The sequence below is a fragment of the Pedobacter sp. UYP1 genome, from assembly GCF_040547305.1.
Lineage (GTDB): Bacteria > Bacteroidota > Bacteroidia > Sphingobacteriales > Sphingobacteriaceae > Pedobacter.
The window spans coordinates 115,343-173,013 of record NZ_JBEPPL010000013.1; the positions used below are offsets into that span (position 1 = coordinate 115,343).

Sequence of the window (57,671 nt, forward strand, 5' to 3'; positions counted from 1 at the left end):
CCAGCATTGAGGCTGGAAGAGCTACACAAGGTGCAGCTTTGGCTTTACTGGCCAAATTATACATGACACAAAAGAAATTTGCTGAGGCACTGGTTCCTTTGAGAAAGGTACAGCAATTAGGTTATAGCCTTATCCCTGTGTATAAGGATATTTTTCTGCCTGCAAATAAAAACAACAGTGAATCTGTTTTTGAGATTCAGTATCTTGGATCACAGCCAGGGTTGTCGAGTGATTTTCTATATCAGTTTGCGCCCTGGAATTCTGGCAGTGTCATCACCGGAGATCCGGCGACTTCATTGAATGGAAGTAGTGGCTGGAATATTCCTACACAAGATATGATCGACGCTTATGAAACTGGTGATTTACGGAAGGATGCTTCTTTAGCGGTGGGTTTTACAGATGCAGGAGGAAAGTTTGTGAATATTCCTTACGTTAAAAAATACAATCATGGGATTATTGACCGGGGACGTACAAATGATAATTTCCCGGTAATCAGGTATGCAGATGTGCTGCTGATGATTTCCGAATGTTTAAACGAACAGGGATTTGCTGCGGGCGGAGAACAGTTTACTTTATTAAATCAAATCCGTACCAGGGCAGGATTGCCTGCAAAAACTACTGGAAACGCTGTTGCTGCTTTAAGCGTAGATAGTCAGCAGGCTTTCAGAACAGCTATTCTACAAGAAAGAAGAGTTGAACTGGCTTTCGAGAATCAGCGGTGGTATGATCTGGTACGTTCGGGAAAAGCGGTAGAGGTAATGGCTGCGCATGGACAATATGAAATTGCGCATAAACCTAATATTCCTTCTGGTTCTTATATTTTAAACGCGAATAAACTCTTGTTACCGATCCCTCAAAGAGAGGTGAATCTGGATAATCTAACTCAAAACCCTCAATAATCAGCTATGAGAAATTATTATATAGGAATTGCAATTGGTTGCTGTCTGCTTGATTTACCGGCAACTGCTCAAAAATTAGGCGTTACGGATTTAAGAACTGAATATTTGAAAAATCCAATGGGAATAGAAGCGGCTGCACCGCGTTTAAGCTGGAAGATGAATTCTGCTCAGCGCAATGTGATGCAGAGTGCTTATCAGATTAGAGTAGGAACAGATTCTGCTGGCTTATTAGCTGGTCAATCTTCGGTATGGGATAGTGGAACCCAAAAAAGTGATGCCTCTGTTTTTTTACGGTATGCGGGGAAACAGTTAAAATCTGATACGCGTTATTATTGGCAGGTTAAAATTAAGGACAACCAGGGCAATGAGTCCGGATGGAGTGCAATTAGCTCCTGGCATACGGGCTTGCTGAATCCAGATGACTGGTCGGCGCAGTGGATCACCAGTTCGCTTGCAGATACACTTGAAGGGCCAAGTCCTATCTTCAGAAAAGTGTTTGCTACAGCTGGTAAAGTAAAATCAGCTGTGCTTTATATTTCTGCGCATGGTTTATATGAAGCACAAATCAATGGGAAACGGGTGAGCCATGATCATCTGGCGCCTGGCTGGACGAGTTATCATAAGCGTTTGTTATATCAAAGTTATGAGGTGACGAATTTGCTGAAAGATGGGCAGAATGCAATTGGTTTTACATTGGGTGATGGCTGGTACCGCGGGTATCTTGCCTTTGATGGTAAGCGTTCATTCTATGGCAAACATTTAAGCGGTTTAGTACAGCTGGTAGTCGAGTATACCGATGGCACTAAAAAAATCATCAACAGTGATGGCAGCTGGAAATACAGCACCGGGCCCGTTCGTTTCTCTGATTTGTATAACGGAGAAATTTATGACGCCAAGTTTGAAAAACCGGGCTGGGCGACTGTGAATTATAAGGATGCAGGCTGGAAAAATGCGCAAATTATTGCGCCTGGTAAAGAGATATTAGAGAGTAGCATTAGTCCGCTTGCCAGTAAACATGAGCAGTTTAGCGTGGTTAAAGTGATTAAAACGCCAAAAGGTGAAACCGTACTAGACTTTGGCCAGAATGTGGTGGGTTGGGTTTCTTTCAAATTGAGCGGAAAAGCTGGATCATTTATTAAGCTGGAACATGGAGAAGTACTGGATAAAGCAGGCAATTTTTATGATGCTAATTTAAGGAAGGCTAAACAGCACGTGAAGTATATTTTTAAAGGGGTTGGTTTAGAGAGTTATGAACCTCATTTTACATATCAGGGTTTCCGTTATGTAAAATTAACAGGAAATACTGCGCATATTGACCCTTCTGCTTTTAAAGCGATAGCTGTTTATTCAGATATGGATCCTACAGGAACATTTACAAGTTCGAATCCGCTTTTAAATCAATTGCAGCATAATATACAGTGGGGACAGAAAGGTAATTTTATGGATGTGCCTACAGATTGTCCACAGCGTGATGAACGTCTAGGCTGGACGGGAGATGCACAGGTGTTTTTCCGTACTGCGGCTTTTAATATGGATGTAGCTGGATTTTTCACGAAGTGGATGAAAGATGTAGCTTCAGATCAGCTGGCTAATGGAAGTGTGCCTTTTGTGATTCCTAATGTGTTAACTCAAAATGATGCTGGTTCAACGGGCTGGGGTGATGTGGCCACGATTATACCCTGGAATATGTATGTCGCTTATGGGGACAAACAAGTTTTAGCTACGCAGTATCCAAGTATGAAAGCATGGGTAGATTTTATGACAAGCAAGAGTAAAAATGACCTTTGGAACACGGGTTTCCATTTTGGCGACTGGTTGTTTTATCGCCCGGAAGATGACAATGATGGCCGCTCTGCAATTACTGATAAGTATTTAATTGCGCAGGCTTTCTATGCACATTCTACACAGTTGCTGGTCAATACAGCGAAAGTGTTGGGTAAGAAAGATGAGGAAGAGAAATATACGGAGTTACTGGATCGGATCAAAAAAGCATTCGTTAAAGAATATACTACACCAGGTGGCCGGTTAGTTTCAGGGTCTCAGACGGCTTATGTGCTTGCTTTGAATTTTGATATGTTACCGGAGAATTTAAGACAACAAGCGGTAGACTTTCTGGTGAAAAATATAGAGAGTTACGGTAATCACTTGACGACCGGATTTTTAGGTACGCCATACCTTTGCCATGTACTCACGCGCTTTGGTCGTACAGATGTAGCTTATAACCTGCTGTTGCAGGAAACTTATCCTTCGTGGTTATATCCGGTGAAAATGGGCGCCACTACCATCTGGGAACGCTGGGATGGGATTAAACCTGATGGCAGTTTCCAAACTACAGGAATGAATTCATTTAACCATTATGCTTATGGTGCAATTGGCGACTGGATGTACAGAGTAATGGCTGGTTTGGATACAGACGAGTCTGAGCCTGGTTATAAGAAGATAATTATCGCTCCGCAACCTGGTGGGAAGATTACGCAGGCAGCTGCAAAACTTGAAACTTTGTATGGTTTGACGGTGAGTGACTGGAAAATAGAAGGTCGACAGTTTAAATTAAAGGTGGTTATTCCTCCAAATACAACTGCGTTGATCAAATTGCCCGGGGCTGCTGAGGCTGCAGTTACGGAAAGCGGTACTGCTTTGAAAGATGTAAAGGGGATTGTTAAGGTTTCTAACCAGGGAAATGACGTAGCATTCAATGCAGGTTCAGGAACTTATCAATTTGAATATGCAATAAAGTAGCTTTTATAGAAATAATTCCCGTCCTGTAAAGGGACGGGGATTATTTTATACTAACTATACTAAAAGGTTTTATATTTATTCATTGTAACCATGAAGACAGCCGATTTTTTTAAGTTTATACATGTAGATGAATATTCTGCAACGCCTAAGTATTTACAGCTTAGTGATTCTATTATTGAAGCGATAGAGGATGGTATTTTGAATAAGAATGATATCCTTCCTTCTATTAATGAGTTAAGCAGTGTGCTGGAGATATCCCGTGATACGGCAGAGAAAGGGTATAAGTATCTAAAGAAACAGGGGGTGATCCTATCAGTTCCTGGAAAAGGGTTTTATATTGATAATACAGAATTCAAGAAAAAGATAAAAATATTCTTATTGTTTAATAAGCTGTCTGTACATAAAAAGATCATTTATGATTCTTTTGTCGCTGCGCTTGGGGATGATGCTTTAATTGATTTTTACATTTATAACAATGATTTTTCAATCTTTAAAAAGCTGATCCTGAATAAGAGGACTGAATATTCTCATTATGTAATCATTCCGCATTTTGTAGAGGGAGGGGAAGATGCACATCAGATTATCAATACGATCCCTACTGAAAAGTTAATTCTGCTGGATAAAAAAGTGCCAGGCGTGGTTGGTAATTATTCCGCGGTTTATGAGAATTTTGAGAAGGATATTTACAGAGCCTTGATCCAGGCAAAGGAACAACTGGAAAAGTATCATACTTTAAAATTGATATTTCCTCAAAAGAGTTATTTCCCAAATGAGATTATAGATGGATTCAGAAGGTTCTGTCAGCAGTATGCTTTTAATCATTTGGTAGTTAGCGATGTGGAAAATGAAGTTATTCAATCTGGGGAGGCTTATATTAACTTGATGGAAGATGACCTGGTAGTTTTGATTGAAAGGATTTTGTCAATGGATTTACAGATGGGGAAAGATGTAGGGGTAATTTCTTACAATGAAACGCCACTGAAGAAGTTTTTACTGAACGGAATTACAACAATTTCTACTGATTTTAAAATGATGGGAACTATTGCTGCAGAGATTATTAAAAGTCAAAACAGGCAAGACCAGGAAGCCCCGTTTTATCTGACACTCCGGCCGTCGCTGTAATTGATGCTTTATTTGTCCTTAGTTTATATGCTAATTGTTTTAAGCTTGTATTAATGAGTAGTTAATTAATATTGTAATTTATTTCTGTTTTGGAACGATAATTGGTTTGTGTGGATTACCAAATATTTAATCTGCTGAGAGGCAGCGCTCGAAACATGGAAAATAATTTAATCAAGGAGATCAGTATAGGGGATAAGACTATTTCTCATTTTAGCTCTTTCACTCTTCAACAACATTTTAATGCGCACCATTATTTTGAACTTAGGTTTAATCATGATGAAATGGGAGCGCCAGGGTTAATCAATCTGGACAATAGCAGGGACTTTGTGGGTAAGACATTAAGCGCATCTTTTGGCTATGTACTTGGCAAACAGCAGATTTTTGCTGGTTTAGTCACTAAGGTCGAGTTAACACAAAGTAATGGATATCATGGTGTATTGGTTGTGAGCGGGTATAGCCCGACTATACTCATTGACCGCGGGCCTGATTTAGGTTCTTATCTGGATAAGGATTTAAGCACTATTGTGCAGTTAGCTACACATGATACTCCTGATAATGATTTGCGGATAGTTACGAACGCAACCAGAAAAAACCCTATAGATTATGTAATTCAATATCGTGAGAGTGATTTTGAGTTTTTGAACCGACTGAGTGGTGAGTATCATGAGTGGTTTTTCTACGATGGGATGAGCCTTAATTTCGGTAAACCGGATACGCAGAAGGAAGTGAGTTTGTTTTATGGTAGGGATGTAAATAGCTTACAGTATGCGATGGAAGTTGCTCCCATAAAGAATAAAAGATTTGCGTATAATCCAAAACAGGACGAGATGCTGCAAAGCGAAAGTTCTGGTAAGGCTGATGGCAGACCGGATCTGGTTCATGCAATTAATGCTTCAAACACGACGTATAGCAAGACTTTTAATCAGCCTTCTTTGGTTAGGGTTGATAATGGAAGCGATATTAAGAATTTGGTGGATAATGAGGAAAAAGCGAATATCAGCCAGCTGTTAAAAATAAGTGCGAGTGGTGATAACCCGGAAGTTTCGCTGGGAGCGATTGTAGATATCACCATGAGCCTCAGGCAAGAAGTGTCCTTTATAACAGAAAGTCTGGGTAAATTTCTAATCACCTCGGTAAATCATACCATTGACGATAGAGGACATTATGTAAATACTTTTGAGGGATTAGTCTCTACCACAGAGCGTCTGGTTGTTAAGAATTATAAAAGGCCTGATCCGGATATGCAGCTTGCTGATGTTTTGGATAATGATGATCCGCAAGGGCAAGGCAGAGTGAAGGTGAAATTTAAGTGGGCTTGCCAGACTAATGATCCGAGCGAGTGGTTAAGAGTGATGAGTCCGAATGCGGGTAGTGGAGATACAGGTTCGAATCGTGGTTTCCATGTGATCCCTGAAAAGGGTGACCAGGTAATGATTGCTTTTGAGGAAGGGAATATTGCCAGGCCAGTTGTGTTAGGGAGTGTTTATCATGGAAAGAATGGCGATAGTAAGGGGTTCAAGAATAGTAATGTGAAAGGGTTGAGTTCGAGGATGGGGAGTTGTTTGACTTTTGACGATTTGAATCATGCGCTTCATTTGGGAACTGATGGTTCTAATTTTATTGATATCAAGAATGGAAATAAGCTGGTTGAGATAGTAGCGGGTGAGAAGGTTATTATCAGATCTGGGGAAAGTAGTATTACTCTCAATTCTAACGGTACAATTGATTTAATTGGTAAGGTTATCAATATTCAGGGTACGGATGCTATTAATGCGAATGCTGATCCGCTGAAAGGAGCGAAGGTAAGTATAGGGACTTTTGACAACACTGAAATAGAAATTAAATCTAGTAAGCAAACCACCAAGTCGAGTGGCGAAATAATCAGTGGTGCTTTGGGTGAACAAAAAATTGAAGGACAACCTGTAAATATAAATTAACATGAGCAGATTTAAATTTTTCGAAGAAGAGAAAAATGGGAGTATTCTTACCCCAGAACAGGAGATAATTGAACAGTCAGCAGATAGTCAGGATATTTCATTAAAAAAATACCGATATAGAGTCCAACAAGTAATCATTACTAAGTTTAATGGGGAAATAGTTAGCAGCGGAAGTACTAAACAAGAATATTTAATAGGTATAAATAGTACTTCGCAGTTTGTGAAGTATGTAGATGTTGAATTGATAGAAAATGTTATTCAATTTGAACCTGCTCAATTACAAACTGCAATAGGATTGTTATGCGATGTAGATATCGTCAAGTGCAATGTTTCCATAAATCCGAACCAGCAGAGTGGTAAAATGTATAATATTGGAGATAAGAGCAGAATGTTAACCGCTTGGGGAAATTATAAAAGGGACGTAACTAAGAAATTCAGCTTCTTAAAATCTGATGAAGAATGGGCAAACATTAACCTTTTTATAGAATCAGTTGAGAAACAGATCCATGATGATAATTTATTATTAGTGGATTATGAGTCTAAAATATTTTTTGATTTGATTTTTGATAAATATTTAGTTTCGAAAGAAGATTTTAAACCATTTACAAAGTATTATATTTCAAATTTGTTTGATCATAGATTGCTATTGCTGAATATGGAACAATCAGTAATACAGCATTCTCCTGGATTTATGCAGGTAAAACAAACTGGGACTTTAAATAAAAACGATATTAATGAAAATGATCTTATAGCAATATACAATGATAAATATAAACCATATGTGGGGTATAGCTATACTGGATATGACTATAAATTCAGTAATGATTATACATTAAATACTGCTGAGAATATAATAGAAAAGGCTAATGTCCTTATTATAGAGGAAATTAAAAATAATGTACAGATCACTGTTAATTATGAATTGAAATTAGTTGATTTATGAGCGGGAAATCATTTATACCAGTTAAAACCTGTGTCGTCTGTACGAATATGACGGTAGCAAAGCCTCTTAAATTGGAACTTGTTCATCAGAGCACTGTTAATTATAAAAGTGAAGAGAGACAGATGCTGAATATTTTGGATCTTAAAATCAGTGATACTTTCGTGTGTAAGAATCCGGCCAAGTTCTGGTCTGGTTTAGGAGCTATGTTATTAGGAGTGGGTTTGGGGATTATAGTGGGGGCTTTAATCGTAATAGCTGTGGTAGGGACAGGTGGCGCAGCTTTGGCAGCTTTACCTGGAATTGTTGCTTTAGGAGCTGCTGTAGCTGCGAGTGGAGCTATTAGTGCTGGAATAGGTCATGTATTAGCTCATGATTGTGATGCTACTTTATCGGGTAAGTGGTTGCAATTTCATAGTATGGTAAATATTGATAGAAAAAATGCATTACTGCAAACTTCAACATTGCCATGTAGCAAAGGTGGGATAATCTCAATTGTCCCAGACCCAGTTCTCGCCCAAAAGTATGCTGGTATTTACACTGAAAATAATAAAAAAGAGATTGACAGGCATACAAACTCTCAGTTTTTAGAAGGTTTAGTTACTGGGATTACATTTTTGGGAAGCCCTGTTGCGGCGTTAGTCGGTTTGGGACTTGGCGCGGTTTTTTATACTAAGGGTGAAAATGAGTCACAAGAAAATCAATCAAAGATTCTCAATGGAGAGCCTGCCGAGCCACGGACAATGAGTGGGGATGCATTGTCTTCTGCTGGACAAGAACTTATTAACCAGCCTGTAGGTATTGAAATTGCAAGGCGTGAAGAATTGGCGGATTTAAAAGCAGCTAGAATTAATCATTCGAGACAAGTTGCTCATCTTGAAAATCAAGCAGCACAGCAAGAAGCCAGGGCGGCCAGGTTAGCTGCAAATGGTGCAGATGAACAGGCTGCGGTGGTAGCTCGCAGGGCAACCAATACAAGACTTGCTGCGCTTATAACCAGAAGGGCCGTTCCTAAGTTTAATTGGACAAAGTTTCTTACTGGTATAGGTGTCGGTATAGCTGGTGCTGTTGTGAATTTTGGAATAGAGTATTATGCGAATAAGGCTGAAGATGGCTATTTTAAATCAGTGGTAGATGGTTTTGATGCAATTAAAATTATTAATGGAACTGAGCAACAAGGAGTAAATATTATAGCATTAAACAACTAATATGAACTGGATAAAAAACATGGGTGGATATATAGGATATATTATAGGTGCAGTAATAATTTTGCCTCTTATATTAGTCGCATATAATTATTTTTTTATTAATAAAAATGATGCAAATAGTATACTGAAACCTTATATAAATAATTCAACAGAGGTAATTTTAAATGTGCCTTATTTTGTTAAAAGTAATATTCCAAATGATGCACCTGTAACGAGCAAAACTTTCACAATATCTATGGCAACGAAGAATATGGGGCGGGATGGTAGTAAAGAAACGACATTAAGATACAGGTTAATTTATGATGATCTTAATAATAAATATTATCAAGTTACTATGTTTGATCTATATAATGATTTTTGGAAAGAATTAGATAATAATAAAGTTTATGGAAAAATAAATAAAGAAGATCTGGCAAATCCAAAGTTAGGGACCAAAGAAAATCCAATATTAGTTTTTTCAGTAAGGGGTATAAATAATCCTCTTATTGAGAAAAATATGAATGGTATTCTTACAAACTACGATACGACTCTAGAACAATACAAATACAATATATATATGTATTATACTTATGTAATGTCTAAAGAAGAATTTAAAGAACGATTTGAGAAAGGAAAGTGAGGTGGTTTAAAACTGGAATGATTAATTTAGATGAGTTAAAAGATTCTTCGTTTGGTTCTCATGAAAAGCCTGTTCCAATATTATGGTTAAGAGGTGGAACTAATTTTTATGAGTCTGATTATAGATTTAATGTAAATGAATACTTAAGGTTTTTTAAGGATCGAAAACCGTTTAATAAAGAGCGGTGCATGGTTTGCATCTTTTAATTTTCCTTAACAATTTATAAGTTTAAAAATTGACAGTATATATGTTTGGTATATAGATGATTAATTGAAATTTTGTGTCATAAAATACCAAGTCCGCATATGAAAAAAATACTACAGATCTCCAGTATTAGCCTCCTCGCAATAGGACTGGTTTTTGGTAGATATATTGGCCGTTGGTTAGTTAATATCTTTGATAATCCTGATACGACTATAAATGATGGACGTTTGCATCTTGATGAATATCTGTCAAAGTGTGATACAGTTAGTTTAAATATAAAAAAATACACTGACTCAATAAGTTATTTTGAAGTAAAGGCTAAATTTAATCCTTCGTCGGCTGACAACACTGCTTTCGCTTATAAAAATGAAATTACTTTTTATAGTGATTCTCTTCATAAGTACTTTTCTATTTTTTATTTTTTCAGCAATCCTGAATTACATCATCTGTTTGGTTTCTATTATACCAGTGCTATTAAGAATCCAGGTGGAGATATTATTGCGACTGTGAATAGACTGGATCTTAATGACGGCTCTTATGGAACTAAGGAAAAACCAGTACCCATAATTTACTTCCAATTAAAGAAAGAAGAATTAAATACTTTTTATAGTATGGCTAAAGGAAATAATAAGGGTGATTTTAATGGTTCTGAAGCTGACTTTAAGAAATATATACTTAATTCTAATGCTGGTTATTATTTATCTTATGTGAAAAGTAAACAAGATTTTGAAAAGATGTTTGGAAAAGAAAAGCAGGTTAAATAGAAAAGGATTCTAGCTGTTAATTGTTTTTTAAGTTTACACATCAACTTTGATCATTTTTTCATTAAAAGAATAAACATATTTGGATATTATTATGGTAGTGTTTCACGAACTGTGTCATTACTAAATTAATGCTTCTCAGAAGCTATTATGCTCCTGGAGGATTCTATCCCCGAATTTAATAAATAATTGTGAAAATGCCAGTCCCCAATTGTGGATTGGCATCGTCCATTTTTTATTGATGTTTTTAATGACCAGATTCATCAGTTTCATCAATGCCTGTTCAGATGGAAAAGCACCTTTAGTTTTCGTGATTTTTCGGATTTGCCGGTGTACGCCTTCAATCGGATTGGTGGTATAGATAATTTTTCTAATGACATAATCATATTCAAAAAAGGCAGAGAGATTCACCCAGTTATCAAACAAGGATTTGCAGCTTAGGGGGTATTTCTTGCCCCATTTCTCTTCAAATTCAAGTAGCCTTTCGTAGCCCGGCTGTTCGCCAGTCGCCTGATAAATAGGTTTCATATCTGCCATCACCGCTTTTTTTATCTTTTTCCGGAATATAACGCATGGAAGAGCGGATCTGGTGAATAATACATAACTGGACTCTGGTCCTGGGAAAGATGGCTTCCACTGCCTCAGGAAACCCTTTCAAGCCATCAATGCAAGCAATCAGTATATCATGTACGCCACGTTCTTTTAGATCAGTCAGCACAGAAAGCCAAAACCTGGCACCTTCACTTTCCGAGGTATAAAGACCCAATACGTCTTTCTTGCCCTCAATGTCCATACCCAATATATTATAGATTGCACGGTTCTCCACGGTACCATTTACCCGTACTTTAAAGAACATACAATCCAGAAATACAAAAGGGTAAACAGTCTATAATGCTCGATTTCACCACTCCTGAACTGCAGGAAGCACACTATCTGTAATTTGGGAAATCTCTGCAGGAGAAATATCCATCGCATACATTTCCTGAATATAATCTCGCATCCCACGTGTGCTCATGCCCATCGCATACATGGATAAAATGTTGCCTTCAGGCTCTTCAGTGATGATCAGTTGTCGCTTAGGGACGATCTTTGGCTCAAATCTGCTCAGTCTGTCCCTACTGGTTTCCAGTTCGAATTCTCCCGAACTCAAACTACGAACAGTCTTCTTACTTTTCCCATTTTTACGATTAGGCTGCTCCAATATTTTGCTTTCAGAAAGATAATGATCCAGTTCACCGGCCATCATTGATTCCAAAAAATGTTTCATCATCGGAGCTAGAACTCCGTCTGCGCCGGTCATCTTCTTACCTGAGTCGAGCCCGGAGATCGCTTCCTTTTTAAAGGATTCAAAGTCAAATTCGTCTTGTGTTGCCATAAGATATAGTGTCTATGTGTTTAACGTCTGTGACACAGTTTGTGGTACACCCTCAAATGTAATTATTTGCCATTATTATTGACAGTGAAAAGAAACAATGAATGAAAATAGTCGAAACTCATATTCAGGTGTCTGGGGTTTATTTCTGGCTCCTTTTCTGATATATGGAATATCTTTGTTATTCTCCCCTCGAACCCTACTGAACAAGAGTTAGATAAATAACATATTTTAACCACTTCAAAGAAATCGTGAGAACAACTTCTTTCCTGATGGTTGCTGATGCTTCCAGCAGGAAAGAAGTTGAAGTTATGCTTTCTCTATGTCCATAAAAAAGTTGTCAAGAACGCGTAACAATTCTTCAGGTTGCTCCTCTGGTATATAATGACCACAATCTGGAATACTTACTGCTGTAACCTTATTTGTCGAGATTTTATTCATAGAAGTACCCATGTTTAATCCTTGTGCTTTTTCGCCACCAATTGCTAATATGGGTATAGCTATATCTTTCGCGCATGCATTATTCTGTGTGCAGTTTTCCGGGAAAGCCTGGTAATAAGCGAAGCCATTTGCCAGGCGTTCTTTTCCCTTGTAGGCTTGGTAATAGTGTTCTATATCTTCTGCTCCAATAGCTTCTTTGATCACTGATTTATTGGTGAAATACCATGATATATATTCTTTTTCTTTTCCCTCAATAAGAAACTCAGGTAGTCCTTTAATAGAGTGGAAATAAAATTGCCATATTTTTCCGGCATTTCCCGGCACAAATACTTCGTCTGGAATTAAGCCTGGAATACCAGCATCCATTACAATAAGCGATTTCAGTCTTTCTTCAAAATCATTAGCAAATGCAGTGGCAACCCATGCACCGATATCATGTCCGGCAAGATGAAATTTGTCAATATTTAATGCTTTTTGTAAACCGTTAATGATTGATGCTATGTGTTTTGTGTCTGTTTGTGCTGCGGTGTTATTATTGCCCATACCAGGCAGGTCAATCGCAATGACGCGATGCTTTTCAGCAAGTGGATTAAATACTTTTCTCCATATATGAGAGGTCTGAGGCCAGCCATGCAAGAGGATAATCGTGCTCTCTGCATTTCCGCCTTCATAATAAGTTACCAGTACATCGTCGACAACTTTTGTTTTCGGTTCAGGTAAATAATCGGTAATAATGTTTTTCATATAGTAATATTATAAATTATTATTATAAATTTATATATTTATTTTATAATAATGGTTGTTATTTAGTTTTAAATAATTGTATTAGTGTTTATTTTATTTTAAATAGCTAATATTTTGCCCTCTTATTAACTGATGTTACCACTTATTGCCTGAGTCCGGTTTTACAGGACAACAAAAGCTTGAAAATAAGCTACAAATTGACATTATCCTACTTTATATGAAATCAATAGCAACAGTTTCCCTCGGTGGGGAATTGCAGGAAAAGTTCCAGGCAATCTCTCTAGCCGGTTTCGAAGGTGTAGAACTTACACTAACGGACCTTGAAAATTTTGATGGTACGCTCAAAGAGCTAAAGGCTTTAGCGGACGATTATAACTTGAAAATAATTGCGCTTCAGCCGTTGCGCGATTATGAAGGATGTTCGCGTAGTCACCTGCAACACAAGCATGATCAGCTTGAAAAGATCTTTGATACCATGGGTGAATTGAACATACAGACGACATTACTTTGTAGTAATGTTGCTGATCTGACTGTAAGTTCTGAAGATTTAATGGCCGAAGATTTACAGGTTCTCGCTGACCTCGCAGCTAAACGAAATTTGTTAATTGGTTACGAAGCTTTATCGTGGGGCAGTCATATTAAAACTTATATGGACGCATGGCGCCTGGTAAAAATGGTGGATTCTCCGTCTCTGGGCATTGTATTAGATACCTTTCACACCTTTTGCCTGGAAGATTCTCTTGAACACATCAACCTTATTCCTATGGAAAAGGTGTTTTTTACTCAAATAGCGGATGCACCCAAGTTACCAATAGATGTAAAAAGGTGGAGCCGTGAATTCAGGTGTTTTCCCGGATACGGTGACTTTGATGTACCGTCATTTTTGAGAGCATTATTTGATAATGGATACAAAGGGGTATTATCTCTGGAAATCTTCAATAATTTTTATGCAACTGTTCCTCCGCTCCATATTGCATCACTAGGTTTTAGTTCCCTGTCTGAATCCATTTTACAAGCAAGAAGCCCTATTAAATTATAACTATTAAACGCATACGCTCTATGAAAAAAACAATATTATTAATGACGGGTGCTGCCCTGATGATCACAGCAGCTTTAGTCCTGTTATCCTATAAAAAACCAGCTAAAAAAGCGGGTGGGGTAGCTACCTGCCTGACCTCTGCAAAAAGTTATATCCCTTTTAATTTTCCTGAAATTCCATCTACCGGTGATGAACCGGTTGTTTTAGGTCCTGCGGGAGAAACATTTCGTTTCCTGCAAACTGGAAAATCTTCTGATGGAAAATATTTATTTGCCAAATTGATTGTACCGCCACATGTGGGCCCTCCACCTCATATTCATCATTGGACTGATGAGTGGTTTTATGCACCTGATGGTGGATTTTCTATGTTTATGGGAGAAACCGCTTATCCCGATCTTAAAAAAATACCAGGCGAAAATGCCCCTAAAGATATTGTTGATCTGATGCCGATGCGACCAAAAGAACTCTTTTACGGTGCAAGATTTTATATACACGGTTTTATGAATACGACAGATAAACCACAGGAGTTATATCTTATATGGACACCTGATTCAAAAGGTGTATCTATCCTTCCATATTTTCTTAATGCGGGGACTGTCGTAAAAAAGAATGATGGAAAAACAGAGCCAGATTTTTTATCGAGAATCAGGCTTGTATCTATGGCTCCTGATTATGGGATCAATCAAAGCTCTGATTTCTGGCAATACATCAAATCTGTCAGAGAGCAGAAACCTGCGCACATGGAAGACGATCATAGAAAAGAGCTCCTGGAATTGCTGAAAACATTTAAGAACCCAACCAGCGTAGCCAAATGAAAAAGGAAGCAGTTTATGCTGTGATCGGAGGCGGGCTTGGTGGGGCAACTATAGCGTCTTTATTGCAGCAATATGGTTATAATGTTATTGTTTTTGAACAATACAAAGCGTTTGTTCCGGCTGGTGCGGGAATACATGTTACGCCAAATGCAATGCGTATAATGCGCCACATAGGTCTGGAAAATATCCTTTTAAATTGTTCGTCTGCACCAGCAGCATTTACCAGCAGGACATGGGATACCGGAGAAATCTCATTCAATTTATTACTGAATGCGCAAGGGCTGAATAACCCTTATATCACCGTTAACCGTGGCGATTTTCACCATGCAATTCTTTCAACTCTTAAGCCTGATACCATCCACTATGGTAAACGGCTTAAAAACCTGGAGCAGTTTGAAGCTGGTGTAAATCTTTACTTTCAGGATGGCTCTGAATATACCGCAGACTACGTAATCGGTGCAGATGGGCTTTATTCTATGGTCAGGGAACTCCTGATTGGGAAATCTGATCCTGTGTTTTCAGGACAGGTGGCATTCCGGTCTGTCATCACTACGCACCAACTCAAATCAACGCCAATGGATGACCTGACCAAATGGTGGGCAGAGGATCGTTTTGTAATCTCTTATTATCTCAATAAAAATAGAAGTCTCTACTACTTTGTTGCCGGCATGCCTGCCGATAGCTGGGACTATGAAGTCCCTGTTAAAGAGGGGACTAAAGAAGAGCTGATGGCTGGTTTCAAGGGGTTTCATCCTCATGTACAAGAGATTCTTGGTGCAAGTACCAATCAGCGGATATGGCCACTTTTCGAACGTCCGCCACTTCCGCTATGGCATCATCAGCGTATTGTTTTACTGGGTGATGCTTGTCATCCTATGCGGCCGCATATGGCGCAAGGTGCAGCAATGGCAATGGAAGACGCGGCTATCCTTGTTCGTTGTTTTGAACAGGCAAAAGATGATGACTATGAACATGTTTTTAAGAGATATGCGCATGCGCGTGTGGCGCGTACGAGTAAAGTGCAGCAACAATCGGGAGAAAATACCTGGTTAAAAGATCCAATGGACCCCACATGGGTTTTTGAATATGACGCTATTAATGATCCAATTGAAAATATATAACCTAAACCTATAAAAATATATGTTCCATACTGATGTTTTGATTATTGGCAGCGGCCCGGCGGGTGCTTCTGCCGCACTTTTATGCAGTACTTATGGCCTTTCAAATATGGTAGTGACTAAATATCGCTGGCTGGCCGACTCTCCAAGAGCTCATTATATTAATCAACGTACCATGGAGATTATGAAGGATATTGGTGTTGATGAAGAAATTATACAAAAAGCTTCGCCACTGGAGGTGATGGGCAACGTTGTTTTCTGTACCAGTATCAATGGGGAGGAACTTGGAAGGCTTCCTTATGGGGCTAACAGGGCAAGCAGAAAAACAGATTATGCTGTTTCGAGTCCTTGTAAGCAATGTGATCTTCCTCAGCATCTCTTAGAACCAATTCTGCTGTCAAATGCGGCCAGCAGAGGGTCACATGTACGGTTTGATGCAGAATATCTGGATCATGTACAAGACGAAGATGGCGTAACTGTCCGGATCATGGACAGGTTAACAGGGGTTCCATACTTTATCCGTACTAAATATTTACTGGGAGCAGATGGCGGCAATAGTAAGGTGGCGGCTAATCTCGATCTTCCTATGGAAGGAAACATGGGGATCTCGGGCAGTATCAGAATTATATTTAACGCAGATTTATCAAAGTATATCAGCCATCGTCCCGGTTATCTGTGGTGGGTATTGCAGCCAGGTGCAAATATAGGAGGGATTGGTATGGGATTATTGAGGATGGTGCGCCCGTGGAATGAATGGCAGATTGTTTGGGGTTATGATATTAATGGAGAGCTGCCGGATCTGTCTGATGAAAATGTAACGAAAATTGCACATCAGCTTATTGGTGACGATCAGGTTCCGATTGAAATCAAAACGGCGTCTGTATGGAAAGTAAACCAGATGTATGCTACCCGTTATTCTTCTGGAAGGGTTTTCTGCCTTGGAGATGCAGTACATCGCCATCCGCCATCTAATGGGTTAGGCTCTAATAGTTCCATTCAGGATGCTTATAATTTAATTTGGAAACTTGACCTGGTACTGAAGGGTAAAGCTAGTGTTGCATTACTGGATTCTTATAATGAAGAACGTACACCGATAGGTAAGCAGATAGTAAATAGGGCTAATCTGAGTATCAGGGAGTTTGCACCAATCTTTGAAGCACTTGGGCTAACTGATACACAGGACGTAGAAAAAATGAAAGCCAATATGGCTATTATTAAGGAGTCTTCTGAAGAAGGTGCGGTGAGAAGAGAGAAGTTGCGGAAGGCAATTGAACTTAAATCTTACGAATTTGCCACCCAGGGAACAGAACTTAATATCCGATATGAATCATCTGCTATCCTAACCGATCATGCTGTTCCTCCGGTTTTGTTGCGTGATAAAGATTTATACTATCAGCCTTCTACTTTTCCTGGAAACCGTCTGCCTCATGTGTGGTTCAATAAAGATGGACAAGAGGTATCTTCCTTAACTATAGCTGGTAAAGGGAAATTTGTTCTTTTAACTGGTATAGGCGGGGAAGACTGGCTAGCTGCTGCGGCAGCTGCAGAGGCAGAATTTGCGGTGTCAATCCGTACTTTTATTATTGGTCCGGGCAGAGATGTTCAGGATCTTTATGGGGATTGGGCAGAGATCAGGGAAGTAAAGGAAGAGGGATGTATTTTAGTCAGGCCAGATGGATATATCATGTGGAGAAGTATTGCTGGGCTGGAAACAAACTCACAGCTAACTGATGTATTCAGAGGCTTGTTAGGTTTAAATGAAACAGTCAGTAGTGAACGTTCTTTTGAGGGGAAATTATAACTAATTAAAGATGAGTAATAACAATCAAAATATAAATTACCTGATTCGTGGAATGGGTATAACTCAGATGATCGGTGTAATCTGTGAAGCGGGACTACCCGATGAGCTGGATCAGGCTGGTGCTATGCCTGTGAGCAGTGCTGCGCAGAAGTTAAATGTAAATGAGGATGTGCTTTTAAGGATATGCAGGGCTCTGGTTTCTTTTGGATTTTTCTCGATGGATAGTGACGGAAATATCAGCCATAATGAGCAGTCCTTATTGTTAAGAAAAGATAATGTTTCTTCTCAGCACTGGGCTGCCAGGTTTTGGACTTCTCCGGGTATCTGGCAGGCTTGGGGAGCACTTGGGCATGCGCTGAAAACGGGAGAAGAGGCTTTTGAGCATGTTCACCATCAACAGTTTTTTAGTTATATGGATGCGCATGAGGATGAAGTCAAAGTTTATCAGCAATATATGTCCCGGGGCTATGCCGGGCGGCATGCTACGGTAGCTGCGAATATACCGCTTGAATCTGCAAGGTTAATTGTGGATGTTGGCGGAGGTAAGGGCACGTTGTTGCAGGAGATTTTGAAAAGAAATGTGGATATAACTGGGATTGTATACGATCAGCCAGGGATTTTAGCAGATGTCTCCAGGACTGAGGAACGTTTATCGTTTGTTGAGGGCAGTTTTTTTGATTCTGTTCCGGGAGCAGGGGATCTTTATATACTTTCCTGGGTGCTGCATGATTGGCCGGATCGGGAGGTTTTAAATATTTTGCATTCTTGCCGTTTGGCTATGCAACCAGGTAAAAGGTTAATTATTGCAGAGCGTTTGATGAGTGAGGATATTGCGGAATGTGATGCTTTTGATCTCTTGTTGGATATTCATATGCAGGTATTGCATAATGGAAAAGAAAGGACTTTAACAGAGTTTTCTAAACTGCTGGATAGTTCAGGTTTTAATGAGGTAAAGGTTGTATTTAACCATGCTGCATTTTCAATTATAGAGGCGGTTGCTTGTTAGTTTAGTTGTTCGTTGCTTGTTAGTTTAGTTGTATAAAGTATTGATGAGGTGGGTTTTTAGCTAGAGAGGATGCTTTTCAGGCACCTTCTCTAGCTAATTCTTAGCATTATCCTTAAATCTGTTTTTAAGATTACGGATCCAATTATATGGTTTACACGAACTCACCGATATAAAATTACGCATCCCCGCGAATAAAATATTACCTACCTTTAACATAGAAACGTGAAGCTTTATTTTAATCTCTGAAAAACTGGTTTCTATGAAATTTTGGAAATTCTTTAGTATATTTTGGGCCATCTACTGGTTGTTTTTTGCGATTGGACTGCCACTCATTCTCCATTACCGAGGTCATCATCGAAGTGATTATGAGATAATTCAAACATCTGCCGGCGAATCATTCATTTTGCTTGGCGTGGGCACGGCACTCTGGATCATCATATTTATTTATTACATCAAGAAATTTTTGGTTAATCTTCCTTCGAAAACAAATGGCATTATATTGCTTAATGTAATTGGGCTGCTACTATTTATTGCTTTGGCAGCAGGAATATTGGTTTATACTTATATAAATGAAAGCCATGGCTATGGTTGGCGGTATCTGTATCTTTGGCATCCTTACATCTTTATTCCTGGCTCTTTTATTTTGTATTCTCCATTGTTTTTTTACATTACCAGAGGTATTTTTTCAAAATATTAGCGCAAATCCTTAAAACCATATTTGTTACTTTTCCGGAAACGAACGGGGGAGTAATGAGGGAGATGGAGTTTATAAGTAAAATCAGGCATTTGAAGACGATATACCGGATGGCTGATTGGGTAAAATAGATTAAGATCCACTGGGCCACCCTTTATTCTGTAACTGGTATATTTAGTATCCATGCGGTTGCGCTAATTTTGCAGCAACATATAAATCTTGTAAATCATTAAGATATGAAAACGCGAATTAACATAGAAAAACTAGCGTCAGCTGGGTATAGCGCAATTCTTGGACTGGAAAAATTTATTGAAAGCACACCATTGACAAGAACTCATAAAGACCTGATTAAAATCAGAGCTTCACAGATAAATGGATGTGCCTTTTGCATTAATATGCATACTAAAGATGCGCGTAAAGCTGGCGAAACTGAGCAGCGTATTTACGCATTGAATGCCTGGCGCGATACTCCGTTTTTTTCAGAAGAAGAACGCGCAATACTTGCCCTCACCGAGGAGGTTACTTTAATCAGTAACCATGTAAAAGATGAGACCTATGAGCAGGCAGCTAAAATTGTTGATGAAACTTATCTTGCACAAGTGATATTAGCTATTATTACTATTAATGCATGGAATAGAATCGGTATTTCTACTAACCTAATTCCAGCTTAGGTTTGAGATAGAAAATTAAATATTGTAATATAGAATTCTATCGGCATTTTAAATTTTTTAGTTCTACAAGAGCCTTCATATTGAAGGCTCTTGTCATTTATAAACATTCGGGGAGTACAGGATAAGTTCTTAAAAAGATCACTTTGTTTAGCAGAATAAATTGTGTTATTTCGCCACTAATTAGATTTAGTTTAAATAAAGAATACATGAAAAAACCTTTACACCCTAATAATTTATTCCATATCCTACCAAATGAAAGATCGCCAGTCGGGTTAAGAACCCTCTGGATCTTAACCTGTTTAACGGTAGTTTTAATATTCCCTTTTTCACAGCATGCACAGGCTCAAAAGACAAAGCCGGCAACAGGGGAAATAACCGGTCTCATTACCACTAATGATGGAACAGAAGCTCAGGGAGTGACTGTAAAGCTAAAGGAGCTTAAAAAAACTACAAAAACGAATTCCGCAGGTAATTTTGAATTTAAAAAGGTGCCTTTAGGAAATTACACGATAGAGGTCGTTATGATTGGCTATAAAACTTACAGTGTCAAGGTAGAACTTACAGAAAGCAAACTATCTGATACTGTTGCAATCAAGCTAAATTCATCGACCGAGAACCTGGAAGAAGTAATTATCCAGACAGGAGGCAACCGCTTTGCTAAAAAGGAAAGCGATGACGTTTCTAAAATGCCATTGAAAAATATAGAGAATCCACAGGTTTATACTATCGTAAGTAAAGAGCTTATGAAAGAGCAGATTGTGACGGATTACAACAGTGCCTTTAAGAATGTTCCTGGAGCTGGTATTGCCGAAATAAGGAACCAAGGAAGAACAACTTCTATTTCCAGAGGTTTTCCTACACCACAGGTTGTACGGAATGGGGTAGGGAGCTTTACCTATGCAACTGTAGACCCGGCGAATCTGGAACGTATTGAAGTGATTAAAGGTCCTTCTGCTACTTTATTTGGCAGTACTTTATCTTCATTTGGTGGATTGTTCAATAGGGTCACCAAAAAGCCATTCGATACTTTTAAGGGCGAAATCTCTTATTCGGCAGCGAGTTGGGATCTGAACCGTTTAACGGCCGATATCAATACACCTTTAAATGCCGATAAAACTGCTTTATTAAGGATTAACACTTCTTTACACAGTGAAAGGAGCTTTCAGGATGCGGGGTTCAATAAGAACTTTTTATTTGCACCAAGCTTTTCTTATGCTGTCAATGACAGGCTGACTATTTTAGTCGATGTGGAGTGGGGAGGATTTAAAGGGACTTCACCTACGCGTTTAACACCTTATATAAACCCAAAAGCTAAAGCAAGAAGTATTACAGAAATGGGTATTCCTTATAACTTATCTTTCGCTAACAATACCGTTAACTATACCAGTCAGCAATATAATATCTTCACACAGTTGAAGTATAAGATTTCTGATCAGTGGAATTCACAGACAGTAATCTCGCGTACAAGATCTTCATCCGAAGGTTATGTAGTATCGCTTGCTGCGGTAAGTGATTCAACATTAAGACAATCAGTTACCAATCAGGATTATCCTTATTATGGGACTAATATTCAGCAGAATTTTACAGGTAATTTTAAGATTGGCAGGCTTAGAAACAGAATTGTTGCTGGTTTGGATTTTTATAGCTTGCGTGCAACAAGAAATGATGCTATTGTTAACATGCCAGATTTGAATTATAAGAAACCGGGCCTGGCATACAATAACTTCAATTACTCGAAAATATCACCATTATTCTCAGCAATTGATGTGAAGAAAATCACCAATTTTGTGACCAACAATGAGAATACGTATAGTGCATATGTGTCTGATGTGTTGAACGTTACTGACAGGTTATTGGCAATGGCCAGTTTACGTGTTGACAGGTATTTCAATAAAGGAAGTTATTATGCAAATGTAGATTCTACAGCTGGTAAGTTTAACCAGACAGCTTTATCTCCAAAATTCGGACTTGTTTACCAAGTTGTGAAAGATAAAGTATCCCTGTTTGGTAATTACATGAATGGTTTTAACAATGTAAGTGGTTCAGATTTTAACGGAAATACGTTTAAGCCGAACCAGGCTAATCAAATGGAAGGTGGTGTAAAGCTGGATTTGAGTAAAATCACAGCTACTTTTAGTTACTATAATATCAAAGTAACCAATATGCTTATTGATGATCTTAATCATCCTAACTTTTCAATTCAGGACGGAACGCAATTAAGTAAAGGATTTGAAGCTGAGATTATTACCAATCCTTTCCCTGGTTTGAATATTGTAGCTGGATATACTTATAATGACAGTAAATTCGCAAACGCTAATGCATCTATTCAGGGATTGCGTCCAACAACCGCAGGTTCTCCAAGAACGGCAAACTTCTGGGCCAGTTACCGGGTAATCAGAGGACCAGTTCAAGGTCTGGGTTTAGGAATTGGTGGAATTTATGGTAGTGAATACTATCAAACGAATACGTCAACCTTTAAGTTCAGCATTCCTTCTTATACTGTACTGGATGCTTCTGTTTTTTATGACAGACCAACGTTTAGGATTGGTGTAAAAGTAGATAACCTGACCAATGAGAAATACTGGTCTTATAGACTTGCAGCTCAGAATCCTACAAGAGTTACTGGAAATATAACATTGAAATTCTAAACTTAAACAGACACCTTCATTGATTAGTTCAGTTCTGATCAATGAAGGTATCTTGTCTGCTTTAACTTATAGTTGGTTGTATTAAGTTATCAATGCTCCAATTGTAAATTGGAATTGTAGCAAGCAGTAAGCTGCCTGTACAAGTTGAAAATACCGCAAAGTTGATTGGAGCTTTTATTCCCAGGAATAACGTCATTGCTATGGCGAAGGTAAGTGTCAGTAAACAACTACCAATTGCAGCTAATCTTGTTTTATATCCGATAAGCAGGAGAATTCCAATTAAGGCTTCAGCTAAAGTGGCAATGCTACCCATCACGTTCACCGCTGGTCTATCCAGAAAAGGCATTAGTGTTGCTGTGTATTTTATAAAGTTATCCCAGTTACCCCATTCGATATTGTTAGTTCCCATCGGGCCTGAAAGACCTGATCTGTCCGCTACAGTGGTTAGGAAACCTATGCCTAATGCAATACGCAGAAGAAGCTGAGGTACTGTAAATGAGTTTTTCATGTGTTATATCTTTAATAATTTATAGTACAAATCTAGCTCAGTGCTGGGCTGTTTTTACAGACCAGTTTTGAGAAATATACCAGCCCAGATTTAACTGTTCAAGTACTGTTATAACAATTATTATATGAAAATATTGGGGTAGATTTGTATATCTATTTTCATGTAAACCACAGCCCAGATGTTACCTTATAAATCATTAATTCAGGTTGATCGGAAATCTTCTGTAACGCTATATATCCAGGTGTGCAATACTTTTATATCATTGATTACAAATGGTACGCTTAAACCATCTGATATATTACCAAGCTCCCGCGTACTTGCAGAATTGATAAGTATTAATAGAAATACGGTGAAACTGGCGTATGAGGAATTGATTAGCCAGGGATGGGCTGAATCTATTGAGCGCCAGGGAGTGTTTGTCCTTTCTAAATTACCTGTGCTTTCCAAAACCGGAATAACCGAAGTCAATAAAAATAATGGTTCTCAGGAGCCTTTCATCTGGACTAATCATTTTGAAAAAGCAATACCCAGTGATAATTTTCAAAAAACCATTCTAACTATTGATGATGGTTTTCCTGATGTGCGTTTGGCCCCGGTAGATAATTTGATGCGTGAGTATCGTAGTCTTTCCAGAAAATTCTTCGGTAAAAATTTTCTGAAATATGGTAGCTCCAAAGGATCAGAGCATCTTCGGGAATCTATTGCTAATTATCTCTCGAACACCAGGGGATTAGTTGTTCCTTCTGAAAATATAATGATTACAAAGGGCAGCCAGATGGGTATCTATTTAGCAGCTCAATTGTTGCTCGGGCCTTCTGACAATATCGCAGTTGGAGTTTCAAATTATCGTTCTGCTGATGATACTTTCATTTATGCTGGGGCTAACCTTATACGGATCCCTGTAGATGAGAATGGTATGGACATTGATTATCTGGAAGAGGTTTTGAAGAAGAAGATTTTAAAGGCGGTATATATTATACCGCATCATCACTTCCCTACAACGGTTACGATGAGCATGGAAAGAAGGTTGAAACTATTAAATCTGGCTAAAGGATACCGCTTTGCAATTATTGAAGACGACTATGATTTTGATTTCCATTATGATAATAAGCCTTATGTACCGTTGGCAACTATTGATCACAATCATAACGTAATTTATATTGGTTCAATTACGAAGACTTTTGCTCCTGGGTTGAGAACCGGGTTTATGATTGGGCCTTTAGCATTTGTTGATGCTGCATCTTCATTAAGGCAGCTGATAGATAAGCAAGGGGATACGTTGTTGGAAGAAGCATTTGCTGTATTGTTTGACAACGGGGAGATGGAAAGGCATTTTAGGAAGTCGTTGAAGATTTATAAGCAACGGAGAAATCTTTTCTGTGAGTTACTTAAATCTGAGTTTAGCGGGGAGATAGCGTTTAAAGTTCCGGAAGGGGGGCTGGCTGTGTGGACGAACTTTGATAAAAAGATAGATCTGGTTAAAATGTCTGAAGAAGCATTGAAAAAGGGGTTATATATTGGGAATGGAAGTTTTTATAAGAATGAGTTATTTATGACCAATGGATTGAGGATGGGGTTTGCTTCGCTGGAGGAAAATGAGATGGTAAAAGCAATAGGGATTCTGAAACAGGCAGTGCGTTAGTTTACTTTTGACAAAGTTTAGAAGTATACAACGACGATTTTGTGTTTTTCAAATTGTAATGTTTTTAATAGAATTCTTATTAATAATACTTTAAATGGCATTATTGTTTAATTTGCAATACAATGTATAAACTTAGTAATTATTAATATGAAAAAAATATTAGTTGCGATTTGCCTTTTATCCTTAGTTTTTCTAGGAAATAATGTTTCTGCCCAGCTAAAAGTGGGAAGAACTAAAGAACAAATTAATGAAGACAAAAAAAACATAACGCCCCAATTAATTGGGGCGAACAATCCTATAACGCCAACATTTCAGTTATATCGCTTAGGAAAGACAGTTGAAATTTTGTCATTTACTGATGATATAAATGGAACCCGCAAAGTAGCATTTGCTTCTGTTAAAGATGAAAATGATTTTTATAATTATGTATTAGGGCTTTTTGATGATTTCAAAAACAATGAATTTTCGATAGGAAAAACACGTATCGTTCCATTAAAAATGGGCAAAATATTGGGTACAAAAAATTTAGCATTTGATTTTTATATAGACGGTGATACTCACGCTTACAAATCGTTGATTATTGGAAAATCAGGTTGGGAAAGACTGTTTAAAAAATCAATAATTAACGAGAAATAAAAAATTGCCTCCCCCAATTTTAGTGACCGCATAAATCCTATGCACAGCAACTTTGTAACTGACTACTAACGCTTCGGCCAGCGCCTTCAACTGGGCTGGCCGAAGCATTTTTTAAGTACATCTTGTAGCATATGTTTGTCCAGACTTAAATCTGCTACGAGTTGTTTGAGTTTGACATTCTATGTACTGATTATAGAGCCCATTCTTAAGTAGCTATAAATTATGCAAAACCATTAAAATGTAAATACGACTCATATGCAGGTAAATGGGGCTAAAGGGAACATGAATTTTACACCCTTACTTTCCCCGGCTGGACAGCAAATTTCTTCCTAAATGCATTGCTGAAATGCTGAACGGAAGAATAACCCAATTGAAAAGCTACAGCCTTTATAGGTATGCCCTCTAGCAGCAGCTGCCTGGCGTAGTTGAGTTTGTGGTCACTTAAATAACCAAATATGCTTTTGTCAAACAAGCCCTTAAATCCTTTTTTTAGCTTAAATTCATTAATGCCGCATACCTTTGCCAGTTGTGCGACAGAGGGTGGTTGCTGGATGTTCTGAATCAGGTAATCTCTGGCATGATAAATACAATCTTTATCGTATGCGGATTGTGGGGGCGAATTTTCATTTTTAAAAACATCACTTTCAAAAGCTTCGGCCTGAAGCACAAGTAATTCTGTACATTTTGACTCGATAAATAAGAGTCGTAGTCCTTCTGTATAAGTGCAATTGAGGATTTCCTGCATACAATTTTGCATAGCCCAGGAGATCGGCAGGTTCTGTTCGGCCATTTGTGAATAACGTCCAGCATCTAGATGGTCAGCTAAAACCTGCAGCGCCCTGGTAGAATTTTCGGCGAGTTGTAGAAATTTATCCTTCGCAAAATGGACCTCAAAAAAGCGGTAATTACTGTCCGTATCATATTCACCTGTACCATCCAGTTCTGGCATGTAAATGATGTTTTGCTGATTGGAACTAAAGATATAGTGCTGCTTGTTCACTGCATTATATATGGTTCCATTGCCAGATAAAGTGAAGCGCAATTTAACCATATCTGGCAGATCGTTAGTCGGCCTGAAATAGATTTGACGCTGTTTGAATGAAATGTCGCCGTATACGATATAAAGGTCCGGAGTTTTGATTTGCCAGAGTTCAGCATCACTAAAAGAAAAATGGTATCTGTCCCTGCTTTCTTTAACGAATTTCCCCTGATTAGAAAAAGGCTCAAAATTCCCACCTACCTTTTTCAAAGCCCCATAATCCTTACCAACATTAATTGCCATCAAGGCAATAATGATAAAAAAAATGGATGTTTTCTGTAAAGATTTTCAAAAATTACATTTTCTTGCAAAAGAAAATCCGTTTTGTGTAAATCTCCGGAGCAGCTATTTCTCACTTTTGTGGATTAAATAAGCTCAGGGAAATTGAGACCACTGATAGAATTTATCTGGAAAGAGATTTAGAAAGCAAAACATGGAAGAGCAGATATATTTTAAAGAAACAAGTATCCAGGCACGTCGTCCCGATGACATACTAAGCAAAAAAATAGAGCGTGAAGTTTCACCTTTTTGCCGTACCATGATTTCCAAAACTGTGGATCAGCTGAGATTGGCCGACCATTCTTTGGTGTTAGAGATTGGATTTAAAAGCAGGGAGTACCTTCCGTTTCTTTTTCAAAAAGGGACAGGGATTGGTTATTATGGAAACAATATTTCTGAGACAGTGGTACTCGGGGCCCTGTCCGCCCCCGCATTAAAAATAAATGAAGGTACTGCCCAATTTAGTCTGGCAAAAGAAAACGGTACATTAGCTATTGGGAATGATTTCTTTGATGGTTGCTTTACGGTAAATACCATTTATTTCTGGAAAGACCCCGTAGCCCATTTAAAGGAAATATATCGTGTGTTACGCCCTGGAGGAAAATTTAGCCTGGCCTTTATGGAAAAAAATATTGGAGTAGATCTGCCCTGGACACGCTCTGATTTTACTTTTTACGACACTAATGAGGTGAAGACGTTTTTCAGCAAAGTAGGTTTCGCAGATGTTGAAGTAAAACAAATGACCGAAGAGATCACTGGTCAGAATGGCAAAGGGATCGTCAGGCCTTTTGTAAATGTAGTTGGAAGGAAGTAAGAGAAATAGTTAAACTGCAGTGAGGGCTGTTTTATATAAAATGCTGGAAGCTTATTTAAGAGTTAAAATTAATTGTCCTCAATCGCTGCATAAGCGATTGATATTAGTTCTGATAATTTTTTCCAACCAATGTAAGGACTAATAGTAATCACCTGTAAGGTTTTTTCAGGATGAGACACACGAGCATTAAACCTGTAAATCCATAAAGTCCCCACCTATGTGTTTTAGGGATGATTAATAATATAGATACAAGTATTTCTAAAGTAGGTACAGCCCATGCTATGAGTGTTGAATATGAACTGATTATTGACACTTTCGATAAGCCTTTAGCAAATCTGTCATGATCAATTACCTTCTCATAGGCCGAAAACAGAAATAAAAATGTACGGACAAGACATATTGTTAATACTATCCATTCTTTAAATCGGTCGTTAACCCTAAATAATCTGTTTCTTTCGATTGCACTTTCCATAGATGCAAAATTGAACTGTCATTGATTTGAATTTGTGACTTCCGTCACGGGCGGTGCATAACCTGCCAATAGTTATTTGTCCTCTTTGTCACAGCACTCCTTTCTTTTTTTAGCTTAAAACATTAGCAAATAACATCATTTACTATACATCTAAAGTTGGGGAATTTGTGCCTGGGGAAATAACAAATTTGAGGTGAAAAAATGCCATAAATGTGGTGTTTGAATTGCACATTTGTGGATCTTGTATGGAAATGAAATGGTCTAACGCCCCCTAAGTCTTCTAAGGGTTTCCAAACTTATTTTGTGGTATTGCGCTATATGCTGTATTTCCGAAAGGTTGTAAATGTTAGGGTGGGCTTGTTCCAAACGCTTTACTCTATGACTGGCGGTAAATCTAAAATCCTCTTCATACTCAACAGGTGGTCACAGGTTCGTATTACTGATTCAATCACGGGCTATTACCAAAACGTTCGGAATTTCAAAGATGAGGAGGCAAAATTTAAATCGATTATGTCCGGTACTGCAATGAATCGGACACAATCCGCTTTTAATCTTTGCATTGATTTTGCGAAAATTGGCAACAGTGCACTTAATTAACTGATCAATCACTGGGGGAGTAATCCTCCTAAATATTTGAGTTATGAAATCATTACATGATTTAACAAATACAGAAAGAGCAAAATTATTGTACGATCTGTTCCCTGCAGAAATGCCCTGTTTTTTGAAGGACTTAACTAACGTTTGTGAAGAACTTAAGGAACAAAAAGAGAAATATCTAAAGGAGTGGGATTGTGCGCCTATGACTTTCGACTTTTGGTTTTCAATCGTGGCGGATATCGCTGACATGCTAAAAAGACACAATTTTATAATGAGCAAAAGTAGTACGGTTTTTTCAGATCAATTATTTTTTAAGCATTACAGCTTTTTTATGAATGATCGCATTATTAAATATGCAGACCGTAAGAGCGAAAATGAGAAGTTCAAAATTGCGGTTAACTTACTATATAAACTTAAAGAGTAAAGCTTTTGTATCGCTTTAAAAGCCTTCTTTTTAGCTTTTAAAAGGGTTGAAATGAGGGCTTTTTTCGTCGGCGCTTTAAGTGATTTATAAGTGATCTGTAATTGAAATAATAGCATTCTTTCATCTCTATAAAATCCGTTAAGAAATATTGAGCAGCTGCATACGGAAATAAAAGATTTAAAGGCAAAAAAAAGAGCCAAGTTAAACAATGGTTCAGCTTGGCTCTTTTACTTTCAACCTATTTTTTATGCGGTTAAAAATTCGTCACTATTTTGAACTTTGGCATAAAAGAAAGTCAATGCGCTCAAAAATGCATTGTGTGCATCTTCTGCTTTTACAGTTTTACCGTTAATTTCCAGATCCCTTGAAGCACATGCATCTCCAATAACGGTACAATCAAAGCCAAAATCCTTTGCGGCTCTTGTGGTTGAATCTACGCACATGTGTGTCATCATACCTGTAACCACTACTTCGGTAACCTCGTTAGCTTTTAGAAAATTCAAAAGATCAGTTTCTTTAAAACTGTTCGGATAATATTTTTGGATTACTTTTTCGCCTTCAAGCGGTTTTACATTTTCGTGAATTTCTGAGCCGAAAGTTCCCGGAACAAAAATAGGCATACTTGGGTCAGCCGATAAATGCTGTATATGCGCTATCGGCAAATTATTCTCGCGAAAAAAATCAATTACCTTGCGTGCTTTCAAACTAGCTTCTACTGGTTTTACAAGTTCAATAGCGCCATTTTCAAAATAATCATTCTGAATGTCGATAACAATTAATGCTTTTTTACTCATATCTATTGTATTTTATTTGTTTCTAATTGGGAAACAAAATTAGCAAAGTGCAGTTCTGCGTTTAATACCAAAACATTACAGATTGGTACCATTTTGATATTCATGTAAAAAACTAGTTGTGGTAATTCCTGTCTGATTTTTAAAGAAGCGCATCAAATGATTGGGTTCTGAAAAGTTGAGCTGAAAAGCAATTTCGGCAACGGTAAGTTTGGAATGAATTAGATAATCTTTGATGGCTATTAGTAAACGCTGTTTCAATAAATGAGACGCTGTAACATTAAATTGTTCCTTTACCGCCTTATTAAGGGTAATACGGTTAACATTTAGCAGTTCTGTATAATCACTAATACGTTGTTTTTCTTTGATATGGATTTCTATCAATTTCTTGAACTGAAAAGCATGGTTATTCTGATTTTTTTCTATTGCCAAATTGTGTTTTTCTGTATATTCTCTGTTGAGCTTTTGAAGCAGATAATAAATCAGAGAACGGATAATATGTACACTGTCAACCCTTTTTTTTATCAATTCCGATTTTATTTCAGCAAGAAGGGAATAATATCTTTCAATAAGTTCTTCATCAATCTGCATGCTTAAAGGGTATTCCAACTGATAAAAGTATAATAAACGATAGGTGAATAATTTGTCGGAAAAAAAATCATTTAGAAAATCTTCTTGAAAAGCCAAAACAGTAAAATCTAAACCTTCGGTATTAAGGTTCCATTGCCGTTTTTGGAAGGGTGAAATGAATATGATACTGTTCTCGGTAATGGTTATTTTATCATGATTTAGAATAAGATGACCACTGCCTTTTTTGAAAAAAACGATCTCAAGAAAATCTGTATTATAAGTTTCTTTCTTAAGATAGCCTTCTTTCACTTCATCAGAGGGCAAAACATTAATTAGAAAATCTACCCCACATTCTGTTTTATGAAATTTAAGCGTTCTCAATTTTTTGTTATTTTAAGAATATACCAATAGTTCATTTCTAAATTAAACATTTCAGAATTACACATCATTCTTTAAATGCCATGATTATCAAACTAAATTCTCCAGCCCAAATGCAGCCAGCTGATCCACAATAGGCAAAGTTTTCAATCCCAATTCAGTCAACTGGTACTCCACTTTTGGAGGAATTTGGGAATAGACTTTTTTAGTGACCAATTTATGTTCAACAAGCATATTTAATTCTTGTATCAGCATTTTTTCACTGATTCCGGTTACGGCTCTTTTTAGTTCGCCATATCGCACCACATTTTCGTTGATTTGAAACAGTATCATTAATGTCCATTTGCCACTAAGCAATGATAAAGAAGCTCTCACAGGGCACCTGTCGTCGCAGGGTGGATTTATTTTTATTTTTTTTTCCATTGATAATCAGTTATTCTAACCATTTGGTGAGTACTTAACTATTAAGTAGGTACTTGTACAAATGTAGGTGCTTAGTTATTTTTGTACAAATAATTATTTAAAATAAATATTATGACACAAGCAAATCCTTACTGAAAATTCATCTTTTGGCGAAATAAAGCTTAGCAGAACCAAAGCACAGCACGGGAAAGGCTATATGTTGCGATTGGCAGGTTTCGTTTGCGGATTGGTATTAAAACACCCAACAGAAAAAACCTTATACTTAGCTGCCGATACGGTTTGGTACGAAGGTGTTCAAGAAGCCTTAGATCAGCATAATCCTGAAGTTATTGTTGTAAATGGCGGAGACAACCAATTTTTCTTTGGAGGTCAATTAGTGATGAATAAAAAAGACATCCATGAAGTGCAAAAAGCCATTCCAAAGGCAACGATTATAGTTTGCCACATGGAAGGAGTAAATCACAATACACTCACTAAAAAAGATTTAAAGGCTTTTCTTATTGAAAAAGGAATAGCAGATAGAGTGAATGTTCCAGAAGACGGACAATCATATATTATTTAATAATAACAAAAAAAATAGAAAAATGAAAATTTTAGTATTTGGAGCTACAGGCTCACAACAATTCAACATAATAGCAGAAGCAAAGAAAAAAGGAGCAGAAGTAATCGCTGCTACAAGCTCAGCAAACAGTTTTGAAAAATTAGAACAGGCAGGCGCAACACCAATTTTGGCAAATTTAAGTGATGCTGATAAAATGAAAGAAATTACCAAAGGTGTAGATGCAATCGCGTTTATGATACCTGTATCCTTGCCCAATCCTTTTGATGGTCTGCAATATTCCAAAAATGTGATTGATGCTGCTAAAGAAAATGGGGTAAAAAAAATCGTTTGGAACACAAGTGGCTGGTTAGAATCTCAAAAAATTGGTTCGCCTGTTGACGATGTAAAATTGGATGTTTTAGATTATTTAAAAAATAGCGGTATAGATTATGTGATCATCGAACCAACTATTTATATGGAAAATATGATGGGGCCATTCTGTGCGCCGTTTATAACAAATGAGCAGAAGTTGGCTTATCCTACGCCAGAAGCTATGCCAATTGGCTGGATCGCTTCAAGAGATGTAAGTGCGTTTGTGGTTGAAGCTATTTATAATGCAGCTTTAAAAGCGGATACTTTCAAAATCAGCGGTTTAGAAAACTTAAAAGGAAATGATTTGGCATCGCAGTTTTCTAAAGGTGTAGCGGAAGAAATTGTTTATTATCCGCAAAAGCCGAAAGAATTTGGTGATATATTAAAACCATTGGTAGGAGAAGCAGGAGCATCAAGCGTTGCCGCTTATTACGAAAATCTTCAGAACGCAACTGAATACCCTTCAAAATTCAATCCTAAAATGAGCGAAGTGTTAGAAAAACTTCCAGTAAAAATGACCTCTTTGGAAGAATGGGCTAAAGACAACAAAGGTTATTTTATTAAATAATTAAATTCACAATATATGGAAGCGAAAGAAGTTGTAGCATCATACTTTGATGCCTTGGGTAAAGGTGAATTAGAATGAGCACTTTCATCATTTGCGCCAGAAACCAAATGGTGTCAACCAGGAGACAATAAATTTGCTGGATTGAAGAACAATCTCAATGAAATTATCCAAATGTTTCAAGGCATAATGAGTCATACATCCGGAAATATGCAGGTAAGACCTAATGGTACAATGTTGGAAAGTGGCAATCTGATAGCAGTTCCAGTTTGGTTTACCGCAAAAACGGAAACTAAAAGTATGGATCTGGGCGGATTGGATCTTTTCGAAGTAAAAGATGGAAAGATTGTTCAGGTTTGGACATTCTCAGATGATCAGTTGGTGGATGATGAGTTTTTTGGAAGGTAAAAGAAATTAACATTAGTAAATAGAAATTTAAAACACAATAATATGACAGCAATAGAAGTAGTTACGGCTTATTCAATAGCCCTTTCACAAGGAGATATTCCTACAGCATTTTCACATTTTAGTCCAGATACCAAATGGCACCAACCAGGAAACCACCAATTTGCCGGAACAAAAATGGGACTTGATGCTATTGGCAAAATGCTTGGCGATATGATGGGTGCAACACAAGGCTCATTGGTGATAAATCCAATAGGTGCTTTGATGTCTAACGGAAATTTAGTTTCATTTCCAGTACAATTTAGCGGTAAAATTGGCGATAAAAAAGTGGATATGAGTGGTGTTGATTTGTTCGAAGTTGTGGATGAGAAAATTGTTCAGGTTTGGTTGTTTTCTGAAGACCAAGCTGCCGAAGACGAGTTTTGGGGTTAGATTTTGTAGTCCATTAACCTAAGAAACAAATATTTATCAAAACTGAAAAATAAGTACCAATCACGAGATTAAGCAATATATTTATAACGCTAAAAATTCATCTTTCCAATAAGAAATAGAATGAAAAGCGTTACATCACATGATCAGTTTATAAATTTATGGTTCCTTGTCCAGATGCAATCAAATAAGCTTCTTTTAATGCATCAGAATAGGTTGGGTGGGCATAAGAAATCCTGAACATATCTTCTGCGGTAACCTCGTACTTCATTGCAACCACACACTGGGCGATTACATCGATGGCCGTCGGGCCAATGATGTGAACGCCTAGATCACAAGATACCAGAGATTTTATCCTTTATAGATAAAAAGGGCTAGGAAAGAATGAAACAGGAAATTGACATCAATTACCGTGGGATCAAAAAAGATATTTCAAATATTATCAAAGCGAATTGGAACGAATTAAAAATGATTTTGGTCTATAGCATCTGCTGTAATAGGCGTATCTGGAAACATAATATTTCTGCATCAATTCTATTAAATCATTTATCAATGCAACTCGCAGTACCAACTTCCTGCTTGTATTCTTTGCCCCAGGTGTCCAGTTCCTGAATAATTAATTTGAGCTTATATCCTATAGGGGTTAATTCGTATTCGACCCTGGGTGGTACTTCTGCATAAACTTTGCGGGTAACAATTTTATTCTGCTCCAATTTTCTTAGTTCTAGGGTAAGCATCCTATCGGTTATTTGAGGAATGGTTTTTTTTATTTCACCAAATCTCATTTTGCCATTGATCAAGGTAGAAAGTATTCCTAAAGTCCATTGTCCTCCGATAAGTGATATTGCGTGCATCTCATCACATTCTTCGTAGATGGCTTGTTTATTCAAATAATTAGTTGATGTAACCTTTGTTCTTTCCATTACTTACAATTTTGATAGTACCATACAATTTGTTGCTTGCTGTCAAAGTTACTGTGCATGTTTTACTTTTGCACTATTAATAACAAAATTTAGCAGAGCTCGCTAATTAAATTAAATAGTACAACAATGAAAAACAATGTTTTAATTATAAGTGGTCATCCAGACCTAAGCCAATCATTCGGCAATAGCGCTATACTAAAAGAAGTAGAAAAATTAGCTCCTAAATTTAAAATTAATGATTTAAGTGGCAATTACCCCGATTTTAAAATTAATGTTGAAGCTGAACAGGCCAAACTAGTTGAAGCTGATGTAATCGTATGGCAGTTTCCAATCCAGTGGTTCTCTGCTCCGGCAATATTTAAAAAGTGGCAGGACGATGTCCTGGTTCATGGATTTGCTTACGGATCAACCGGGAAATTTTTAAAAGACAAAAAAATTATATTATCAGTAACGCTGGGAGGAGATGCACACGAATATGCAAAAGACGACCGTTTCAGGCATACTGTTGAGGAATTTTTGGTACCTCTTATAGAAACAGTTCCTTATTGCAATATGATTTATGCCGGGCTTATCTATTCGGCAGGTATAATGTATATCGACGGTGTATCTGATCATGAAGCGCTTTTACAGTTGGAGAGTAAAGCTGTAAGTCATGCGCATGAGTTAATAGATTTAATAAAAAGCATCTAAATGAAAGATAAATCAAGAAAACTGCTGTTGTCAATTTTAACGATTATAGTGGTGGTTATTTGGGGAACTACTTTTGCATCATCAAAAGTGCTGATCGATCATGGAATGAATACTACAGATATTCTATCGCTGTCATTTGTCATCGCTTATATTTCCGCTTTAGCCATTTCGCACAAAAAAATGTGGTCTGATAATCTTAAAGATGAATTTATTCATGCCTTATGCGGATTAATCGGTGGAGCTGGTTATTATATTACCCTGGTAGAGGCCGTAAAGTACACGTTAACAACAAATGTCTCCATAATTGTTACTGCTGCTCCCATACTAACAGCAATATTCGCCTACTTTGTGTTCGAAGAGCGATTAAGCAAACAGATGATCTTTGGATCAATTATCGCATTCGCAGGTGCAATAATGGTGGTGTTCAACGGAAATTTTGAATTAGACATCAATCCAACTGGTAATCTTTTAAGTATCGGTGCTGCTTTATCTTGGGCACTCTACAGTATTTTGCTTAGAGTATTAGGTGAAAAGTACACCGTTACATTTACCATCCGAAAGGTGTTCTTTTACGGAATGGTTGGACTGTTGGCGTACTCATTATTCTATCCGTTAAACATCAATGTGAAGGCACTCACTAATTTGGTGGTAATTGGTAACCTGATTTATTTAGGTTTGATAAGTTCATTGGTCTGTTACATTATTTGGAGTTTGGCTGTTAACGAGTTAGGCCCTACTAAGACTGCCAATTTTATGTATATTATGCCTTTCGCCACGTTGTTATTTGGATATTTTGTTTTAGAGGAGAACGTAACGCTCGCTTCAATGATGGGGCTTCTGTTGATCATAGGAGGTGTTTATCTTACTGAGCGAACACCTTCGAAATCCTAATTCGTAAAATATACAAGTTCCTGTGTAAAACCAAAAGAATTTCGTATTGTAAATAAACCTTTTAAAAACAGTTAATTATGGATATAGAAACCTTCAGAAAATATTGCCTTTCCTTCAACGGTGCTATGGAGAAGCTTCCTTTTGAAAAAGCAACATCCCAGTACGATAAGGATCTACTTGTATTTTACGTGGCAGACAAATGGTTCTGCTTTGTCAACATCGATAAGTTTGATTTCTGCGATTTAAAATGTGACCCAGAAGAGTCGAAAGATTTGCAGGAAAAATATCAGGGCATCAAGCCAGGATACCATATGAACAAGAAGCATTGGATCAGTACCTATTTTAATAGCGATGTTCCGGATTCGATCATAAAGGAACTTGTCCGAAAATCATACGAACTGATTGTTAATGGTTTGCCCCTTAAAGTGCAACAGTCCCTGAAAGATAATAAGTAATTAATCCTATGGATATAGAAGCGTTTAGAGTATTCTGCCTGTCATTTCCCGATACACACGAAGGGATGCCCTTTCAGGGATTTTTCAAAAATTCCAAGTCTATCCTTGTATTTTATATTGGAAAGAAGATGTTCTGCTTTTTTGATATTGATAAATTTGATTACTGCACATTGAAATGCGATCCTGAAGCTATTGAAGAACTCAGGGAGCATAAAGGCATCCAAAAACCGTTCAATTTGAGCTGGAAACATTGGATCAGCGTTGCTTTAGATGGTAGTGTTTCCGAAGACATGATAAAAGATCTGGTCACAAAATCTTATGAGCTAGTCTCAGCAACTACAACTAAGAGAATTAATAAGTAGTAAAGTCTTGTAGAGATTAATTCTTTACAAGACTTTTCTGCAATCGATGTTAGTTTACAAATTAACCAATTTCTCAGTTATATCAACATCGCCTCCCTTAAGGTTAAATTGATCAAAGTAATTATACCATCCTTCTTCTAATCCCAAAGTTTCGAAAGCTTTTGCCAATTCATCAGTTGGGAATTTCCAAATGACAAAGAACTGGTGCTTTAGCCCTTGAACAGTATCACTGTCATTTTCGCTCATTACTACCACTTCGCCACCCTGATCAACAAGAGGTTGAGATGAAAGTGCAATTCTGTTCATGTACTCTGCTCTTTCTTCTTTGCTTAGTTCTAACCAGGCCGGTTTCGGAGTGAACGTCTCAATGTAATATTTCATATTCTTTTAATTTAGTTTTTGATAAATCCTCTTGACGAACAGCTACTTTAACGCCATCTGATATGGGTGGATTAGTGATAAATTTCTCAGGAAATCCTGTAGCCACTAAAATGTTTTTTCCGTTTTCCGTCTGTATTAAGTATTCAGGAACTGGTATAGGTTTGGGAGCATCAGGATAAATAAAATTGTCTAGTTCCAATAGAAACAATTTCATATGTTAAGTTTAATGTTAGCAGATTACCAAGGTAAACTTTCGCCTGCCTGAGAGAAAGTGCCTGTCGGGCCATTTTCGTTAATTAATGCTAATGCAACCCCTGTCTCGGCACCCTGTGCAGGTGTCAATGGTGCTTGATCCGAACCGATTGAAGTTTGTACCCATCCAGGATTGGCAGCGTTTACTTTGACATTGGTTTCCTTAAGTGCATTAGCCAGGAAAACGGTAAATTGGTTCAATGCCGTTTTAGAGGCACTGTAAGCATAAGGTTTTAATTGGTACAGCCAATGATTTTCATCAAGATGAACGCCAAATGAACCAGAAACGCTGCTGATATTTACAATACGACCCGCATCACTTTTTTTAATTAATGGCAACAATGCCTGAGTAAGTTCGACTGTTCCAAAGTAATTGATGTCAAAGGTGTCACGAAGTGTTTTCATAGGTACCGATTCCACATTATTGCCGAACCACGCACTGTCAAGAAATACTGCGGCATTATTGATCAAAATATCCAACTTTCCGTATTCACTTTCAATGTAGGCTTTGGCATTTTCAATATCCTGAGAATCACTGATGTCCAGCTTTATGAATTTTACATCCAAAGATTCTCCGCGAAAGATTTCTTCCGCATTCCTGCCTTCATCTTCATTTCTTGCCCCTATAAGAACTTTGATTTTTTGTTCGGCAAGTTGTCTTACTGTTTCAAAACCAATTCCCTTATTACCACCTGTAACTAATGCTATTTTTGTCATTTTTAATTATTTTAAAATTATAAGACAAAGGACGAAAAATGACATTTCGGAATCTAGCGTAATTAAAACCAATCCTTACCAAAATCAAACTTTTTAGTTTAGAATTGTACTCAGGTTACTCTCTTTTTAATTTTCTATAATCTGTAGGCGCTATTTTTGTATGCTTTTTGAAAAATGTATTAAAGTGGGATGGTTCTTCAAAACCCAGTGAGTAAGCAATCTGTGCAATATTCCAATTAGTCAATTTCAATAGAATTTTTGCTTCCTGCTCAATCCTTGAATTAATGATATCGCTAACGGTTCTTCCTTTTGACAGCTTCACCTGACGGTTCAAATAATTGGGATGTAGCGATAAATGATCTGCGAATTCGCCAGCAGTTTTTAATTTAATAATATCTTGCGGATTGTCGATGGGAAACTGTGATTCCAATAATCTTATAAATGAGCAAGTTATCTCTTCAGTGGTGTTATTTTTCTTGATGTAGGACGCTATAGGATCAAGCTTTTGGGCATTGAAAATGAGTTCAAGAAGGTAGTTGCGTTGTAAACTTTCTTTATAATTACCGTTATCGAGCTTTTCATCGAAAAGCTTAGCATAAATCTCTGTAAAATTTTCAGCTTGGTTATCGGTTAGTGAATAAATATTTTGTCTGCCTGGTTTGTATATTGGAAATTCTAACAAACGGTAACCACTATTATTTTTAGTTATAAAATCTTCTTTAAAAATACAGCTTATACCTTTATAAATTCCATTTAATGTATGAATACCAAATGGAATTTTGGAAGTTGTAAATAGTAACGTATTACCAGTTAACTCGATATTTTTATCTTCAAATTCAATACTATATTTTCCTTGTAATAAGGTGGCTGTGTAGAATGTCTTTCGGGAATAATTGAAGGAAAAAAAATGGTTGTTATCTACTTTACTTAAATCGAGAATTTCAAAATTATCAACAAAATTCATTGGGTTTCCTGATGTGTGATTCCCCGTATTTTTAAGTCCTATATTTTTGTCTGATTTAAGTCCCATAATTTAATTTGTTAGTGCTTTTTTAATTAAAAGAATCTGTTTATCGACTATCGTCTATGCGATGTTGGTGACTGTCATTTTTCTGTTCTAGGCCTTGCGAAGGTCAATTAAACGAAGTCCTGAATTCCAATGGTGTCTGGTTCGTTTTGTTTTTAAACACTTTGCTGAATGATTGCGGATATTCAAAACCTAATCGATATGCGATTTCACTTACGGATAATTTTGTTGTTGATAAAAGTTCTTTGGCTTTTTCCAAAAGCTGGTTTTGAATATGTTGTTGTGTGGTTTGCCCTGTTAGATTTTTCAGCATATCATTTAGATAATGAGGGGATACAAATAACTTTTCGGCAAAGTATTGAACGGTCGGTAACCCTGCTACACTCAAGTCATCATTTTGATAATATGTATTCAGTAAATCATCAAATTTTAAAAACAAGTCATTTGACGCTTTTTTTCGTGTGATGAATTGACGATTGTAAAAACGGTTGCAATAATTCAGCAACAAATCAATATGGGAAACAACAACATCCTGCGTGTAATTGTCTATCATTGCTTCAATTTCCTGCTTCAAATTTAGCATTAATCCTGCGATGATAGTTTCTTCTTTGTCTGAAAGATGTAATGCTTCATTGTTGGCGTAAGAGAAAAATCCATATTCTTTAATATGTTTTGCCAAAGAGTAGCTTTGAATAAAATCAGGATGAAAAACAAGCATCCAGCCTTCCACTTTTGCCGTACTGTTTTCTTCTATCGAGAACATTTGTTTTGGTGCAAAAAATGTCATTGTCCCATCGTCAAAATCATAATATTGTTGCCCATATTTTATTTTTCCGTCAAAATTCTTTTTCAAATAGATGGTATAAAAATTATAAATGATTTGTATTTCATTAGTACTTTTATACGCAAAGTCATCCAACTTGACGACACTAACCAGTGGATGCGTAGGCTTTTTTATATTCAGAAAAGAATGAAGTTCGGATACGGAATTTAGAATAACGGGGCTTTCTTTTTTCATTGCATTTAAGTTTGAAAAACAAAGAAATTACCTGCAGCAATTTCTTTATCTATGATAGTATTAGAAATTTACACTTTAAATTGACGCTTCGTTTTAAACCAACGGGACTTCAGCCGTGTATGCTTCCAATTCCGTTCTATCCGAATATAATTTCCAGAACATCTCTGCCAAAACTGTTGGCGAATGGGTTTTGCTTTCGGGTTTGATAATGCCAGCAACAGTCAATAATCCCACATAAATCTCATCAACCTTTAACCTGTCGTGAAGTTGATAAGCAAGACTTCGAATACCTGATTTTCCAAGAGACAAAGAACCGTAAGCGGCCACTGGATGAATTGCCAAACCACCTCCAGTAAGCAAAAAAGCACCTTTTTTTTGCTTTAAATCCTGATAAGAAGACTGAAGCGATTGCAAAGCACCCGAAACATTGATAGCGAATTCGTGTGTCAATTCGTCTGCCGTTTCCTCCAGAATATCTTTCGATTTTACTATTGCCACATTATAAAGGACTACATCGAAGCCTGAAACTTCTTCTGATAAGGTTTTTATGGCAGCATCAAGTTGTGCCGAATTGGAAACATCCGCTGCAGCGAAAGTAACTTCAGCTCCTTGGGATGTCAATTCTGCCTGAACATTTTTTAAATTGTTAGCATTGCGGCTGATGAGGCTGATGTTGAAGCCTTCTTTAGCAAATCGTTTTGCTACACCTTTGCTCAATCCTTCTCCGGCACCAACAATCAAAATTGATTTTTTTGTGTTATCCATTTTATTAAATTTTTCATCCTATGATGGATGATTTATAATGTTTTCATATCAATTACGAAACGGTAGCGAACATCACCTTTTTCCATACGCAAAAACGCCTCGTTAATGTCCTTGATGTCTATCAATTCAATGTCGGAAACAATATTTTTTTCAGAACAGAAATCAAGCATTTCCTGCACTTCTTTTAATCCTCCCACTCCGGAACCGGTAATGGTCTTGTTTCCCACTACTAACGAGAATGATGACACTTCCCAAGGTTTTGGTGGTAATCCGACATTAATATAAGTTCCATCTGTTCTCAATATGGTAAGGTAGGGATTAATATCGTGATCCTGAGGTACAGTATCCAGAACAAAGTCGAACGTTTTATAGGCAGATTTCATTTGCGCATCATCTTTTGAAACGATGAAATTGTGTGCACCCAATTCCCTAGCAGCGAATTCCTTATCTGGAGAGGTGCTGATCACGGTAACCTCCGCACCCAAAGCAACGGCAAATTTCACGCCTAAATGACCCAGTCCTCCAAGACCCACAACTGCAATCTTGTGGCCTTGGCCAACTTTCCATTTGCGAAGTGGTGACCAGGTGGTGATGCCTGCACACAGCAACGGCGCTACCGCAGGTAGATCCAGTTTTTCAGATATGTGAAATGTAAAATCTTCGTTTACCACAATTGTATCGGAATAGCCACCATAAGTTGGCTGTCCATCTTTTCCTACGCCATTGTAAGTAGCTACGGGCTGAACCTCGCAAAATTGCTCGTGTCCGCTTTTACACTCTTCACAGGTTCTGCAAGAGTCAACGGCTGTTCCAATCGCTACAGCATCACCAATTTTAAATTTTTGAATATGGCTGCCAACGGCTATAATCTTACCGACAATTTCGTGTCCTGGTACCAAGGGAAAAACGGCATTTCCCCAATGGTTGGTAATCGTATGCAGGTCGGAATGGCATACACCACAATACAGTATCTGAACCTGTACATCGTGATTTCCCAGTTCTCGCCTTTCAAAATTCCAAGGTGCTAATTTCTCGTTGATGTTTTGTACCGCATATCCTTTTGCTGCTATCATATTTTCTTATTTAAATCCTGGTTTAGTAAATTCTCTGTAGCTATTTAAAGCTTAAATTATTTCAAAGATTAAAAATCTCTGACGGTTTCGGCCAATAGATAAAATTATAAATTAACACCTTTCATTGATGCTGCGTCATATCTAGCACCATTATCTGTGCCCAGTGGAATGATTTTTTCCAATCGGTTCAAATCTTCCTGTGTTAGCGATATGCCTGCTGCTGCTATATTCTCTTCCACATATTTCACACGTTTTGTACCTGGAATAGGTGTGTGTCCTTTGGCAATAACCCAGGCAATTGCCAACTGTGCAGAAGTGATATTTTTTTCTTCTGCCACTTTTCTAATTTCATTTACCAGCTCCACATTCTTGTAAAATTGCTCGCCTTGATATTTGGGTATAAATTTTCGAAAGTCATTTTCGTTAAAATCTTCAGGCTTTTGTGTTTCGCCATTTAAAAACCCCCTTCCTACTGGTGAATAGGCTATTAGACTAATACCTAATTCTTGCAGCGTATCTAAAATACCCAATTCTTCAATTTGTCTTTCAAACAAGGAGTATTCGGACTGCACTGCCGTAAGTGGGTGAATTTTGTGTGCTTTTCTGATGGTTTCAGAACCTACTTCCGAAAGACCAATATATTTTACCTTTCCTTCTTTTACTAATTCGCCCATCGCCTCGACAGTCTCTTCAATTGGTGTATTGGTATCCAATCGATGCAGGTAATACAAGTCAATATAATCTGTGCCAAGGTTTTTTAGTGAACGCTCTACGGCTTTTTTTACGTAATTTTTACTGCCATTGAATGCTCCAGTTGCTTGTCCGTTATCGTCAATTTCAAAGCCGAATTTTGTGGCTATTATGTGTTTTTCCCTGTTTCCCTGAATGGCTTTTGCAATCAGACGTTCATTAAGAAAAGGACCATATATATCTGCCGTGTCCAAAAAAATTCCGCCCAACTCTAATGAACGATGAATCGTAGCAATCGCTTGTTTTTCATCTGCTTTTCCATAAATGTCTCCGCCGAACCCGGTTGTCATGCCCATACAACCAAGACCGATAGATGGAATCACTAATCCTTGACTGCCTAATTTTACTTCTTTAATAGTGCTCATAGATTTCGTTTTAAATATTCAAAGCAAATGTCAAGTTATTGTTTCTGAAAAAAGTATCTAAATAAGATCTAGTTGTATCCAAATGAGAGGTTAATATTTTTTTAGTAACATTTGATGAACGGGTTTAGGTATGTTTGTTTTGCCTTTCTGTTAATCTCTGTGCGGTAGTCATTGGCAATACGTGTTAAAGCCATTACATTTGGTCATATTACTGTTTACAGACGATATCCCAATTGTCTTTTCGTTTGCAGGTAAAGCTGGTCGGATAAACATAGTTTCCTTATGTAAATTGTTTATGTTTCCCCTTCATAAAGCCCAAGTTTCACTGGAGATATTTTAGATTCAAAGAATTTTTTAGTCGCAGGGTTATACCTTCCGGTTTTTAATAACTTACCTTGCAATGAATAGAACTCCAATAATATTGTATTGTCTTCAGATACAGTGTACTTCTTGATTACCTCATTCGGAATTCCGTTAGTTACAATAACATTTAGCTCAGATACCGAATTTATAGTTCTTTCAAGAGGAATAGCAAGGACAGTTTTATTTTTACTGTTTATCCGGGTCTTAACTTTAGACCAATCTGGTGTCAGACCAATAGACTTCAAACTGCTTATCATTGGTCTTCCTCCTACAGATTGTTTTTCAAGAGAAGACTTAGCAATATCTACAAGAGATTGTGTTGAATTTTGGTCTTTGGTGACTTCCGGTACATTGTCTTTCTTACATGAGTGCAAAAAGAGCATGAGAGGAACAATTAAAAATAGATGTTTCAATAAGAATTTTTCTTTCATACTTAATTTAATTACGATACTTAATCAAGTATCGTAATTAAATTAAGTATGAAATGTTTTTTTTACATCAAACAACATTTTGACGTGGTGAAAATTAGGTAAATACGGAAACCCGTAATCTTATCTTCTATTAATGATGATTTTCGGTTATATGCTACTTAAAAATCAAATTCTCATACTCGTCAATCATAGCTCCAATAGTTTGAACCAATATAGGATCTATGTTAGAATTGCACGAAATCGAACCTGTGCTGTAGTGTTAGCATACGTTATTGGTTATAAGTTAAAACTCTTGATTTATTGATTCCGTGGCCAGAATCTATCCTCTAATGCGCTAAAATTCTTTTTCTTCCTGCTTTAGATGATTTTAACAGGTTTATACCTCTAAGGTCTAAAGATTAATTGGTTACTTATTACGGTAAACCGTAAATAATCTTAGTGTCGAACCTAACCTTCGTGAATTGAGGTTAAAATGTACACGGCAATCCATGACTAATACAGCCCGATTTTCTCTTGATGTTGAAGTATACAGTTTAGATGAATGCATTATCGAAGTGCAGATTAAAACTGAATACGAAAAGTTCGCTCATAAGATCGGGAATAGCATATGTAATAGTCGATCGCTAATTTAACGGAAATCTGAAATAGTGAAAAGAAACTACATACTGGGCTATGCTCAGTATGTAGTTTCATGGAATTGTTAATATAAACTATAATTTTATATTTTTATTTGATTCTTTCCTTAGCATTATGAAGAACAAAATACTGTAAACAATAAATATTATAATCTTAACATTTATTGTTAGATAGCTATTTGACGAAAACATCAAAGGAGCAATAAAGAGCAAGAAATATCCTATTCTGATAACTGAAGAAGACTTATAATTCATATTTTATGGTAAGGGGTCAGCAGGTACCAAAATAATGTCTCCAGGATCTGCTGCTTTATTGATTAGCATCTGGTCAAATCTCGCTAATGAAGGAATACACCCTATTGCGACTACGCCTACAATTACCGCACCAGCACCACCGCAGGCTACACAGCCTACAGCTGATCCAGCAAGTAAGACATTAGTAGCAGTCCCTGCATGTGAGCCGAAAAACTTCGTCATACACTTAAACCAATCCATGCTATATAATGCTGCCGGGTCCACAACTGGGGGTGACACCACGGATGATACGCTATTGTTTTGTGAAGAATTTTTGTTAAATAAAACATACTTTGATTTTGCCACCCCTTGTCTTTTTATATCATTTAGAGATGCTCTTTTTGCTATGTTTGTTGAGTTTATACTTTCATTGATCCGTAAACCATTCTTGTATTCGGCTGATGTATAGATGCTTCCGCTAGAAGAATACATCTTCATGGAACCGGTTAAATTTGCATTATCATCTGTATTTAATGATTGAATCCTATTTAATTCAGATACAGAAACAGATATTTCCACAATAGTAGTTTTAAAATCGTTAAGAGTTTCATCATAATAAGAAACCAGACCTCTTTTGTAAAACTTGTTATTTAGATATTGGTCTTTAATAGGAATAAAAATTGTCTTTTTTCCATCTTCTTCTATATAACTCACATTATTCACTAATAATTCTCCAAATATTTCTTTCGAATAATTAGTATACTCTTCTGATTTGGAAAACTGGATAAATAATTCTGAAGACTCGTTGGTTTTTGTTATATCAGGTTTTTGAATGCGTATATTCTCATTTTTTTTACAAGAAATAAAAGTTGAAAATGCTAATGTAATTAACAAAAATGATATTAGCTTCTGAGTGTATTGTTTTTTCATAATCTGCTTTAGTTCGGCGAGTATAATAATAAATTTACAAGAAGAATATTTTATTACGCCAAAATACCCTCTTCCGTTGTGAAAGTATTCATTAGCAAATATTAGTACCAAATTGCATGTCATTATAAATCATTGATATGATCTTGCGATTGCGTGGTATTATGATTAAATTTTAAATTATGAAAATGAAAATCTTAATTAAAGTCGCTGCGATTTCTACCTTAATAATTCTAAATTCTAGTTGTGCCACTAAACAAGGATTAATGATATCGAAAGAAGGAGTTTACGAGATTATTATAAATAAAAGTTCTTCAGATAATGATCCAGTAATTTCAGGGCATGTCTATGAGTTTGGGACAAAGAATCCAGTTCTCGGCGCTTCTGTATGGAATGATAAATATTATCATATTAAAACAGGGGTTGATTTAAAAGGCAGATTTATTTATAGAACTAAACCTGGTAAATATAAAGTGCATGCAAGTTTTGTAGGATTCAGGCCGTCTTTAACAAATTCTTTTGCAGCTTCAAAAGGAGATACAGTTTATATTGACTTCTATTTGAAGCTTTGATACATCTGGTTTTCCCGATCCGGTAATTAAGACCAGAAAAATTCCTAAAAGATAACTTTTTTGGAAAAAGCGAATTGAAATTGGTTTAAGTTGAAACTTAGATTCCTTTTCACCTAGAATTTAAGATAAAGTTTTAAACTTCGATCATAAAGTTAATAGTGCATTATGATACATCATTTGACAATGTAGCTGACAGATACTCTTTACCAGCCAAGTATGTTGGAATGGTATAGTAAATGATTACTAATACACAAGCACTAATACTTGGTAAGTGTTGTATCATCTTCCAAAATAATGGTTTTTTAGGATTGGCATCCCAGCTGGGAACTTTAGACATAAATAACCCTAATAAAAAAAAAAGGCCTGGTATAGATAAATAAAGCGATTCAGAACTCACCACAAGATAAATTAGAAAAGGCGTTAGAATACCAGAGAAAACGTTTAAACTACCACTGGAGATACATATTAAGAAAAGGATTATTGTAGAAATTATGACGATCATTCACTAAATTTAAATCATTATTTTAGATCTGCGTTAATTAGTGATTTAGGTATTGTAAAGGAAGTTATTTTAACTAAATACTCATTCTTTAATATTCAATTTTGCAGTAAATTTTAAGCAGAGTCCAGCTGTCTTTTTCTTTTTTAAATAGTAATATAGATCTTTCCCCACACCTGGAGCCACAAACGAAGCTTGACTGTAATATTGCATAGCTGAAATCTTTTGAGAAAATCGGATTTGCCAGATAAAAAAGCTGACCTTCTTTATCACGTTTCTTATCCGGTAAACTATTTGTTTTTGGAAGCTCATTGTTACTGATTATTCTTGCAATAGGAACGAGTTTATTAGACCATGTTAGCGTGTCTTTTTGAGACATATTCAAAATATCTTCTTTTTTGAGGTTTATATCTTTATTTTCAGCCAGGAAATTATTAATACATATCTCTGTTAACAAGTTGGTCGATTTATCAAATAGAAAAATTGAATCCCTTTTTAATTCCTGATTAACGTAATATCTTACTAAACCACTAACTTCTTTTTCTCGCTGATCAGCTATGAGATTCTTATTCTGATCGCAGCCAGCCCATATCCCAGCAAATGAGAGGATAATTGATATTAATGTTTTTGAATTCATATTAAATTTATAATGGATTGTATGTTAAAACTCCTGTTACCGAATTGAAACCAACGCTGCCTCCATAAAATTGGTTTTCAAACTGGAATCCAGCATCGTCGCTATGACCTTCATGAGAAACGAATATCTGAGTAGTATTTTCTCCGTAATGTATAAATTCATGTAAAATACATACAGTAAGATAAAGTTCTGCTGCTGTAGGGTAGCGGTTGAAAAGTAATTTGCATCGCTGGCAACTGTCTCACTGATCTTAATAATACCTGATATCGGATCAAATTCTCCAACTGATCCACCAATTAGACTATTAGGGTCTACTACCTGTATTGATGGTCCTTTACCTGATTTCAAGTTATCTAAAATTTGCTGCTCACTAAGGTGAGAAAACTGTTTTAATGCAGCCATTAGCTTTGGATTACTTATAGCTTTTTGATATAGGCCATCTATTATCTTTGCTAAAGTAGGATATTTCATTCTAATATCTATTGTAATAATTATCGGCGGTGCTATTACATTTCCATCTGATCCACCAACTTCGTTTATAGGCTCAATGGGCCAGGAGTCTACTGTATTTGGATCTGGTGAAGGTGGGCCAAGTGGATCAGGAACATCCGGTTTTTTGGGGCCTTCTGTAACAATATCTACCTCATACACTGGGATTTGAGGATGAAAAATATTTTAACCGACTCTTTAGAAAAGTGATTGGCATTTCACCTGGAGCATTTAGGAAGGAAGCTACTTATTAATTCCAAAATAGATAATGACTTGTCTCTCGAAAAACGGTGAAATAATGATAATGATCGATCAAGCTTTTAATGTGACAGCTATATACTTAGACAGTTAAAATAAAAATCAGAAAATTATATTTGATAATATCAAGTTTATGGTTCAAAGCAAGACTGGTCAAGGGCAATCTAAAGAAAAAAATGCTAGATAAATCCTAATATTTTTTGTTATTTTATAAATCCTTTTCCTTTTAGATCATCAATAATTGGTTCTATAAGCCCCAAAAAGCGTTCTAAGTGTTCAAAGTATTCCCGTCCATGGGTACGAATCAATCTGAAGAAATAGAGAATTTTGGTCGGAGATATGAATAGATGTAATGTTTTAAATCACATCTATTCATAATTAAATCAAGCCTATTTCAATTGTATAGATGCCATTTTAACCAAAACTTGCTCAAAATGGTTCGACCTTAGCACGGCCGGGGGTACTTAATATTCTATGAACTTCTAATTTTTTTGTTCTTCTTAAGGACTGATAATATTTAAGTATTCCCTTTGCTATTTCTTTAGGCAGACGTACCAAAAAAGTAATTAAACAAAATATAGTATTGGCAATTGCTGTAGCCTTGACACTGGCTATATTAAACTTTATTGGTGGAAAGATCAATTTGTCTCAGGAGGCTGACGGAACTGAATTCATTTAATCGGCGTTTAATAATAATTTCCACTTCAATTTAACCACAATTTTTCCATTCACTGAAGAAACAGGGGTAGTAGTCAATTCAAGCAGATCTCCATTTATTTTAGCGAATCTTATCTGTTTACTGCCAATCCAGTTTGGAAACAAACTGCCCAGCACCGTATGTACAATTTTGCCAGGCTCAATTTCCTCGTATCTGCCAAAATAGGCGATATATTCTTGGAAAGCATGGTATGTTTCCAGTGTGGTACCTTCATTATATCCTTCAGCTATAAAAAGTTTGCGATCTTTTGAACTCAGCTGCGCATTCATATAACCATTTTTATCATACATAAGAATGCCATTAACCTCTTTTCCCAGGATGAATATTGATTCACCATTTTCATTTTCATAAGCTGCGGAAATAAGAACCCATGTACCAATGAGCTGACTTTTAATAAATTCTTTCATCATTTATTTTATTGATAATAAGTTGGTTGTTGAATTATTTGTTCCTGAATCAGAGAAATGATAAATTCCTCATCATTTTCAATAAAGCGATGCCCTCCTGGTCTGCCAATAATTTTTAAGGGTAGTGAACTCTCTATTTGCCAGCTCTTAGCATCTGTTATTCTTATCAGCTGATCAAGTTCACCAAATATAGATGTGATCGGTATAGCTAATAAATCCTGTTCTTCATATTGATAGTTATGCAATAAATGAAGATCGCTTCGTAGTAGTTTAATTGATAAGTCCTGTAATTCCTTATTCATATTTAGATAAGGGAATTTCTCGATCAGTTTGGCCTTACTAATAGTTGGTTTCACACCTTTCTCTTTATAAAATACTGGAGAGTAGCTAGAAGAGAAAAATAGTTGATGCGGCAACAATGTGTCTTTTTTTCTTAAGAGACGGGTTGTTTCAAACGCAAATAGTGCACCCATACTGTGTCCGTAAAATGCATAAGGCCTGTCCAGCAGAGGTGTTATTTTTTGAACAATCTGTTGTAGTAAGTGATTAAAATCATTTTTGTATTCTTCATCCCAACCTAACCCACGCCCAGGTAATTCTATCGCTATTACCTCAATGCTATCGCCTGCTGATTGCTCCCAGTTCTGAAACATGGAGCTACTGCCACCCGCATCATGAAAGCAGAACAGGCGATGGTGCGCGCTCGGTTTAGGGATATTATTAATCAGTAATGAGGATGATTCAGAAAGGGGAAGAGCTGGATCAATGATTGTCTGATTTGTTAGGAAATTATATAATATTAACGCCTGCTCATGGATACCCGATTCTACTAAAAATAGCTTTGCTGGCAGGGTTGTTTTTAAATTCTTTTCCAGCTGCCCTTTTAACCAAACAACCATCAAAGAATCCACTCCCAGTTCTTTCATACTCATTTCAGCATTGATGTGAGCAATAGAAACCTTGGTAACCTGTGAAATAAGTTGAATAAATAATTGTTCAAGCAGCTGCCTTTTTCCATCTTCTTGTGGAATTTCCTGTAAACGTTCGGAGAAATGCCTTTCTGGTTTTAAAAGAGTGTTTTTTATAGTTGAAATTGAATTTTTGTCCTTCTTTTTGTACGCCAAAATCTCGTCCGAATTGTCCTCCAGTTCATATAGCTCTTTTTGAAAAGGATAAGAAGGTACTTCCACTCTTGGTATTTTATCCAGCTGATAAACATTTTTCCAAGAAATCTCCAGCCCCAGAGCGTGCAATTCTGACAAGTTATTATACATCGCATCCAGTACTGGTTTATCCCGGTAAAAGGAATTGACAAGATTAACTGTAGTATCGCTGTTACTGGCACATTCAGCTATTGCATTTGATAAAATAGGATGAGGGCTGACTTCAATGAAAATATTACAGCCATCTTTAATTAATTGGATAATAACATCAGCAAACTGTACTGGATTTCTAAGATTAGCAGCCCAATAATCATTATTCAGCTGTTCAGCTTCAAGAAGTCCGACTTGTACAGTGGAGAAAAAAGAGGTGTGGCCATTTTCAGGTTGTAAATTCCGAAGTGCAATCTTGAATTCTGTTAGTATAGCATCCATCTGTTGACTATGGGATGCTACATCTACTTTTACTCGTCGGCAAAATATTTCCGCTGCTTCCAGTTCTTTGATCAATTTATTAATTTCAATTGAAGGTCCTGAAAGGACAGTAGAACATGGGCTATTTATGGCCGCAATTGAAATATCCGGATAATTAAGCAGGATTGTTTCCGCTTTAGTCAAGGGTAATTCTGTGACTAGCATACCTGAATTCTGTCCACTAAGACCTTGCATTAAACTGCTTCTTGTACATATAATTTTAGCAGCATCCTCCAAAGTGAGCATCCCAGATAAATGGGTTGCAGCAATTTCACCCATACTATGACCTACTACTATATCAGGCACTACTCCCCAAGATTTCCAAAGTTTAGCAATAGCAACTTCAATAGCAAAGAGAATAGGTTGTATCATATCGATGCGCTCTGCCTCATTCGTTTCTGGTTGAGTTAGTAATTCTATTAAAGACCAATTCTTATAGGGCTTAAATGCTTTGTCACAGGCTATAATTGTTTCTTTGAATACTGGTTCTTTCAAAAAAAGCTCTTTTCCCATACCTAACCATTGAGACCCCTGGCCGGGAAATACCATCACTATTTTATTTTTTATTTTATCTAAAGCTTTAAATGGTTTATTAAGTTGGAGGAAATTTTCCAGAGCGCCGAGCATTTCTGTCTTATTCCCTGTTGAAAATAATTGTCTTTTATTGAAGTTGTTGTTTAATAAGCTGGATGCAAGGCATATGTCTTGAAAATTCCGTTCAGACCCCAACTCAAATGCTTGTATGTAAAGCCTGCAATAAGCCTCCAATGCAGGAACTGTTTTTGCGGAAATGGGTAAGAAATAGCGTTCATAATTATGAGGTGTATCGACAACAACCGATTTTTTTTGTTTATAAGATTCAAGTATGCAATGTGCATTTGTTCCTCCCCATCCAAAAGAATTAACCCCAGCTTTAAGTGTCTCATTTCCTTTAGTTGGCCATGGGGTCAAAGTCGTTTGAACATGAAGATTTATCTTTTCGAAATCTATCCTTTTATTTGGTTTATCAAAATTAAGATGCGGGGGTAATAGTTTATTTTCAAATGAGAGTATTACCTTTATTAAGCCTGCAATTCCAGCGCCTCCTTCCAGATGACCAATATTTGTTTTTACGGAACCGATATGCAATTTCTGTTTTCTATTCTGGTTGAAGAAATTACCAATAGCATTTGCTTCCATTGGATCACCTAATGGAGTACCACTACCGTGTGCTTCAACATAATGTACTTGATTGGGACTAATTCCGCTTGATTTATATGCATTTTCCAATAACCTCAGCTGGCCTGAAACGTTTGTCGCTGGAAGGCTTCTGTTGTAGCCATTATTATTTACAGCAGAGCCGCGAACAACTGCCAGAATTTTATTTCCATCTTTGAGTGCATCGTCGAGTCTTTTGAGCAACAACATCCCACCACCTTCTCCACGGGCAAATCCATCTGCTTTTTGATCGAATGTACTGCATTTCCCAGATGGAGACAAAGCCCCTAATTTGGCAAGCATTGAAAAAAGGTCAGGATCCAGAAGATGATTTGCGCCACCTACAAAAGCTGAATCAATACTTCTGTCGTGCAGACTCTGACAGGCAAGATGCAACGCGACCAATGAACTGGAGCAACCTGTATCTACCAGCATACTATTGCCTGTAAAACCGAAAAAGAAAGAAATTCGGCTAGGTATAATGCCAGATGCGCGGCCCATTGCTGAATATGAAGTTTCCTCCGCTTTTTTGTGCTTTCGTAAATGCTCAAACTCATTGCATGTGCTACCAATAAATACCCCTGCATTAGTACCTGTTATTTCTTTTAAATTTATTCCTGAATTCTCAATTGTTTCCCAGGCCAGTTCCAGCATTAGTTTTTGTGAAGGACCCATTTCGACTGCTTCGGTTGGGGATATTTGGAAAAAAAGTGCGTCAAAATTATAAATCTGATCAACCAAACCAGCTTTAAGGTGTTCTTGCATTCTTGCTGTTATCTCATCAATAAGGCCATCCTGCAAATTCCACCGTTCTTTTGTTATCGGCGAAATGGCACTTTTTCCATCACTCAATAATTTCCAGAAGGAAGGAAGATCTGGTGCTTGTGGAAAACGGCAGGCCATGGCCACGATAGCAATGGGCTCTTTAATAAAAGATGATTGTGCTGAGTGAGTAGATTTTACCATGATCGAGAAAATAAGTAAAATTGATTGTGTAATAATTACACAAAGTTACTGCTTGGGATTACATTAAAATGTATTCATTCTGTTCAGTTAAAATATTTAACTGGTAACATTTGTCTGAACGCTTTGTGCAGTGTTTTTTAAGGTTGTTTGTTCATTTTAATTGTATAATGAACAGATAAACAGGTGTTTGGTTGTTTGTAATTCAAATCTTATGCCGATAGTTTTTTTAGTTTGACAGTATTTTACTGTTAATTTTGTCTATGAATTTAATTATACTTGAATAAATAAAGTGTGATTAATTATCTTGATCCGTATACTAGTTTAAAATCCTTGGCTTCAATGAATCAGTGGCAATAGAGATGGCTAGAATTTGTTGTGTTGAGTCGGTTCAACGTTACGGGCGAAAATACAAGCGAAATTCGATTATCCCTCAAGGTGCACCTACTAGCCTCATATAGTTCAGCAAAATCTCTGTCAACCATCACTTTCATACCTCTGATATGAGAGATTTTATTCATTACTATCTAAGATACTAACTGAAGCTTCCACTTGCCAATGTGGTGTTGGTGGTAAAATAGTGGTGCAACACAAAGGGCATAATGAAAAACACGATGCATGATAGATCATCGTTGTGAATTATAACTGAAAGCGACCTTATTGCAAAAACTTCATTCAAAAATATTGACTTTTTAAAACAAATCTTTACTTTACAAAAGTCCGGTTTTACGGGGAGAGGTCACAACCGTAAAAGACTACATTCTGCACTGGGATACTTGTCACCAGAAGAATTTGGAAGGAACTTAAATAAACAAAATATTGCCGCTTAACTAAATGTCAACTTTAATGTTGCAATTGCACTTGGAGTAGACAGCAAGTTAAGTGAATTTGGTAACTTAACAGAAATTATGTCACGGGGTACTGTCATTAAAATCAAGATTGACTTGTAATAAACTGCTGATTTAAAAAATGTTTCAAGGTACTTTTTTGATAGATCTACTCTTGTTGTATATACCAATTGAAAAGTGTACCAATATCCAGTTGAAAAGTGTACCAGTTAGCAAGGATTAAATCGTCCCTTTAGAATGAACTAAAGGGGCCATAATTCATGTTAGAAGTGGAGACAAATCATAAGATTATATTACTCTATTATCGGGAAGGGCTGAGCCAGCGAAAAATAGCAAAGCAACTCCATATTCATCGGTTAACGGTTCGGCAGCGGCTGGCAGAATACGAGCAGTTCAAGAGCTCTCCATTAAGTGATCAGGATAAACCCTCTTCCTTGCTCAACCAAATTCTTACAGAAAGTATAATAGGTACGAATACTGCAACTGTGTCTCCGTTACTTTGTGAAAAGGCATTATCCCAATCTAACTTTCTTTTTTTTAATAACTCTTTTGATAGAAATGATTCACCCGTATAATTTGGTTCGATAATTTTTGATTTTTTTTCAAAAACTTCTTTTGCACTAGCTATAGACGTTCCTTCCACGTTAGAATTAGAGACATTTTCAGTCTTATCTTTTTTACAGGAGATATGGACTAACGTCAGTAATAATAATACAAGCTTAACGGCGCTGTTTTTTTTCTTTTTCATAATTTTTTGTAATTCTTGAAATTATACTATTTCTTACAGATAAAAAATGTTTTATTATGTTAATCGAAGTTTGATAGGGTAGATATGCCTTATGAAGGTAAAATTAGGTTTTTCTTCAATCGTTATAACTTTCGACGGCTTTGCTAGTTTTTGTTGCGTAATATCCTGCTACGCATCTACATAGTTTATAGGCTTTATTAGCTTGAGGGATTGAATCGGTGTAGTAAAAAAGACCCGGAAGAAATTGAACGATACACATCATCTGGAAAGAGTTCAGCCTTCTAATTTACATGAGTATATCTGCCGGGTACTGCCTGAGTACTGCCTGAGTAGTCGTTAGGGTAAGAGCAGTGCTGAAGTAACGCGAGAGCATGGCAACTCTAAGTCATTTCAACTAGTTGAAATGACTTAGAGTACCTACGCTTAAAAGCTGTTTAAAGCTTGGTCTTACACCGACCACCACTCAGGCACAAACAAAGCGTGACTAGTGGAAGACTGATGAACTTTGTAATTTTTCCTTTGACCAGAACATGGACAACTACGGACAATTGCAGACAGCCGCGGACAATTACGGACATTGCCTGCTTGTGATAATACTCTTTAGCACAAATGCTCTACATTGATGAAAAAGCAAATATTTATGGCAATTTTCGACGGTAAATTTTTAAAGGGAATCCTGGGCGATTTCATTTTTAAAGTAGTAGATGGGGTACAGGTCGTTTCAAAAAGACCTGTGCCAGGCACAATGAAGCAATCGGTGGAAACCAAAAAGGCATCAGAGAATTTTCGTAAAAGTAGCATGCTTGGAAAACATATTAGAGGCATATTTCATACTACCGTCGGTGGAATGAATGAAACAAGTTATGTTTTTCGATTTACCAGTGCATTGACTACAGCCCTAACAGCATGTGAGAATCCCACAAAAACAGGATACCTTTTTAAGCAAAACAGTTTTGGTAATTTAGCCGGTTTTGAATTTAATATTAAATCTCCTGTAAAAAAGATTTTGAATTTAAAACCGAAAATCGAACTCAATCAGGGAATTATGAAGATCGTTTATTATGAGTCAGATAACGCGCCAAAATTGCGTTTTCCAAGGTATGCAACTAAATGCAAACTAACATTCGTAGTCGGATTAATCCGGCTAAAAGACGGTAAAAGGATTCTTAATCCGGAAAAACATAGCATTACCCTTAAAAAGAACGAAGAATTAATAAATCGGATTGATTTTTCTTTTAAAATTCCAGCCGGTTGTCTAAGTATCGCTGTACTTTTTTTGAGTTTCTATAATGGTGTTACCTTGTTAAATAGTAAATCATTTAATCCCGCAGTCATATGTGATGCAATCTTAAGCCCCGGCACTTTTACCAATCAGGATAATCGTTCATGGATAGAAATGCCAGGTTTGAACTTCGATTAATTTTGCAGCAGCTATGATCAAAGGCTCTCCTTAACTGGGGGGCCTTTCTTGTTTTAATCCTGTTTTTAATAAAGAAAGCTTTTTCAGTGCTTGACAATTGCGGTCAAATCCGGTCAATTGCGGACAATAACGGACTATTGCGGTCAATTTATTTTTGAGCTAATTTATTGATATACTTTCGTTTAACGAGTTTAAGCGGCCGGCATGCTATTGACTTGAATTAATAGAATAATTCATTGTTTAAAATTAAAGAAAATGGGAAAGATCAGAACAGGAATCCTTGGTGGATTCTCAGGAAAAGTAGGAACAGTAATCGGTGTCAGGTGGCGTACGTTGGATGTAATGAAAAGTTTGCCAAAAAAAACCAGTAAGCCACCAGTGAGATCACAAATTGATCAACGTACTAAATTTGGCTTAATAACCAGATTTTTAGGTGCTGTTAATGAGGTTGTGAGTAAAGGATACCAATCTGGCAACAAACTGTCTGGCCCGATGAATGAAGCGGTTAAATTCAATCTGAAGGAAGCTATCTCAGGTATGTCTCCATTATTTACGATTAATTATGCTAAGTTAAAACTGACTCTTGGAAAGTTGGATAGTCCACAAGACCTTTTAGCAGTGCCAGTTTTAGGCCGTAAAGTAGCAATCAGCTGGGCCAATGATCCTTTGGATTTTAACACAGAAGATGAACGTTTGGAGCGTTCTACGGATAGAGCTAGTCTAATAATTTACGATGAAACGAAGGATTATTTTCTAATTCCACCGACCGCGGTAAGAACCTCTGGTAAATTAGAAGCACGTATGCTTTCTAAAACTATCGTCGGTAACACTTTACATTGCTGGTTTTACTTTTCTTCTTTAGATGGTAAAAAGGTAAGTACTAGTGTTTATCTGGGGCCTATTAAAGCTATTGCATAGGATTTGAATAAACCGGCAAGCTGACGAGTTTGCCGGTTTATATAATAACACTGCTAATAACTAATAAATTCTTAAAATTTAAAATGTGATGAATATGAAAACTATAGAATTGCCGGGTATAATTAAATTATTACCGGTTGTCAATATCTCCTTAAAAAGATCGGAACCCAGAATGATATTCGCAGTTTTGCTGTTAATATGGTGCTTTGCGCCCAGGTTTCTCAACTTGTTTGATGAAAGGGTTGGTAGCATAGATCAAAGTATCTGGCTATTGGTTTTATTGAGCATGATTAGCTTTCTTTTAATAACCGCTTTATCGTGGTGGTTACTACAATGGTTTTGGCTACTTATGAAGTTACCCGCTCTAGCATTTATGGTTTCACAATTTAATCTTTTACCGTCATGGCAACAATTAGGCTTTTACTGGGCATCCTTTGCTTT

Annotated in this window: 57 protein-coding genes and 3 pseudogenes (2 of these 60 running past the window's edge); 35 read left to right on the forward strand and 25 right to left on the reverse strand. The window is 36.9% G+C overall.

Features of this window, described 5'->3' with window-relative positions; genetic code table 11:
- The 9 genes from ABIB30_RS21145 to ABIB30_RS21180 form a co-directional block, all read left to right on the forward strand.
- A protein-coding gene (locus tag ABIB30_RS21145; RefSeq protein WP_354305038.1) for a RagB/SusD family nutrient uptake outer membrane protein crosses the window boundary here: on the forward strand, positions 1–899 show its 3' portion. It extends 616 nt beyond the left edge of the window; only the last 899 of its 1,515 coding nucleotides appear in the window; its start codon lies off the left edge, out of view; it ends in the stop codon at positions 897–899.
- Positions 900–905: 6 nt separating this feature from the next.
- On the forward strand, positions 906–3,638 hold the full coding sequence (locus ABIB30_RS21150; protein ID WP_354305039.1) for a family 78 glycoside hydrolase catalytic domain: 2,733 nt from the start codon (positions 906–908) through the stop codon (positions 3,636–3,638).
- 90 nt (positions 3,639–3,728) lie between these two features.
- Positions 3,729–4,760 (forward strand): GntR family transcriptional regulator, encoded by a 1,032-nt coding sequence (locus ABIB30_RS21155; RefSeq protein WP_183865663.1) that lies wholly within the window; start codon positions 3,729–3,731, stop codon positions 4,758–4,760.
- A gap of 155 nt (positions 4,761–4,915) precedes the next feature.
- Positions 4,916–6,697, forward strand: a complete 1,782-nt coding sequence (locus tag ABIB30_RS21160; protein WP_354305040.1) for a type VI secretion system Vgr family protein — start codon at positions 4,916–4,918, stop codon at positions 6,695–6,697.
- Between the two features lies 1 nt (position 6,698).
- Positions 6,699–7,640 (forward strand): hypothetical protein, encoded by a 942-nt coding sequence (locus tag ABIB30_RS21165; protein WP_354305041.1) that lies wholly within the window; start codon positions 6,699–6,701, stop codon positions 7,638–7,640.
- Entirely contained in the window at positions 7,637–8,845 is a 1,209-nt protein-coding gene (locus ABIB30_RS21170) for a PAAR-like protein (RefSeq protein ID WP_354305042.1), read from the forward strand. Before ABIB30_RS21165 ends, ABIB30_RS21170 begins: the two co-directional genes overlap by 4 nt.
- 1 nt (position 8,846) lies before the next feature.
- The gene (locus ABIB30_RS21175) at positions 8,847–9,464 is read left to right on the forward strand and encodes a DUF8188 family protein (RefSeq protein ID WP_354305043.1); all 618 of its coding nucleotides are present in this window, start codon (positions 8,847–8,849) and stop codon (positions 9,462–9,464) included.
- Positions 9,465–9,481: 17 nt separating this feature from the next.
- A complete protein-coding gene (locus ABIB30_RS27270; protein ID WP_502931096.1) occupies positions 9,482–9,670 on the forward strand; it encodes a DUF8188 family protein in 189 nt (62 codons plus the stop codon).
- A gap of 99 nt (positions 9,671–9,769) precedes the next feature.
- Positions 9,770–10,432 (forward strand): DUF8188 family protein, encoded by a 663-nt coding sequence (locus ABIB30_RS21180; protein WP_354305044.1) that lies wholly within the window; start codon positions 9,770–9,772, stop codon positions 10,430–10,432.
- Positions 10,433–10,567: 135 nt separating this feature from the next.
- Here the strand turns inward: ABIB30_RS21180 and ABIB30_RS21185 are convergent.
- Positions 10,568–11,804, reverse strand: a pseudogene (locus ABIB30_RS21185) (IS256 family transposase).
- Positions 11,805–12,110: 306 nt separating this feature from the next.
- Positions 12,111–12,986, reverse strand: coding sequence for an alpha/beta fold hydrolase (locus ABIB30_RS21190; RefSeq protein WP_354305045.1), 876 nt, complete (start codon positions 12,984–12,986; stop codon positions 12,111–12,113).
- A 217-nt stretch (positions 12,987–13,203) separates the two neighbouring features.
- On the opposite strand from ABIB30_RS21190, the gene ABIB30_RS21195 reads away from it, so the two are divergent.
- The 8 genes from ABIB30_RS21195 to ABIB30_RS21230 all read left to right on the forward strand — a co-directional run bounded on the left by ABIB30_RS21195 (position 13,204) and on the right by ABIB30_RS21230 (position 22,778).
- The gene (locus ABIB30_RS21195; RefSeq protein WP_354305046.1) at positions 13,204–14,025 is read left to right on the forward strand and encodes a sugar phosphate isomerase/epimerase family protein; all 822 of its coding nucleotides are present in this window, start codon (positions 13,204–13,206) and stop codon (positions 14,023–14,025) included.
- A 20-nt stretch (positions 14,026–14,045) separates the two neighbouring features.
- Entirely contained in the window at positions 14,046–14,840 is a 795-nt protein-coding gene (locus tag ABIB30_RS21200) for a cupin domain-containing protein (protein WP_354305047.1), read from the forward strand.
- On the forward strand, positions 14,837–15,961 hold the full coding sequence (locus ABIB30_RS21205) for an FAD-dependent monooxygenase (RefSeq protein ID WP_354305048.1): 1,125 nt from the start codon (positions 14,837–14,839) through the stop codon (positions 15,959–15,961). Before ABIB30_RS21200 ends, ABIB30_RS21205 begins: the two co-directional genes overlap by 4 nt.
- Before the next feature lie 19 nt (positions 15,962–15,980).
- Positions 15,981–17,759 carry an FAD-dependent oxidoreductase gene (locus ABIB30_RS21210; protein WP_354305049.1) on the forward strand — a complete coding sequence of 593 codons (1,779 nt, stop codon included), beginning with the start codon at positions 15,981–15,983 and terminating at the stop codon, positions 17,757–17,759.
- 10 nt (positions 17,760–17,769) lie between these two features.
- On the forward strand, positions 17,770–18,765 hold the full coding sequence (locus tag ABIB30_RS21215; RefSeq protein WP_354305050.1) for a methyltransferase: 996 nt from the start codon (positions 17,770–17,772) through the stop codon (positions 18,763–18,765).
- Between the two features lie 259 nt (positions 18,766–19,024).
- Entirely contained in the window at positions 19,025–19,462 is a 438-nt protein-coding gene (locus ABIB30_RS21220) for a hypothetical protein (protein WP_354305051.1), read from the forward strand.
- A gap of 233 nt (positions 19,463–19,695) precedes the next feature.
- The gene (locus ABIB30_RS21225; RefSeq protein WP_354305052.1) at positions 19,696–20,130 is read left to right on the forward strand and encodes a carboxymuconolactone decarboxylase family protein; all 435 of its coding nucleotides are present in this window, start codon (positions 19,696–19,698) and stop codon (positions 20,128–20,130) included.
- 206 nt (positions 20,131–20,336) lie between these two features.
- Positions 20,337–22,778 carry a TonB-dependent siderophore receptor gene (locus ABIB30_RS21230; protein ID WP_354305053.1) on the forward strand — a complete coding sequence of 814 codons (2,442 nt, stop codon included), beginning with the start codon at positions 20,337–20,339 and terminating at the stop codon, positions 22,776–22,778.
- 61 nt (positions 22,779–22,839) lie between these two features.
- Here the strand turns inward: ABIB30_RS21230 and ABIB30_RS21235 are convergent, their stop codons facing one another.
- On the reverse strand, positions 22,840–23,286 hold the full coding sequence (locus tag ABIB30_RS21235; RefSeq protein WP_354305054.1) for a MauE/DoxX family redox-associated membrane protein: 447 nt from the start codon (positions 23,284–23,286) through the stop codon (positions 22,840–22,842).
- A gap of 178 nt (positions 23,287–23,464) precedes the next feature.
- Here ABIB30_RS21235 and pdxR point away from each other — a divergent pair, with 178 nt between their 5' ends.
- Complete coding sequence (gene pdxR / locus ABIB30_RS21240; RefSeq protein WP_354305055.1) at positions 23,465–24,928, forward strand: MocR-like pyridoxine biosynthesis transcription factor PdxR; 1,464 nt, start codon at positions 23,465–23,467, stop codon at positions 24,926–24,928.
- Between the two features lie 147 nt (positions 24,929–25,075).
- Positions 25,076–25,564, forward strand: a complete 489-nt coding sequence (locus ABIB30_RS21245) for a hypothetical protein (RefSeq protein ID WP_354305056.1) — start codon at positions 25,076–25,078, stop codon at positions 25,562–25,564.
- A gap of 289 nt (positions 25,565–25,853) precedes the next feature.
- Here the strand turns inward: ABIB30_RS21245 and ABIB30_RS21250 are convergent, their stop codons facing one another.
- Positions 25,854–26,846, reverse strand: a complete 993-nt coding sequence (locus tag ABIB30_RS21250) for a helix-turn-helix transcriptional regulator (RefSeq protein WP_354305057.1) — start codon at positions 26,844–26,846, stop codon at positions 25,854–25,856.
- A 190-nt stretch (positions 26,847–27,036) separates the two neighbouring features.
- Here ABIB30_RS21250 and ABIB30_RS21255 point away from each other — a divergent pair, with 190 nt between their 5' ends.
- Entirely contained in the window at positions 27,037–27,696 is a 660-nt protein-coding gene (locus ABIB30_RS21255; protein WP_354305058.1) for a class I SAM-dependent methyltransferase, read from the forward strand.
- 148 nt (positions 27,697–27,844) lie between these two features.
- Here ABIB30_RS21255 and ABIB30_RS21260 read toward each other — a convergent pair whose 3' ends face one another.
- Positions 27,845–28,168, reverse strand: a complete 324-nt coding sequence (locus ABIB30_RS21260; protein ID WP_354305060.1) for a MauE/DoxX family redox-associated membrane protein — start codon at positions 28,166–28,168, stop codon at positions 27,845–27,847.
- A gap of 640 nt (positions 28,169–28,808) precedes the next feature.
- Between ABIB30_RS21260 and ABIB30_RS21265 the strand changes: the two genes are divergently transcribed.
- On the forward strand, positions 28,809–29,189 hold the full coding sequence (locus ABIB30_RS21265) for a hypothetical protein (protein WP_354305061.1): 381 nt from the start codon (positions 28,809–28,811) through the stop codon (positions 29,187–29,189).
- A 245-nt stretch (positions 29,190–29,434) separates the two neighbouring features.
- Here the strand turns inward: ABIB30_RS21265 and ABIB30_RS21270 are convergent, their stop codons facing one another.
- From ABIB30_RS21270 to ABIB30_RS21280, 3 genes are all read right to left on the reverse strand, one after another.
- The gene (locus ABIB30_RS21270; RefSeq protein WP_354305062.1) at positions 29,435–29,983 is read right to left on the reverse strand and encodes a cysteine hydrolase family protein; all 549 of its coding nucleotides are present in this window, start codon (positions 29,981–29,983) and stop codon (positions 29,435–29,437) included.
- 75 nt (positions 29,984–30,058) lie between these two features.
- A complete protein-coding gene (locus ABIB30_RS21275) occupies positions 30,059–30,931 on the reverse strand; it encodes an AraC family transcriptional regulator (RefSeq protein ID WP_354305063.1) in 873 nt (290 codons plus the stop codon).
- An 87-nt stretch (positions 30,932–31,018) separates the two neighbouring features.
- Positions 31,019–31,351 carry a winged helix-turn-helix transcriptional regulator gene (locus ABIB30_RS21280; RefSeq protein WP_354305064.1) on the reverse strand — a complete coding sequence of 111 codons (333 nt, stop codon included), beginning with the start codon at positions 31,349–31,351 and terminating at the stop codon, positions 31,019–31,021.
- Between the two features lie 205 nt (positions 31,352–31,556).
- On the opposite strand from ABIB30_RS21280, the gene ABIB30_RS21285 reads away from it, so the two are divergent.
- From ABIB30_RS21285 to ABIB30_RS21300, 4 genes are all read left to right on the forward strand, one after another.
- A complete protein-coding gene (locus ABIB30_RS21285) occupies positions 31,557–31,913 on the forward strand; it encodes a hypothetical protein (RefSeq protein ID WP_354305065.1) in 357 nt (118 codons plus the stop codon).
- 22 nt (positions 31,914–31,935) lie between these two features.
- Positions 31,936–32,832: an SDR family oxidoreductase gene (locus ABIB30_RS21290; protein ID WP_354305066.1), complete on the forward strand. Its 897-nt coding sequence runs from the start codon at positions 31,936–31,938 to the stop codon at positions 32,830–32,832.
- Between the two features lie 186 nt (positions 32,833–33,018).
- Complete coding sequence (locus ABIB30_RS21295) at positions 33,019–33,237, forward strand: nuclear transport factor 2-like protein (protein WP_502931097.1); 219 nt, start codon at positions 33,019–33,021, stop codon at positions 33,235–33,237.
- Between the two features lie 42 nt (positions 33,238–33,279).
- Positions 33,280–33,666: a nuclear transport factor 2 family protein gene (locus ABIB30_RS21300; RefSeq protein WP_354305067.1), complete on the forward strand. Its 387-nt coding sequence runs from the start codon at positions 33,280–33,282 to the stop codon at positions 33,664–33,666.
- A gap of 148 nt (positions 33,667–33,814) precedes the next feature.
- Here ABIB30_RS21300 and ABIB30_RS21305 read toward each other — a convergent pair whose 3' ends face one another.
- Both ABIB30_RS21305 and ABIB30_RS21310 read right to left on the reverse strand, forming a co-directional pair.
- Entirely contained in the window at positions 33,815–34,018 is a 204-nt protein-coding gene (locus tag ABIB30_RS21305) for an oxidoreductase dimerization domain-containing protein (RefSeq protein ID WP_354305106.1), read from the reverse strand.
- Positions 34,019–34,205: 187 nt separating this feature from the next.
- Positions 34,206–34,586 carry a winged helix-turn-helix transcriptional regulator gene (locus ABIB30_RS21310; protein WP_354305068.1) on the reverse strand — a complete coding sequence of 127 codons (381 nt, stop codon included), beginning with the start codon at positions 34,584–34,586 and terminating at the stop codon, positions 34,206–34,208.
- 126 nt (positions 34,587–34,712) lie between these two features.
- Between ABIB30_RS21310 and ABIB30_RS21315 the strand changes: the two genes are divergently transcribed.
- The 4 genes from ABIB30_RS21315 (at position 34,713) to ABIB30_RS21330 (ending at position 36,984) form a co-directional block, all read left to right on the forward strand.
- The gene (locus tag ABIB30_RS21315; RefSeq protein WP_354305069.1) at positions 34,713–35,276 is read left to right on the forward strand and encodes an NAD(P)H-dependent oxidoreductase; all 564 of its coding nucleotides are present in this window, start codon (positions 34,713–34,715) and stop codon (positions 35,274–35,276) included.
- Positions 35,277–36,167: a DMT family transporter gene (locus ABIB30_RS21320; protein WP_354305070.1), complete on the forward strand. Its 891-nt coding sequence runs from the start codon at positions 35,277–35,279 to the stop codon at positions 36,165–36,167. It abuts the gene before it with no gap.
- Between the two features lie 77 nt (positions 36,168–36,244).
- On the forward strand, positions 36,245–36,622 hold the full coding sequence (locus ABIB30_RS21325) for an MmcQ/YjbR family DNA-binding protein (RefSeq protein ID WP_354305071.1): 378 nt from the start codon (positions 36,245–36,247) through the stop codon (positions 36,620–36,622).
- Positions 36,623–36,630: 8 nt separating this feature from the next.
- Positions 36,631–36,984, forward strand: a complete 354-nt coding sequence (locus ABIB30_RS21330) for an MmcQ/YjbR family DNA-binding protein (protein WP_354305072.1) — start codon at positions 36,631–36,633, stop codon at positions 36,982–36,984.
- A 54-nt stretch (positions 36,985–37,038) separates the two neighbouring features.
- Here the strand turns inward: ABIB30_RS21330 and ABIB30_RS21335 are convergent, their stop codons facing one another.
- From ABIB30_RS21335 to ABIB30_RS21380, 10 genes are all read right to left on the reverse strand, one after another.
- The gene (locus ABIB30_RS21335; protein WP_354305073.1) at positions 37,039–37,365 is read right to left on the reverse strand and encodes a DUF6616 family protein; all 327 of its coding nucleotides are present in this window, start codon (positions 37,363–37,365) and stop codon (positions 37,039–37,041) included.
- The gene (locus ABIB30_RS21340) at positions 37,349–37,579 is read right to left on the reverse strand and encodes an MBL fold metallo-hydrolase (RefSeq protein ID WP_354305074.1); all 231 of its coding nucleotides are present in this window, start codon (positions 37,577–37,579) and stop codon (positions 37,349–37,351) included. Before ABIB30_RS21340 ends, ABIB30_RS21335 begins: the two co-directional genes overlap by 17 nt.
- A gap of 23 nt (positions 37,580–37,602) precedes the next feature.
- A complete protein-coding gene (locus tag ABIB30_RS21345; protein ID WP_354305075.1) occupies positions 37,603–38,334 on the reverse strand; it encodes an SDR family oxidoreductase in 732 nt (243 codons plus the stop codon).
- A gap of 115 nt (positions 38,335–38,449) precedes the next feature.
- The gene (locus ABIB30_RS21350; protein ID WP_354305076.1) at positions 38,450–39,364 is read right to left on the reverse strand and encodes an AraC family transcriptional regulator; all 915 of its coding nucleotides are present in this window, start codon (positions 39,362–39,364) and stop codon (positions 38,450–38,452) included.
- A gap of 103 nt (positions 39,365–39,467) precedes the next feature.
- Positions 39,468–40,214, reverse strand: a complete 747-nt coding sequence (locus ABIB30_RS21355; protein WP_354305078.1) for a helix-turn-helix domain-containing protein — start codon at positions 40,212–40,214, stop codon at positions 39,468–39,470.
- Positions 40,215–40,472: 258 nt separating this feature from the next.
- Complete coding sequence (locus ABIB30_RS21360; RefSeq protein WP_354305079.1) at positions 40,473–41,144, reverse strand: SDR family NAD(P)-dependent oxidoreductase; 672 nt, start codon at positions 41,142–41,144, stop codon at positions 40,473–40,475.
- Positions 41,145–41,176: 32 nt separating this feature from the next.
- Positions 41,177–42,217: an NAD(P)-dependent alcohol dehydrogenase gene (locus ABIB30_RS21365; RefSeq protein WP_354305080.1), complete on the reverse strand. Its 1,041-nt coding sequence runs from the start codon at positions 42,215–42,217 to the stop codon at positions 41,177–41,179.
- A gap of 104 nt (positions 42,218–42,321) precedes the next feature.
- Positions 42,322–43,332, reverse strand: a complete 1,011-nt coding sequence (locus ABIB30_RS21370) for an aldo/keto reductase (RefSeq protein WP_354305081.1) — start codon at positions 43,330–43,332, stop codon at positions 42,322–42,324.
- Between the two features lie 293 nt (positions 43,333–43,625).
- Positions 43,626–44,126, reverse strand: coding sequence for a hypothetical protein (locus tag ABIB30_RS21375; protein WP_354305082.1), 501 nt, complete (start codon positions 44,124–44,126; stop codon positions 43,626–43,628).
- Between the two features lie 893 nt (positions 44,127–45,019).
- Positions 45,020–45,925, reverse strand: coding sequence for a hypothetical protein (locus tag ABIB30_RS21380; protein WP_354305083.1), 906 nt, complete (start codon positions 45,923–45,925; stop codon positions 45,020–45,022).
- Positions 45,926–46,104: 179 nt separating this feature from the next.
- Here ABIB30_RS21380 and ABIB30_RS21385 point away from each other — a divergent pair, with 179 nt between their 5' ends.
- Positions 46,105–46,494 carry a carboxypeptidase regulatory-like domain-containing protein gene (locus tag ABIB30_RS21385; protein WP_354305084.1) on the forward strand — a complete coding sequence of 130 codons (390 nt, stop codon included), beginning with the start codon at positions 46,105–46,107 and terminating at the stop codon, positions 46,492–46,494.
- A 590-nt stretch (positions 46,495–47,084) separates the two neighbouring features.
- Here the strand turns inward: ABIB30_RS21385 and ABIB30_RS21390 are convergent.
- On the reverse strand, positions 47,085–47,630 hold the full coding sequence (locus ABIB30_RS21390) for a hypothetical protein (protein WP_354305085.1): 546 nt from the start codon (positions 47,628–47,630) through the stop codon (positions 47,085–47,087).
- Between the two features lie 7 nt (positions 47,631–47,637).
- A pseudogene (locus tag ABIB30_RS21395) lies at positions 47,638–48,101 on the reverse strand (hypothetical protein).
- Positions 48,102–48,280: 179 nt separating this feature from the next.
- Between ABIB30_RS21395 and ABIB30_RS21400 the strand changes: the two are divergent.
- Positions 48,281–48,373 (forward strand): AraC family transcriptional regulator, encoded by a 93-nt coding sequence (locus tag ABIB30_RS21400; RefSeq protein WP_354305107.1) that lies wholly within the window; start codon positions 48,281–48,283, stop codon positions 48,371–48,373.
- 679 nt (positions 48,374–49,052) lie between these two features.
- Here ABIB30_RS21400 and ABIB30_RS21405 read toward each other — a convergent pair.
- Positions 49,053–49,505, reverse strand: a complete 453-nt coding sequence (locus ABIB30_RS21405; protein WP_354305087.1) for a lipocalin-like domain-containing protein — start codon at positions 49,503–49,505, stop codon at positions 49,053–49,055.
- A gap of 5 nt (positions 49,506–49,510) precedes the next feature.
- Positions 49,511–53,299, reverse strand: a complete 3,789-nt coding sequence (locus tag ABIB30_RS21410) for an acyltransferase domain-containing protein (protein ID WP_354305088.1) — start codon at positions 53,297–53,299, stop codon at positions 49,511–49,513.
- Positions 53,300–54,404: 1,105 nt separating this feature from the next.
- Here ABIB30_RS21410 and ABIB30_RS21415 point away from each other — a divergent pair.
- Positions 54,405–54,527: pseudogene (locus ABIB30_RS21415) on the forward strand (sigma factor-like helix-turn-helix DNA-binding protein); the annotation flags it as partial.
- A 32-nt stretch (positions 54,528–54,559) separates the two neighbouring features.
- On the opposite strand, the gene ABIB30_RS21420 reads toward ABIB30_RS21415, so the two are convergent.
- On the reverse strand, positions 54,560–54,892 hold the full coding sequence (locus ABIB30_RS21420) for a hypothetical protein (protein ID WP_354305109.1): 333 nt from the start codon (positions 54,890–54,892) through the stop codon (positions 54,560–54,562).
- Between the two features lie 640 nt (positions 54,893–55,532).
- Between ABIB30_RS21420 and ABIB30_RS21425 the strand changes: the two genes are divergently transcribed.
- The 3 genes from ABIB30_RS21425 to ABIB30_RS21435 form a co-directional block, all read left to right on the forward strand.
- A complete protein-coding gene (locus ABIB30_RS21425) occupies positions 55,533–56,312 on the forward strand; it encodes a hypothetical protein (RefSeq protein ID WP_354305089.1) in 780 nt (259 codons plus the stop codon).
- 255 nt (positions 56,313–56,567) lie between these two features.
- Positions 56,568–57,230, forward strand: coding sequence for a DUF6266 family protein (locus ABIB30_RS21430; protein WP_354305090.1), 663 nt, complete (start codon positions 56,568–56,570; stop codon positions 57,228–57,230).
- Positions 57,231–57,632: 402 nt separating this feature from the next.
- A protein-coding gene (locus ABIB30_RS21435; RefSeq protein WP_354305091.1) for a C40 family peptidase crosses the window boundary here: on the forward strand, positions 57,633–57,671 show its beginning. Its footprint extends 516 nt past the window's final position; only the first 39 of its 555 coding nucleotides appear in the window; its start codon is at positions 57,633–57,635; the stop codon falls past the right edge of the window.

Excerpts from the sequence above, each read along its gene's own strand:
- ABIB30_RS21175 (WP_354305043.1), top strand. The coding sequence starts at position 8,847 with ATGAACTGGATAAAAAACATGGGTGGATATATAGGATATATTATAGGT.
- ABIB30_RS21295 (WP_502931097.1), top strand. The coding sequence starts at position 33,019 with ATGAGTCATACATCCGGAAATATGCAGGTAAGACCTAATGGTACAATG.
- ABIB30_RS21220 (WP_354305051.1), top strand. The coding sequence starts at position 19,025 with ATGAAATTTTGGAAATTCTTTAGTATATTTTGGGCCATCTACTGGTTG.
- ABIB30_RS21235 (WP_354305054.1), bottom strand. The coding sequence starts at position 23,286 with ATGAAAAACTCATTTACAGTACCTCAGCTTCTTCTGCGTATTGCATTA.
- pdxR (WP_354305055.1), top strand. The coding sequence starts at position 23,465 with ATGTTACCTTATAAATCATTAATTCAGGTTGATCGGAAATCTTCTGTA.
- ABIB30_RS21390 (WP_354305085.1), bottom strand. The coding sequence starts at position 47,630 with ATGAATTCAAAAACATTAATATCAATTATCCTCTCATTTGCTGGGATA.
- ABIB30_RS21200 (WP_354305047.1), top strand. The coding sequence starts at position 14,046 with ATGAAAAAAACAATATTATTAATGACGGGTGCTGCCCTGATGATCACA.
- ABIB30_RS21265 (WP_354305061.1), top strand. The coding sequence starts at position 28,809 with ATGAAATCATTACATGATTTAACAAATACAGAAAGAGCAAAATTATTG.
- ABIB30_RS21170 (WP_354305042.1), top strand. The coding sequence starts at position 7,637 with ATGAGCGGGAAATCATTTATACCAGTTAAAACCTGTGTCGTCTGTACG.
- ABIB30_RS21410 (WP_354305088.1), bottom strand. The coding sequence starts at position 53,299 with ATGGTAAAATCTACTCACTCAGCACAATCATCTTTTATTAAAGAGCCC.
- ABIB30_RS21290 (WP_354305066.1), top strand. The coding sequence starts at position 31,936 with ATGAAAATTTTAGTATTTGGAGCTACAGGCTCACAACAATTCAACATA.
- ABIB30_RS21405 (WP_354305087.1), bottom strand. The coding sequence starts at position 49,505 with ATGATGAAAGAATTTATTAAAAGTCAGCTCATTGGTACATGGGTTCTT.
- ABIB30_RS21260 (WP_354305060.1), bottom strand. The coding sequence starts at position 28,168 with ATGGAAAGTGCAATCGAAAGAAACAGATTATTTAGGGTTAACGACCGA.
- ABIB30_RS21310 (WP_354305068.1), bottom strand. The coding sequence starts at position 34,586 with ATGGAAAGAACAAAGGTTACATCAACTAATTATTTGAATAAACAAGCC.
- ABIB30_RS21205 (WP_354305048.1), top strand. The coding sequence starts at position 14,837 with ATGAAAAAGGAAGCAGTTTATGCTGTGATCGGAGGCGGGCTTGGTGGG.
- ABIB30_RS21350 (WP_354305076.1), bottom strand. The coding sequence starts at position 39,364 with ATGGGACTTAAATCAGACAAAAATATAGGACTTAAAAATACGGGGAAT.
- ABIB30_RS21215 (WP_354305050.1), top strand. The coding sequence starts at position 17,770 with ATGAGTAATAACAATCAAAATATAAATTACCTGATTCGTGGAATGGGT.
- ABIB30_RS21430 (WP_354305090.1), top strand. The coding sequence starts at position 56,568 with ATGGGAAAGATCAGAACAGGAATCCTTGGTGGATTCTCAGGAAAAGTA.
- ABIB30_RS21360 (WP_354305079.1), bottom strand. The coding sequence starts at position 41,144 with ATGGATAACACAAAAAAATCAATTTTGATTGTTGGTGCCGGAGAAGGA.
- ABIB30_RS21325 (WP_354305071.1), top strand. The coding sequence starts at position 36,245 with ATGGATATAGAAACCTTCAGAAAATATTGCCTTTCCTTCAACGGTGCT.
- ABIB30_RS21195 (WP_354305046.1), top strand. The coding sequence starts at position 13,204 with ATGAAATCAATAGCAACAGTTTCCCTCGGTGGGGAATTGCAGGAAAAG.
- ABIB30_RS21420 (WP_354305109.1), bottom strand. The coding sequence starts at position 54,892 with ATGAAAAAGAAAAAAAACAGCGCCGTTAAGCTTGTATTATTATTACTG.
- ABIB30_RS21160 (WP_354305040.1), top strand. The coding sequence starts at position 4,916 with ATGGAAAATAATTTAATCAAGGAGATCAGTATAGGGGATAAGACTATT.
- ABIB30_RS21330 (WP_354305072.1), top strand. The coding sequence starts at position 36,631 with ATGGATATAGAAGCGTTTAGAGTATTCTGCCTGTCATTTCCCGATACA.
- ABIB30_RS21425 (WP_354305089.1), top strand. The coding sequence starts at position 55,533 with ATGGCAATTTTCGACGGTAAATTTTTAAAGGGAATCCTGGGCGATTTC.
- ABIB30_RS21255 (WP_354305058.1), top strand. The coding sequence starts at position 27,037 with ATGGAAGAGCAGATATATTTTAAAGAAACAAGTATCCAGGCACGTCGT.
- ABIB30_RS21250 (WP_354305057.1), bottom strand. The coding sequence starts at position 26,846 with ATGGCAATTAATGTTGGTAAGGATTATGGGGCTTTGAAAAAGGTAGGT.
- ABIB30_RS21370 (WP_354305081.1), bottom strand. The coding sequence starts at position 43,332 with ATGAGCACTATTAAAGAAGTAAAATTAGGCAGTCAAGGATTAGTGATT.
- ABIB30_RS21280 (WP_354305064.1), bottom strand. The coding sequence starts at position 31,351 with ATGGAAAAAAAAATAAAAATAAATCCACCCTGCGACGACAGGTGCCCT.
- ABIB30_RS21270 (WP_354305062.1), bottom strand. The coding sequence starts at position 29,983 with ATGAGTAAAAAAGCATTAATTGTTATCGACATTCAGAATGATTATTTT.
- ABIB30_RS21210 (WP_354305049.1), top strand. The coding sequence starts at position 15,981 with ATGTTCCATACTGATGTTTTGATTATTGGCAGCGGCCCGGCGGGTGCT.
- ABIB30_RS21165 (WP_354305041.1), top strand. The coding sequence starts at position 6,699 with ATGAGCAGATTTAAATTTTTCGAAGAAGAGAAAAATGGGAGTATTCTT.
- ABIB30_RS21340 (WP_354305074.1), bottom strand. The coding sequence starts at position 37,579 with ATGAAATTGTTTCTATTGGAACTAGACAATTTTATTTATCCTGATGCT.
- ABIB30_RS21335 (WP_354305073.1), bottom strand. The coding sequence starts at position 37,365 with ATGAAATATTACATTGAGACGTTCACTCCGAAACCGGCCTGGTTAGAA.
- ABIB30_RS21385 (WP_354305084.1), top strand. The coding sequence starts at position 46,105 with ATGAAAATGAAAATCTTAATTAAAGTCGCTGCGATTTCTACCTTAATA.
- ABIB30_RS21380 (WP_354305083.1), bottom strand. The coding sequence starts at position 45,925 with ATGAAAAAACAATACACTCAGAAGCTAATATCATTTTTGTTAATTACA.
- ABIB30_RS21225 (WP_354305052.1), top strand. The coding sequence starts at position 19,696 with ATGAAAACGCGAATTAACATAGAAAAACTAGCGTCAGCTGGGTATAGC.
- ABIB30_RS21375 (WP_354305082.1), bottom strand. The coding sequence starts at position 44,126 with ATGAAAGAAAAATTCTTATTGAAACATCTATTTTTAATTGTTCCTCTC.
- ABIB30_RS21150 (WP_354305039.1), top strand. The coding sequence starts at position 906 with ATGAGAAATTATTATATAGGAATTGCAATTGGTTGCTGTCTGCTTGAT.
- ABIB30_RS21300 (WP_354305067.1), top strand. The coding sequence starts at position 33,280 with ATGACAGCAATAGAAGTAGTTACGGCTTATTCAATAGCCCTTTCACAA.
- ABIB30_RS21315 (WP_354305069.1), top strand. The coding sequence starts at position 34,713 with ATGAAAAACAATGTTTTAATTATAAGTGGTCATCCAGACCTAAGCCAA.
- ABIB30_RS27270 (WP_502931096.1), top strand. The coding sequence starts at position 9,482 with ATGATTAATTTAGATGAGTTAAAAGATTCTTCGTTTGGTTCTCATGAA.
- ABIB30_RS21190 (WP_354305045.1), bottom strand. The coding sequence starts at position 12,986 with ATGAAAAACATTATTACCGATTATTTACCTGAACCGAAAACAAAAGTT.
- ABIB30_RS21180 (WP_354305044.1), top strand. The coding sequence starts at position 9,770 with ATGAAAAAAATACTACAGATCTCCAGTATTAGCCTCCTCGCAATAGGA.
- ABIB30_RS21230 (WP_354305053.1), top strand. The coding sequence starts at position 20,337 with ATGAAAAAACCTTTACACCCTAATAATTTATTCCATATCCTACCAAAT.
- ABIB30_RS21245 (WP_354305056.1), top strand. The coding sequence starts at position 25,076 with ATGAAAAAAATATTAGTTGCGATTTGCCTTTTATCCTTAGTTTTTCTA.
- ABIB30_RS21365 (WP_354305080.1), bottom strand. The coding sequence starts at position 42,217 with ATGATAGCAGCAAAAGGATATGCGGTACAAAACATCAACGAGAAATTA.
- ABIB30_RS21345 (WP_354305075.1), bottom strand. The coding sequence starts at position 38,334 with ATGACAAAAATAGCATTAGTTACAGGTGGTAATAAGGGAATTGGTTTT.
- ABIB30_RS21155 (WP_183865663.1), top strand. The coding sequence starts at position 3,729 with ATGAAGACAGCCGATTTTTTTAAGTTTATACATGTAGATGAATATTCT.
- ABIB30_RS21320 (WP_354305070.1), top strand. The coding sequence starts at position 35,277 with ATGAAAGATAAATCAAGAAAACTGCTGTTGTCAATTTTAACGATTATA.